This window comes from Mycetocola lacteus (assembly GCF_003667575.1).
Classification (GTDB): domain Bacteria; phylum Actinomycetota; class Actinomycetes; order Actinomycetales; family Microbacteriaceae; genus Mycetocola; species Mycetocola lacteus.
In genome coordinates this window covers 1-54082 of sequence record NZ_RCUY01000015.1, presented here as the reverse complement: position 1 = coordinate 54082, position 54082 = coordinate 1, and the positions used below count along the sequence as shown (strand labels likewise).

At 64.8% G+C, this 54082-nt stretch carries 62 protein-coding genes and 3 tRNA genes (1 of these 65 cut by a window edge); 51 read left to right on the top strand and 14 right to left on the bottom strand.

Translation table 11 applies throughout. The annotated features are described in order from the left end of the window. Together D9V34_RS15620 and D9V34_RS15615 are read left to right on the top strand one after the other, a co-directional pair. Positions 1 to 345, top strand: the 3' portion of a protein-coding gene (locus tag D9V34_RS15620) for a copper chaperone PCu(A)C (RefSeq protein WP_121689405.1). The gene continues 219 nt to the left of window position 1, outside the view; only the last 345 of its 564 coding nucleotides appear in the window; its start codon lies beyond the left edge, outside the window; its stop codon occupies positions 343 to 345. A 46-nt stretch (positions 346 to 391) separates the two neighbouring features. Further along, positions 392 to 1651: a Dyp-type peroxidase gene (locus tag D9V34_RS15615; RefSeq protein ID WP_121689584.1), complete on the top strand. Its 1260-nt coding sequence runs from the start codon at positions 392 to 394 to the stop codon at positions 1649 to 1651. Between the two features lie 113 nt (positions 1652 to 1764). On the opposite strand, the gene D9V34_RS15610 is transcribed toward D9V34_RS15615, so the two are convergent. Further along, complete coding sequence (locus D9V34_RS15610) at positions 1765 to 2253, bottom strand: YajQ family cyclic di-GMP-binding protein (RefSeq protein WP_121689404.1); 489 nt, start codon at positions 2251 to 2253, stop codon at positions 1765 to 1767. A 150-nt stretch (positions 2254 to 2403) separates the two neighbouring features. On the opposite strand from D9V34_RS15610, the gene D9V34_RS15605 reads away from it, so the two are divergent. The 3 genes from D9V34_RS15605 (at position 2404) to D9V34_RS15595 (ending at position 4533) form a co-directional block, all read left to right on the top strand. Next, positions 2404 to 2488: transfer RNA gene (locus D9V34_RS15605), tRNA-Tyr, on the top strand. A 480-nt stretch (positions 2489 to 2968) separates the two neighbouring features. Then, positions 2969 to 3667 (top strand): hypothetical protein, encoded by a 699-nt coding sequence (locus D9V34_RS15600; RefSeq protein WP_121689403.1) that lies wholly within the window; start codon positions 2969 to 2971, stop codon positions 3665 to 3667. Between the two features lie 77 nt (positions 3668 to 3744). Then, a complete protein-coding gene (locus D9V34_RS15595; protein ID WP_147441715.1) occupies positions 3745 to 4533 on the top strand; it encodes a hypothetical protein in 789 nt (262 codons plus the stop codon). Between the two features lie 67 nt (positions 4534 to 4600). Here the strand turns inward: D9V34_RS15595 and trxA are convergent, their stop codons facing one another. The 6 genes from trxA to D9V34_RS15565 all read right to left on the bottom strand — a co-directional run bounded on the left by trxA (position 4601) and on the right by D9V34_RS15565 (position 9967). Then, positions 4601 to 5005 carry a thioredoxin gene (trxA, locus tag D9V34_RS15590; RefSeq protein WP_121689401.1) on the bottom strand — a complete coding sequence of 135 codons (405 nt, stop codon included), beginning with the start codon at positions 5003 to 5005 and terminating at the stop codon, positions 4601 to 4603. Positions 5006 to 5069: 64 nt separating this feature from the next. After that, positions 5070 to 5558, bottom strand: a complete 489-nt coding sequence (locus D9V34_RS15585; RefSeq protein ID WP_121689400.1) for a hypothetical protein — start codon at positions 5556 to 5558, stop codon at positions 5070 to 5072. Positions 5559 to 5695: 137 nt separating this feature from the next. Continuing rightward, a complete protein-coding gene (locus tag D9V34_RS15580) occupies positions 5696 to 6625 on the bottom strand; it encodes a PfkB family carbohydrate kinase (protein WP_121689399.1) in 930 nt (309 codons plus the stop codon). A 41-nt stretch (positions 6626 to 6666) separates the two neighbouring features. Continuing rightward, positions 6667 to 8073 carry a purine-cytosine permease family protein gene (locus D9V34_RS15575; protein WP_121689583.1) on the bottom strand — a complete coding sequence of 469 codons (1407 nt, stop codon included), beginning with the start codon at positions 8071 to 8073 and terminating at the stop codon, positions 6667 to 6669. Positions 8074 to 8228: 155 nt separating this feature from the next. Beyond that, a complete protein-coding gene (locus D9V34_RS15570; RefSeq protein ID WP_121689398.1) occupies positions 8229 to 9230 on the bottom strand; it encodes an ADP-ribosylglycohydrolase family protein in 1002 nt (333 codons plus the stop codon). 2 nt (positions 9231 to 9232) lie between these two features. Continuing rightward, complete coding sequence (locus tag D9V34_RS15565) at positions 9233 to 9967, bottom strand: GntR family transcriptional regulator (protein ID WP_121689397.1); 735 nt, start codon at positions 9965 to 9967, stop codon at positions 9233 to 9235. Between the two features lie 166 nt (positions 9968 to 10133). On the opposite strand from D9V34_RS15565, the gene D9V34_RS15560 reads away from it, so the two are divergent. The 16 genes from D9V34_RS15560 to D9V34_RS15495 all read left to right on the top strand — a co-directional run bounded on the left by D9V34_RS15560 (position 10134) and on the right by D9V34_RS15495 (position 22834). Further along, positions 10134 to 10553, top strand: a complete 420-nt coding sequence (locus D9V34_RS15560; protein ID WP_121689396.1) for a hypothetical protein — start codon at positions 10134 to 10136, stop codon at positions 10551 to 10553. An 80-nt stretch (positions 10554 to 10633) separates the two neighbouring features. Next, entirely contained in the window at positions 10634 to 12349 is a 1716-nt protein-coding gene (locus D9V34_RS15555; RefSeq protein WP_245992049.1) for an adenosylhomocysteinase, read from the top strand. Positions 12350 to 12448: 99 nt separating this feature from the next. Continuing rightward, on the top strand, positions 12449 to 12697 hold the full coding sequence (locus tag D9V34_RS15550; RefSeq protein WP_121689395.1) for a hypothetical protein: 249 nt from the start codon (positions 12449 to 12451) through the stop codon (positions 12695 to 12697). A gap of 168 nt (positions 12698 to 12865) precedes the next feature. After that, positions 12866 to 13228: an SAV_915 family protein gene (locus D9V34_RS17665; RefSeq protein ID WP_147441714.1), complete on the top strand. Its 363-nt coding sequence runs from the start codon at positions 12866 to 12868 to the stop codon at positions 13226 to 13228. Next, complete coding sequence (locus tag D9V34_RS15545; protein WP_121689394.1) at positions 13221 to 13520, top strand: hypothetical protein; 300 nt, start codon at positions 13221 to 13223, stop codon at positions 13518 to 13520. Before D9V34_RS17665 ends, D9V34_RS15545 begins: the two co-directional genes overlap by 8 nt. Continuing rightward, positions 13517 to 14689: a hypothetical protein gene (locus D9V34_RS17660; protein ID WP_147441713.1), complete on the top strand. Its 1173-nt coding sequence runs from the start codon at positions 13517 to 13519 to the stop codon at positions 14687 to 14689. Before D9V34_RS15545 ends, D9V34_RS17660 begins: the two co-directional genes overlap by 4 nt. Positions 14690 to 14699: 10 nt before the next feature. Continuing rightward, positions 14700 to 15467, top strand: coding sequence for a hypothetical protein (locus D9V34_RS15540; RefSeq protein WP_121689393.1), 768 nt, complete (start codon positions 14700 to 14702; stop codon positions 15465 to 15467). 260 nt (positions 15468 to 15727) lie between these two features. Next, complete coding sequence (locus D9V34_RS15535; RefSeq protein WP_121689392.1) at positions 15728 to 17023, top strand: amidohydrolase family protein; 1296 nt, start codon at positions 15728 to 15730, stop codon at positions 17021 to 17023. Continuing rightward, positions 17020 to 17523, top strand: a complete 504-nt coding sequence (locus D9V34_RS15530) for a cupin domain-containing protein (protein WP_121689391.1) — start codon at positions 17020 to 17022, stop codon at positions 17521 to 17523. The genes D9V34_RS15535 and D9V34_RS15530 overlap by 4 nt, the downstream gene beginning before the upstream one ends. Positions 17524 to 17624: 101 nt before the next feature. Then, positions 17625 to 18452 carry an ABC transporter substrate-binding protein gene (locus tag D9V34_RS15525; protein WP_030149258.1) on the top strand — a complete coding sequence of 276 codons (828 nt, stop codon included), beginning with the start codon at positions 17625 to 17627 and terminating at the stop codon, positions 18450 to 18452. A 13-nt stretch (positions 18453 to 18465) separates the two neighbouring features. Then, complete coding sequence (locus D9V34_RS15520) at positions 18466 to 19344, top strand: amino acid ABC transporter permease (protein ID WP_245992048.1); 879 nt, start codon at positions 18466 to 18468, stop codon at positions 19342 to 19344. After that, positions 19341 to 20096 (top strand): amino acid ABC transporter ATP-binding protein, encoded by a 756-nt coding sequence (locus D9V34_RS15515; protein ID WP_030149260.1) that lies wholly within the window; start codon positions 19341 to 19343, stop codon positions 20094 to 20096. Before D9V34_RS15520 ends, D9V34_RS15515 begins: the two co-directional genes overlap by 4 nt. 83 nt (positions 20097 to 20179) lie before the next feature. Beyond that, complete coding sequence (locus tag D9V34_RS15510; protein ID WP_030149261.1) at positions 20180 to 20989, top strand: inositol monophosphatase family protein; 810 nt, start codon at positions 20180 to 20182, stop codon at positions 20987 to 20989. 73 nt (positions 20990 to 21062) lie between these two features. Further along, a complete protein-coding gene (locus D9V34_RS15505; RefSeq protein WP_121689389.1) occupies positions 21063 to 21842 on the top strand; it encodes a hypothetical protein in 780 nt (259 codons plus the stop codon). Next, positions 21839 to 22606, top strand: a complete 768-nt coding sequence (locus D9V34_RS15500) for a hypothetical protein (RefSeq protein ID WP_147441712.1) — start codon at positions 21839 to 21841, stop codon at positions 22604 to 22606. Before D9V34_RS15505 ends, D9V34_RS15500 begins: the two co-directional genes overlap by 4 nt. Beyond that, positions 22607 to 22834, top strand: coding sequence for a helix-turn-helix domain-containing protein (locus D9V34_RS15495; RefSeq protein ID WP_121689387.1), 228 nt, complete (start codon positions 22607 to 22609; stop codon positions 22832 to 22834). A gap of 141 nt (positions 22835 to 22975) precedes the next feature. Here D9V34_RS15495 and rfbB read toward each other — a convergent pair whose 3' ends face one another. Then, positions 22976 to 23974 carry a dTDP-glucose 4,6-dehydratase gene (gene rfbB, locus D9V34_RS15490; protein WP_121689386.1) on the bottom strand — a complete coding sequence of 333 codons (999 nt, stop codon included), beginning with the start codon at positions 23972 to 23974 and terminating at the stop codon, positions 22976 to 22978. A gap of 204 nt (positions 23975 to 24178) precedes the next feature. On the opposite strand from rfbB, the gene D9V34_RS15485 reads away from it, so the two are divergent. Continuing rightward, positions 24179 to 24250: transfer RNA gene (locus D9V34_RS15485), tRNA-Thr, on the top strand. Between the two features lie 32 nt (positions 24251 to 24282). Next, positions 24283 to 24359, top strand: a tRNA-Met gene (locus D9V34_RS15480). Between the two features lie 80 nt (positions 24360 to 24439). Here the strand turns inward: D9V34_RS15480 and D9V34_RS15475 are convergent. After that, a complete protein-coding gene (locus D9V34_RS15475) occupies positions 24440 to 25465 on the bottom strand; it encodes a LacI family DNA-binding transcriptional regulator (protein WP_121689385.1) in 1026 nt (341 codons plus the stop codon). A gap of 122 nt (positions 25466 to 25587) precedes the next feature. On the opposite strand from D9V34_RS15475, the gene uriH reads away from it, so the two are divergent. The 9 genes from uriH (at position 25588) to sfnG (ending at position 34655) form a co-directional block, all read left to right on the top strand. Further along, entirely contained in the window at positions 25588 to 26544 is a 957-nt protein-coding gene (gene uriH, locus D9V34_RS15470) for a uridine-preferring nucleoside hydrolase UriH (protein ID WP_211250801.1), read from the top strand. Further along, positions 26544 to 27971 (top strand): uridine transporter UriT, encoded by a 1428-nt coding sequence (uriT, locus tag D9V34_RS15465; RefSeq protein WP_121689384.1) that lies wholly within the window; start codon positions 26544 to 26546, stop codon positions 27969 to 27971. The genes uriH and uriT overlap by 1 nt, the downstream gene beginning before the upstream one ends. A 111-nt stretch (positions 27972 to 28082) precedes the next feature. Further along, a complete protein-coding gene (locus tag D9V34_RS15460) occupies positions 28083 to 29018 on the top strand; it encodes a ribokinase (RefSeq protein WP_121689383.1) in 936 nt (311 codons plus the stop codon). 136 nt (positions 29019 to 29154) lie between these two features. Then, positions 29155 to 30447: a hypothetical protein gene (locus tag D9V34_RS15455; RefSeq protein ID WP_121689382.1), complete on the top strand. Its 1293-nt coding sequence runs from the start codon at positions 29155 to 29157 to the stop codon at positions 30445 to 30447. 46 nt (positions 30448 to 30493) lie between these two features. Beyond that, on the top strand, positions 30494 to 31060 hold the full coding sequence (locus tag D9V34_RS15450) for a histidine phosphatase family protein (protein ID WP_121689381.1): 567 nt from the start codon (positions 30494 to 30496) through the stop codon (positions 31058 to 31060). Further along, positions 31057 to 31839, top strand: coding sequence for a sulfite exporter TauE/SafE family protein (locus tag D9V34_RS15445; protein WP_245992047.1), 783 nt, complete (start codon positions 31057 to 31059; stop codon positions 31837 to 31839). The genes D9V34_RS15450 and D9V34_RS15445 overlap by 4 nt, the downstream gene beginning before the upstream one ends. Before the next feature lie 68 nt (positions 31840 to 31907). Further along, on the top strand, positions 31908 to 32780 hold the full coding sequence (locus D9V34_RS15440; RefSeq protein WP_121689380.1) for a VOC family protein: 873 nt from the start codon (positions 31908 to 31910) through the stop codon (positions 32778 to 32780). A gap of 107 nt (positions 32781 to 32887) precedes the next feature. After that, positions 32888 to 33211: a hypothetical protein gene (locus D9V34_RS15435; protein WP_121689379.1), complete on the top strand. Its 324-nt coding sequence runs from the start codon at positions 32888 to 32890 to the stop codon at positions 33209 to 33211. Positions 33212 to 33539: 328 nt separating this feature from the next. Then, positions 33540 to 34655, top strand: coding sequence for a dimethylsulfone monooxygenase SfnG (gene sfnG, locus D9V34_RS15430; RefSeq protein WP_121689378.1), 1116 nt, complete (start codon positions 33540 to 33542; stop codon positions 34653 to 34655). Between the two features lie 5 nt (positions 34656 to 34660). On the opposite strand, the gene D9V34_RS15425 is transcribed toward sfnG, so the two are convergent. Together D9V34_RS15425 and D9V34_RS15420 are read right to left on the bottom strand one after the other, a co-directional pair. Beyond that, positions 34661 to 35932 carry a sensor histidine kinase gene (locus tag D9V34_RS15425; RefSeq protein ID WP_121689377.1) on the bottom strand — a complete coding sequence of 424 codons (1272 nt, stop codon included), beginning with the start codon at positions 35930 to 35932 and terminating at the stop codon, positions 34661 to 34663. Next, positions 35925 to 36593: a response regulator transcription factor gene (locus D9V34_RS15420; protein ID WP_121689376.1), complete on the bottom strand. Its 669-nt coding sequence runs from the start codon at positions 36591 to 36593 to the stop codon at positions 35925 to 35927. Before D9V34_RS15420 ends, D9V34_RS15425 begins: the two co-directional genes overlap by 8 nt. Before the next feature lie 99 nt (positions 36594 to 36692). On the opposite strand from D9V34_RS15420, the gene D9V34_RS15415 reads away from it, so the two are divergent. The 14 genes from D9V34_RS15415 to D9V34_RS15355 all read left to right on the top strand — a co-directional run bounded on the left by D9V34_RS15415 (position 36693) and on the right by D9V34_RS15355 (position 47424). After that, a complete protein-coding gene (locus D9V34_RS15415; RefSeq protein ID WP_121689375.1) occupies positions 36693 to 37238 on the top strand; it encodes a GNAT family N-acetyltransferase in 546 nt (181 codons plus the stop codon). 104 nt (positions 37239 to 37342) lie between these two features. Beyond that, positions 37343 to 38590, top strand: coding sequence for a hypothetical protein (locus D9V34_RS15410; RefSeq protein WP_147441711.1), 1248 nt, complete (start codon positions 37343 to 37345; stop codon positions 38588 to 38590). Positions 38591 to 38597: 7 nt separating this feature from the next. Beyond that, positions 38598 to 39053: a hypothetical protein gene (locus tag D9V34_RS17900; protein WP_183092003.1), complete on the top strand. Its 456-nt coding sequence runs from the start codon at positions 38598 to 38600 to the stop codon at positions 39051 to 39053. A 16-nt stretch (positions 39054 to 39069) separates the two neighbouring features. Continuing rightward, positions 39070 to 39324 (top strand): WXG100 family type VII secretion target, encoded by a 255-nt coding sequence (locus D9V34_RS17895; protein ID WP_183092002.1) that lies wholly within the window; start codon positions 39070 to 39072, stop codon positions 39322 to 39324. 1 nt (position 39325) lies between these two features. After that, positions 39326 to 39889, top strand: coding sequence for a hypothetical protein (locus tag D9V34_RS15400; protein ID WP_121689372.1), 564 nt, complete (start codon positions 39326 to 39328; stop codon positions 39887 to 39889). A gap of 44 nt (positions 39890 to 39933) precedes the next feature. Next, complete coding sequence (locus D9V34_RS15395) at positions 39934 to 40494, top strand: hypothetical protein (protein ID WP_121689371.1); 561 nt, start codon at positions 39934 to 39936, stop codon at positions 40492 to 40494. A 72-nt stretch (positions 40495 to 40566) separates the two neighbouring features. Continuing rightward, positions 40567 to 41013 carry an FAS1-like dehydratase domain-containing protein gene (locus tag D9V34_RS15390; protein WP_121689370.1) on the top strand — a complete coding sequence of 149 codons (447 nt, stop codon included), beginning with the start codon at positions 40567 to 40569 and terminating at the stop codon, positions 41011 to 41013. 2 nt (positions 41014 to 41015) lie between these two features. Next, positions 41016 to 41444 (top strand): MaoC family dehydratase, encoded by a 429-nt coding sequence (locus D9V34_RS15385; protein WP_245601316.1) that lies wholly within the window; start codon positions 41016 to 41018, stop codon positions 41442 to 41444. Position 41445: 1 nt separating this feature from the next. Further along, on the top strand, positions 41446 to 42576 hold the full coding sequence (locus D9V34_RS15380) for a UDP-N-acetylmuramate dehydrogenase (RefSeq protein WP_121689369.1): 1131 nt from the start codon (positions 41446 to 41448) through the stop codon (positions 42574 to 42576). Between the two features lie 249 nt (positions 42577 to 42825). Beyond that, positions 42826 to 43944, top strand: a complete 1119-nt coding sequence (locus tag D9V34_RS15375) for an ABC transporter substrate-binding protein (RefSeq protein WP_121689368.1) — start codon at positions 42826 to 42828, stop codon at positions 43942 to 43944. Continuing rightward, on the top strand, positions 43945 to 44865 hold the full coding sequence (locus D9V34_RS15370; RefSeq protein WP_121689367.1) for an ABC transporter permease: 921 nt from the start codon (positions 43945 to 43947) through the stop codon (positions 44863 to 44865). Then, the gene (locus D9V34_RS15365) at positions 44862 to 45701 is read left to right on the top strand and encodes an ABC transporter permease subunit (RefSeq protein ID WP_245601314.1); all 840 of its coding nucleotides are present in this window, start codon (positions 44862 to 44864) and stop codon (positions 45699 to 45701) included. The genes D9V34_RS15370 and D9V34_RS15365 overlap by 4 nt, the downstream gene beginning before the upstream one ends. After that, positions 45694 to 46761, top strand: a complete 1068-nt coding sequence (locus tag D9V34_RS15360) for an ABC transporter ATP-binding protein (protein ID WP_183092001.1) — start codon at positions 45694 to 45696, stop codon at positions 46759 to 46761. The genes D9V34_RS15365 and D9V34_RS15360 overlap by 8 nt, the downstream gene beginning before the upstream one ends. 120 nt (positions 46762 to 46881) lie before the next feature. After that, positions 46882 to 47424 carry a T6SS immunity protein Tdi1 domain-containing protein gene (locus D9V34_RS15355; protein ID WP_121689365.1) on the top strand — a complete coding sequence of 181 codons (543 nt, stop codon included), beginning with the start codon at positions 46882 to 46884 and terminating at the stop codon, positions 47422 to 47424. Positions 47425 to 47443: 19 nt separating this feature from the next. Here the strand turns inward: D9V34_RS15355 and D9V34_RS15350 are convergent, their stop codons facing one another. The 3 genes from D9V34_RS15350 to D9V34_RS15340 all read right to left on the bottom strand — a co-directional run bounded on the left by D9V34_RS15350 (position 47444) and on the right by D9V34_RS15340 (position 49840). Beyond that, the gene (locus D9V34_RS15350) at positions 47444 to 47959 is read right to left on the bottom strand and encodes an aminoacyl-tRNA deacylase (RefSeq protein WP_183092000.1); all 516 of its coding nucleotides are present in this window, start codon (positions 47957 to 47959) and stop codon (positions 47444 to 47446) included. Positions 47960 to 48066: 107 nt separating this feature from the next. Continuing rightward, a complete protein-coding gene (locus D9V34_RS15345; RefSeq protein ID WP_121689364.1) occupies positions 48067 to 49269 on the bottom strand; it encodes a pyridoxal phosphate-dependent aminotransferase in 1203 nt (400 codons plus the stop codon). Between the two features lie 106 nt (positions 49270 to 49375). After that, the gene (locus tag D9V34_RS15340) at positions 49376 to 49840 is read right to left on the bottom strand and encodes a MarR family winged helix-turn-helix transcriptional regulator (RefSeq protein ID WP_121689363.1); all 465 of its coding nucleotides are present in this window, start codon (positions 49838 to 49840) and stop codon (positions 49376 to 49378) included. Positions 49841 to 50054: 214 nt separating this feature from the next. Here D9V34_RS15340 and D9V34_RS15335 point away from each other — a divergent pair, with 214 nt between their 5' ends. The 5 genes from D9V34_RS15335 to D9V34_RS15315 all read left to right on the top strand — a co-directional run bounded on the left by D9V34_RS15335 (position 50055) and on the right by D9V34_RS15315 (position 53924). Further along, positions 50055 to 50765: a YoaK family protein gene (locus D9V34_RS15335; RefSeq protein ID WP_121689362.1), complete on the top strand. Its 711-nt coding sequence runs from the start codon at positions 50055 to 50057 to the stop codon at positions 50763 to 50765. A gap of 262 nt (positions 50766 to 51027) precedes the next feature. Then, positions 51028 to 51543 (top strand): 50S ribosomal protein L10, encoded by a 516-nt coding sequence (rplJ, locus tag D9V34_RS15330; protein WP_121689361.1) that lies wholly within the window; start codon positions 51028 to 51030, stop codon positions 51541 to 51543. 51 nt (positions 51544 to 51594) lie between these two features. Continuing rightward, the gene (gene rplL / locus D9V34_RS15325) at positions 51595 to 51978 is read left to right on the top strand and encodes a 50S ribosomal protein L7/L12 (RefSeq protein WP_121689360.1); all 384 of its coding nucleotides are present in this window, start codon (positions 51595 to 51597) and stop codon (positions 51976 to 51978) included. Positions 51979 to 52131: 153 nt separating this feature from the next. After that, a complete protein-coding gene (locus tag D9V34_RS15320) occupies positions 52132 to 52689 on the top strand; it encodes a MarR family winged helix-turn-helix transcriptional regulator (protein ID WP_121689359.1) in 558 nt (185 codons plus the stop codon). Next, positions 52686 to 53924: an MFS transporter gene (locus D9V34_RS15315; protein ID WP_121689358.1), complete on the top strand. Its 1239-nt coding sequence runs from the start codon at positions 52686 to 52688 to the stop codon at positions 53922 to 53924. The genes D9V34_RS15320 and D9V34_RS15315 overlap by 4 nt, the downstream gene beginning before the upstream one ends. The last annotated feature ends 158 nt before the right edge of the window (positions 53925 to 54082 follow it).

Below are 54082 nucleotides of genomic sequence, written 5' to 3'. Positions count from 1 at the left end.
AAAAACACCGGTGGCACCGATGTGAACCTGACCGCCGCGGGGATCGCCCAGGCCACCCAGGTGGAACTGCACGAGACCGTGGATAACGGAAGTGGTCAGATGGTCATGCGCCCCAAGGAGGGCGGCTTTGTGATTCCCGCGGGGGGAACGTTTGAGCTCAAGCCCGGCGGCAACCACATCATGATCATGGGACTCACCAAGCCGCTGGTCGCCGGCGACACCGTGAGTGTCATCCTGGCCTTCGCCAACGGAACCGTACTCACTCAGGACGTCCCGGTGAAGGACTACGCCGGCGCCAACGAGAACTACGAGACCGACGCCCCCACGCCCGGCACCGGACACTAGCGTGTCGCGGGGGAACGTCGATAGCGCCGCCACCCCACCCGAATCCGTGACCGAGGCGGAACGGCAGCCTCGTCCGGTTCCGGAGCATTCGCGGGGGCGGATCAGTCGTCGAGGGCTGCTGTTTGGTGGTGCCGTCGCCGGGGTGGGGGCGGCCGCGGCGATCGGGGTGGATGTGCTGACGCGCGCCTCGGCCTCACCCGCGGCCGTACCCACCGAGGTCCCGGATGCTGATCCCGCCGCCGAGACCGTTCCCTTTTTTGGGGAGCATCAGGCGGGCATCGACACCGTGCCGCAGGCGCACACCACGTTTGTGGCGCTGGATCTGCGACCCGAGGTGGATCGGGCGGGGATGATCCGGCTGATGCGGATCCTCACCGATGATGCCGCCCGGTTGACTGGCGGGAAGGCCGCGCTTGCCGACTCCGAGCCCGAGCTTGCGGTGCTGCCGTCGCGGCTCACGGTGACCTTTGGGTTCGGACCCCGGGTCGCCGCCCTGGCCCCGGAAAAACCGAGCCCCGCCTGGCTGGGTCCGCTGCCCGCGTTCAGCGTGGACCGGCTGGATCCCGCCTATGGGGATGGGGATCTGCTGCTCCAGGTGGGTGCGGACGACCCACTCACGCTGGCCCATGCGCTACGCATGCTCCTCAAGGATGCCCGGAGTTTCACCACGCTGCGCTGGCAGCAGCCGGGTTTTCGGCGGGCACGCGGGTCGGAAAAAGTGGGGACCACGATGCGGAACCTGTTTGGTCAGATCGACGGCACCGTGAACCCGGCGCCGGGTACCCGCGACTTCGAGGACCTGGTGTGGATCGCCGACCGATCCTCCTGGGCGCGCGGGGGCACCGGGTTTGTGCTGCGTCGAATCGAGATGGACCTGGATAAGTGGGATCGTCTGGACCGTGAGGGCCGCGAGCAGTCGGTGGGGCGGAAGCTGGATAACGGAGCACCGCTCACCGGGTCTCGGGAGCACGATGAGCCGGATTTCGAGGCGAAGACCGTGGTGGGATTCCCGGTGATCGCCGAGTTCTCGCACATTCGTCGGGCCCGGCTGGCCGATACCTCACGGCGCATCTTCCGACGCGGATACAACTTTGATGCGCCACCCACGGCCGAGGGGATCTCGCATTCGGGGCTGCTGTTCGCCAGCTATCAGGCGGATGTGGAGCATCAGTTTGTGCCGATCCAGCGCTCGCTGGACGAACTGGATCTGCTCAACGAATGGCAGATCCCGGTGGGCTCGGCGGTGTTTGTGATTCCGCCGGGCTGCGCGGCCGACGGGTATATCGGCGAGACGCTGCTGGGTTAGGGCTGACACCGAGGCCGGGCGTCCCGTCCGCGCTTCGGCCAGTGCGTGAAGACACAGAAAAACGGCCGTGGGTCGCACCCTGTCGGATGCGACCCACGGCCGTTGTGCCGCGTCTAGCGGAAGTTTACAAACTGGAGGTCGATGTCGAGGTCGCTGCCCTTGAGCAGTGCCATGACGGCCTGCAGGTCGTCGCGGCTCTTGGACTGCACCCGCAGCTCGTCGCCCTGAACCTGGCTCTTGACACCCTTGGGACCCTCGTCGCGGATGATCTTGTTGATCTTCTTGGCGTTGTCCTGGGCGATGCCGTCCTTGAGCGAGGACTCGATGCGGTATTCCTTACCGGAGGGGTAGGGCTCGCCGGCATCCAGGCTCTTCAGCGAGATGCCGCGCTTGATGAGCTTGGTCTGGAACACGTCGAGGATCGCGAGTGCACGGTCCTCGGTGTTTGCCTTGATGAGTACCTTCTCGCCGCTCCAGTCGATCGACGCCCCGGTTCCCTTGAAGTCGTAGCGCTGCTCGATCTCCTTCTGGGCCTGGTTGAGGGCGTTGTTCGCCTCCTGCTTGTCTACCTTGCTGACGATGTCGAACGATGAATCTGCCATGGATCCAGTGTAGGCGATCGGTGCCCCCGCGACACGCCCGAAAACCCGGAAACGCGCCGTGCGCGCCCTCGATTTTATATTCGTGTGACTCCGTGGGTAGAATAATGACGCGCCTTCGGTTGGCTGACAAAGTTGGTTGAGCGCGCATTTGGTGGGTTACCCAAGCGGCCAAAGGGATCTGACTGTAACTCAGCTGTCGTAGACTTCGGGGGTTCGAATCCCTCACCCACCACCATGAAAAATCGCCACCGGATTCCGGTGGCGATTTTTGTTTGCCCAGGTGCCAGTCCGAGCCCGAGTCAATGAGCTGAGGCGAATATCCGAGTCTGTCCTCCTTGTCCGAAATCGTGCGCCCTGTTGTCCACGGTATGACGTGGATCTAGTACACAATCCTCATAAGCCAATCCCGTGTTGGGTCGTGTGCGCTAGCGTGGGGACTTCACTCCATCTGTGAATGTGGCAGGGCCAGATGAGTAAGAACTCGGGAATGCTTGTCCCACTAGTTCGGATCCGTCAGGCTCTGTGCCTCGGCGGTCCCAGACGATATTCGGGGGTCCATAGGTGCTGGGATCGCCCGATCGTGTGAAGTTGTGTTCTCAGCCGTCTATGCGAAAGGACTCTAGTGGTCATACAGCGTAGGCAGGTGCGCGGAGTTGCTCCGTTCGTTGCCGCGACTACTCCACCTCGCACCGGGAGTATTCTGGGCATCATTGTCATGCTTGGCCCGCTCACGGTAGGTGCGCTTGTGGTCGGGTTCTTGGTGAGCGATGCGGATCTGAGGATCTTCTTTTTTGCCCTTGCCGGATATTTCGTGGCCATGTTGGTGAATGTCAGTGTGACGTCGTCGGTGTTGAAACCCCGTCTCGTGAGCGTGGTTACTCCGGGGGAGGGGTTGTCCTTCGCGGTAGCGGAGCTCGTTGAGGGGATGCAATGGGGATTTATTCTTGTGCAAACCGCGTTCGTCGCGATTGGTGCGGCCGTGTTTCTCGACCTGGCTGTCGCGCGCGGTCGATTCTCGTTGGGGGCCGTGTTTTTTGCTGTGTCAACGGTCTTGATGGTGTCCGCACTCGTTCATATGCTCTGGCGTTTGCCCAACCCGAGGGGGCTTAACCTGAGCGAACACGGGCTCGCTGGCATCCGTGGGAACCGGAAACTTCGGCTGAGCTGGGAACAGATCGAACGGGTCTCGGTCGAAAAGCGACGGACGGCAAATCTTGTGCTCACGACCCGTCAGGGTAAGCCGATCCGGATCCCATCTCCGCAGATCGGATCCGATGTCAACGTGGTTGCGGTCGTCGTTCGACACTTTCTTGAGCATCCGGCGGAGCGCTGGATGCTCACAGATGCCAACCACGCGTTGGATCGCGTGGAGGAACTCTATGGGGAGAAGCGCCGCAGCCTGTTGGAAGACTGACCTGTAGGGCCGCTGACGCTGGCATTTCCCGTGATTTTGAAGTCGTCGCGTCTGCGAACTACTAGGGGGACGAGGAAATGACCGTACGAAGACGACGAGTGTGGATGGTGGCCGAGGACGGCGTACCAGCCCCAATTGGCAAACTATCAACCGGTCAGTACGTCCTCTTCACGTCGATGTGCGTTGTCGCGGCAGTGTTCGGAATTGTGATTCCATCTGCGGCAGCCAAGGTCCTGTATTTCTCCGCGTTCGTCGCGTTTTTTTATTTGTTCATCTTGCTGATCTACATCAACAATCGAGTGCAATTGGGCACGGTGAGTGTTGTGCAGAAAATGGGCTCGTTGCGTTTTGCGCAATCTTGGCTTGGACAGCTGATGAGGTACGGTGGCGTCGTTGTGGGGGCGGTGACCACTACGGTATTCGCTTTTCTTGCGATCTCCAGTGCCCAGGTACGTGGCACGTTTTCCGTCAGAGCGGTGCTCTTCAGCGCGTTCGCCTTGTTTTTTTGGGGCGCCGTTGTTGGCGTCCTGGTCCACCTGGTGAAGCCGCGGGGAGTTATCCTCACCGAAGCCGGCGTTGCCGAAGCCTGGACAGCAATTCCTTGGGATCTCATCTCGGGAATTGATGTTGTGAGAAAACATATGCCGGAAACCATCGTTTCTTCTCATACGGGGAAGAAATTACGCGTGGTTGGACCGCGAACGAATTCGGACGTCAACGTCATTGCGATTGTGCTCAGACACTATCTGGATCATCCCGAGGAACGGTGGATGTTGACCGACCCAGAGAAGGCGCTGATGCGGGTGGAGGAGCTGCACGGAAAGAAGTGGAAGAGCCTGTTGCCCGAGTCTGATGATTCGGTCTAAAACCAATACCTAGCACTAAGACAAACGCCACCGGTTTTCCGGTGGCGTTTGTCGTGAGGAGGGGAGGCTAGGCGTTTTCGCCCTCGGCCTCGAGTGCCTGCTGGGCCTTATAGGCGGCGACCTGCTCGGCGTACTCCTTGCGCACGACGTCCATGTCCACGCCGCGCAGCTGCTCGATCAGGTTTTCCAGCGCGGGGGCGGGCAGTGCGCCGGCCTGGGAGAACATGGGGATGCCGTCGCGGTAGGCGACGAGGGTCGGGATCGAGGTGATGCCGTAGGAGCCGGCGAGCTCGCGCTGGTCCTCGGTGTCCACCTTGGCGAAGGTGATGTCGGAGTGCTGCTCGGAGGCCGCCTCAAAAACCGGGGCGAAGTTCTTGCAGGGGCCACACCAGTCGGCCCAGAAATCGATCAGGACGATTCCGTCGGTGACGGTCTCATCGTGGGTATCGGCGGTCATCACGGTGGTAGTCATGTACCCATCCAACCACGAAGCACCGGGGGTTATTCCAGTGGTGTTGCCGGATTGGTCCGCGGGCCTATGCGGCCCGCGGGGTCCCGATCAGCGCCAGGGCGTCCTCGCTGAGCATCCGCTCGGGCAGAATAAACACCGTGCGTTCGGCGGTGCAGCGAATGACAACCGTACCGTGTCGACGGGTCACCGCGGTGATCGCATCCTGCGGCAAAGCCGAGGTTGTGAACGGTCCATCGATGGTGAGCATCCGCGGGTTGATATGCAGCCGCAGCGGGGCCTCCTCGGGCCATCCCACATCGATCACATGCCGGACCCGACGGCGCAGCGTCCCCATCGCCCAGGCACACAGCGCCGTCATGGCCAGGATCATTCCCAGGACGGTGAACCCGACCCCGCTCGGCGTGAAGATCAGCATGAGGCCCGTGAGAAGGAGGGCCAGCGGGAGGACTATCAGCGCGGAAACCTGCAGGGCCCGCGATATATAGGTGTCGGTGAGTGCTCGTCGAGCATTCGCCCGGTCCTCGGGGCCAATCCGGATACTGCTGTCGTACACGTTGCCCCCTCGATCGTTATGTACCGTCAACGTATCGGGAACGGGGATGCGTGTGTGTGGGCTGGCATGCGGTGCCGCCTGGACGGTCGGATCCCTCAGAGGTGGCCGCCGCCGGAGCGCGGCACCGCGTGCAAAATCTAGCGTGATGCCAGGAAGTCGTCGATCTCGGCGGCCTCGGGGGCGGTGGCCGGGCCGCGGCGGGTCACCGCGATGGCTGCGGCGGCGTTGGCCCGGCGGGCCGCCGAGACCGGGTCGAGCCCGCGGGCGAGCCCGGCGGCCAGGACGCCGCCGTGGGCGTCCCCGGCCCCGTTGGAATCCACGGCCTCCACCGCAAATCCCGGGACCAGAACCGGCTCGGCATCGCCGGTGGCGACCCAGCAGCCCAGTGCACCCTCGCGCACGATCACGGTGCCGCCCGGGCGGATGCGTGAGCGTAGCACATCGGCCGCGCCACGCGCATCGGTGCCCGGAGCGAGCAGGCCGGCCTCGCGCTCGTTGGCGCTGAGGATGTCGGTGCGCGCAAACACCCGGGCCAGCAGGGCCGGATCCAGCTCGGTCACCAGGGGAGAGGGATCGGCGATCACCCGGGTCTCGGCCGGCAGCTCCTCCAACCAGATCGGCAGACTGGCCGCATTGACCGGGTGCGCCAGGCTGTACCCCGAGACGTACACCAGGTCGTGAGCCGTGGCGTCCGCCTGCCGGAGATCATCGAGGGTCAGGTGCCCCTCGGCTCCCACCACGGTCACAAACGTGCGCTCGGTGCTGGCATCCACGATGGCCACGCAGTAGCCGCTGTCCTGGTCATCCAGTCCGGGCAGCAGGATCTCAAAGCCGCCCGCGTTCAGCGCCGCCCGGACGATCCCGCCGAAGTGCCCGGAGCCGTACTGCCCGGCAAAAACCACCGGCAGACCGTCCCGGCGGGCGGCGACCATCGTGTTCAGGCCGCCGCCCGCGGTGATGTCGGAATCATGGGCGACGGTGTCGCCCCCAGCCTCGGGCATGGTGGTCACGTTCATGACCAGGTCAACGATCACGTTGCCGGTAAAGATGAGTCGGGGTTCAGACACGGGATGCCTCCTGAAGGCGGGTAATTCGGGTAGTGAGAGGTTTACTTGCGGCCGAGTTCGGGATCGCTGACGGTGCCGCGGGCACCGCCCAGGGCGAGGTAGCCGAGGCCCGCGATCACCAGGGTGACCAGCCAGGCGATACCGCCCTGATCCATCGCGAGCATCACATAGCCCACAACCAGGGCAACGATCCAGACTCCGGTGGCACGCCACTCGATGCCGCCGCGGTACCAGTAGCGTCCGGCCGGCGACATGTCCAGCAGCGCCTCCGGGTCATACCAGCGGCGACGGATCATATCGGCCAGGAAGACACCCAGCCAGGCGGTGATCGGGATCGCCAGCAGCGAGATGAACGCGATGAACGGTCCGTAGAAGGAGTCGGCCCCGAGCATGAAGTAGAGCGAACCGATCAGGGTCACCACCACATCCACGGCGACCGCGTAGACACGCCGGATCCGGAATCCCAGGGTGATCGTGGTGAGCCCGGCCGAGTACACCGACAGGTGGTTGGAGAGCAGCAGCCCGCCAAACGCGGCGATCAGGTACGGGGCGGCCATCCAGGTCGGCAGCAGCTCGCGGATCGCGGCAACCGGGTCGGTGGCCGAGGCCAGCTCGGGGTTGCCGGCGGTCAGCAGCGCGCCCAGACCGATCAGCAGCACCAGCGGGATGCCGGCACCGGCGGCGCTGACCATGATCAGGTGGCCGGCCTTGGCGGAGGCGTGCTGGTAGCGGGCCATGTCGGCACCCGAGTTGGCCCAGCCAATTCCGGTTCCGGCGGCGATGGTCGCAACGCCCAGCAGAACGGCGCCAAACGAGCCGCCCGGTGCCGAGAGGACCGCGTGCCAGTTGACGTTGGCGATCAGGAAGATGCCCACAAAGATGTTCAGTGCCCCGAAGATCCAGGTGGCCCACTTCTGAATGACCAGGATCGCGCCGTGCCCGAGGCCCGACACCAGCAGGGTGCAGCCCTCAAACACCAGGATCGCGATGATTGTGAGCACCGGAACCGACTTGGCATTGGCCGAGGAACCAAACAGGATCGAGAACAGCGACAGCAGTACAAACGCGGCGGTTGTGGTGTTGACGGTTTCCCAACCCCAGCGCGAGAGCAGCGAGACAAAGGTGGGGCCCATGTTGCCGCGCGGACCGAAGGTCGCCCGGGACAGGGTCATGCTCGGGGCGCCACCGCGGCGACCGGCGATCGAGACCACACCCACCAGGGCGAAGGACCCGCCGGCACCGATCACGGCCACCAGCAGTGCCTGCCAGATGTTGAGCGCCTGAACGGCAACCAGGGTGGCACCCAGCGGGATGCCGAGGATCGAGATGTTCGCGGCGAACCACACCCAGAACAGCTCAAATGGCTTTCCGGTGCGCTCGCTGCTGGGGACCGGTTCGATCCCTCGCTGCTCGACGGCGGTGAGCGAGCCGTGTGTGCTCTCACTCATGATGGTCTCCAAACTTCGTTGTGTGAATAGGTTCCGTCGGCGGTTTTCGGGGACGGGAAGGACACCCGCGAGGGGTGTGACGGCGCGAAGAGCGCGGGGAGGTACGTTTCTGTGATCCTGCGTTCCGCGCAGGAACGCGTGGGGTCGGTGCGTTCCTAGCGGGAGCGCAGGGCGAGGAGAGCCTCGCTCGTGTGGGGCAGGTTGAGGGTGTTGACGCGGGTGACCAGCTCGACCGCGTCGCTCGGCCAGGCATCCGGTCCGTGTACGGCGCCGAGGACGGCCCCGTGGATCGCGGCGACGGTGTCGGTGTCGCCACCGAGGCCCGCGGCCAGGCACAGGGTGTCCCAAGGGTCCTCGCTGAGTGAGGCCAGGGCGATCGCGGCGACCACCGATTCCTGGGACGCGACCGAGGTTCCGATCACGTGATAGAGGGCATCCTCCCGCTCGGATACGGGAACCGTAGGCAGCCAGTTCAGGGCCCAGCGCAGGCGGTGCGAGATCGAGCCGCCGGCGATCCAGTTCCCACGCTTCTCACCCTCGGCCGCCGCGGCGACCGCGATGTCCAGGGCTTCGGTGAGGCTCGCCCCGGCCACACCGGCGCTGACCATCGCGCCCACGGCGGAGGCGCTGGCGATCCCCAGCGTGGTGTTGTGGGTGACCTCGGCGGTGTGGGCTACGGCATCCACGAAGTCCGCGATGTTATCCACCGGATGCGCGATCCCGATCGGGGCCACCCGCATCGCTGCACCGTTGGTGGTGCCAAACTTGCCCGATTCGGAGGCCGGAACCCCGGCGGTCAGGCGTTCCAGGGCGGCCTTGGTGGACGGACCGAGCAGGTCGAGGGAACCGCGGGCGGCCATGTCGGCTTCCCAGGCGAGCAGGGCGTGGGCGAACTCGGTCACGTTGACCTCGCCGTTGCCGGCGATCAGGTGCTCGGCCAGCAGTAGGGCCTGCTCGGTGTCGTCGGTGATCGATCCGGCGGGCATCCCGTGGGCGATCTCCTGGTGCGGTCCGGCGTCGATCATGCCGGTGATGGTGCCGTAGTCGGCGCGGATCTGCGCGCGGGACATCGACTGCGTGGGCATGCCCAGCGCATCGCCGAGGGCGAGACCGGTGAGGCTGGCGAGTGCGCGCTCGCCGGGGGTGGTGTGGGTCATGATCATGCTCCGAAGTAGGTGTGCAGGCGGAAGTGGGCGGGATCGAGCCAGGAGACCACCTTCTCGATGAAGGCGCCGCCGGAGTCCCGGGTGATCCGAATGCTGTTGAGGAAGAGGTCGCCACTCGCGCGCTCCAGCAGGGCCGCATCGGCCTCGCTGAGCGGGGTGGCCGACACCCACTGTTCGCCGCTGGCGGGGACGAGTCCGGCCTCGCCCATCGTGGTGGTGAGCGAGTCGCCCACTAGGCCGTGCTCGGGGACGCGGGCGAGCGCACCGATAAAGGGAACGCGGCTGCGCTCAAGTGACACCGGGGTGCCATCGGGGAGGAGGCGGAGTCGGTCAAGGGCCAGGAACTCCATGCCGGTGGGGGAGACCGACGCGGCCAGCTCGGGATCCACGATACGCTCGGCGCGCAGGATCCGCACCGAGGTTTGGATGCCGCCGAGTGCGAGCGCGTTTCCCCAGCTGGCTCCCTGGTCCAGGGCGTGGCCGTCGAAGGTGACAAACGAGCCGATGCCGGTTCGGGTGTCCACCAGGTGTTCCTCGGCGAGGGATTCCAGGGCGCGACGGATCGTGCCTCGGCTCACATCGAACCGGTCGGCGAGCTCGTTTTCTCCGGGAAGGAGTTCGCCGTTGCCGTAGGTGCCCTCAACGATCGCCTCGCGCAGTTGCTGGGCGATTTCGATCCGCTTGAGTGGCTGACGTTTGGGGGTCGGCCCCGTTGCCTGGGTGTTCATATCGATCACTATACGTGTACACAACCTGTACAGCAAGTGTCGGTTTTTCTGTACAGGCTGTTCGGGCTATGGCGGACAACCCGGTCAGATCGTTGGAAGGCACCATTTCCCCCGTGTTAGGGTCCCGGAAAGCATGACCCAACCAGGAAATCTCCGGGAGGACGCCATGACCATCACCATCCGACTACGCCGATCCAATAGCACCCGCACCGAGGGTGAAAGGGTCGTACGCCGAGCGCTGGCTCGCGACCCCGGGGCGGAAAACGCAACCATCTACGCCTACACCACGGCCTTTACCACCGACAGCTTCGTGGAGGGATTCTTCGAGGCGCTCGCCGACGCGGGAATTCGCCGCGCACACGTTTATGGGGCCGGGGATCGGCTCAAAACGCTGCTCGACTGGCACGTGGAAAACGCCGATTCCCCATTCCTGATCACCCACGGGACCGAGCGGCAGGCGTGGTGGTGGGCGTGGGTGTCGCTGGTCCGTGGTGCCGGCCCACACGGGCAGCGCCGCGACCCCTGGTTTGAGCGCCTGGGGCACGCCTGGCGGGGGACCTTTGGGCGACGGCCGCCAGAACAATAGCGCGTTGCCGAGCCCCGGCTGGTTGTCGCCCCGACTGGTTGATACGCTCAAGGGATCCTGTCCCCGGAGGAAAGCACCCCATGTCCGCACCCCTCAGCGACAACCCGCGGATCCGCGCCCAGCGCCTGATCCGTCTGGCCGCCGCCCGCACCAATCTGCTGTTTGCCGGAACCCGAATCGAGGTGCGTGGACACGGTGATGTGGCCGAGGCGCTGCGTGGTGTCCTCTCCGGGTTTGGTGTTCGACTGGGGGGAACCGATCGCGCACGGCTGGTCTTCCTGGCCGACGACGGCACAGCCGATCCCCGCGCGCTCGCCGCGGAGTTTGCCGTGGCCGCGGGCGAGACCCTGACGCTGCTGGTCTCCGATGATCCCAATACCCGGATCTCCCGCGCCCTCACTGCGCGGGGTTGGGCCGGTGCCGAACTGCGTGCCGGGGTGGTGGGCTTCGCTCGTGAGGGTCGCGCCATCGGGGCGATCGAAATGTTTGTCACGCCCGGTGCCGACAATGCGGACGACCGAATTGACTGGGCCTGGACGGCGATGCCCGCTACCCACGCCCTGGCCGATGATCTCTCCGGTTCGGGTCTGCTGCGCGGACGACGGGTAGGGGTGAGCCTGGTATTGGAACCGAAAACCGCGGCCCTCGCGCTCGCCCTGCGGGACACCGGTGCCGAGGTCGCGGTGTTCTCGGCCGTGAGCGAGACCGACCCGGCGGTGGCCGAGGCGCTCAGCGCCCGTGGCGTTCGAGTGTTCGCTCCCGGTGGCGCGGGGTCCGCCGAGACCGACGCCGACAATGCGGCGGGCATCCTGGACTGGCACCCCGACCTGCTGATCGATGACGGTTCGCACCTGGTGCGCCTGGCCCACACCGAGCGCCGGGGCACCCTGGAAACCCTGCGCGGGGCGGCGGAGGAGACCACGAGCGGCGTGCGTCCGCTGGTCGAGATGGCAGCCGAGGGCGAGCTACGAATCCCGGTTATCGCGGTTAACGATGCGCGCACCAAGGGCCTTTTTGACAACCTCCACGGCACCGGCCAATCCTGCGTGCTGGCCATCGCTGACCTGCTGGACCCGGTTGAGAATCCGGGTCGCACGCTTCCACGCCGCGACGTGATCGGGGCAGTCTGGTTGGTCATCGGATATGGACCCGTGGGCCAGGGCGTCGCGCGTCACGCGGCGGCGCTCGGCGCGCAGGTGCTGGTGCTCGAACGGGATCCGGTCCGCGCACTCGCCGCGGCTCACGACGGTTATGGGGTTGTCTCGAGCATCGCCGATCCCGAGGTGGACACCGTGGACGTGGTCGTGAGTGCTACCGGTGTGTGGCACACGGTGGGTCTCGACCTGCTGACCCGCGTCCGCGAGGATACCGTGATCGCGGTGGCCGGCGGCATCGACGATGAGATCGCGCTGGATGATGCCCACGCCGCGGGCTGGACTGTGCGCCGGGTGGAGCCCGATCTGTCCGCCTGGTCCGCTCCGGCAACCCCGGCAAAAATCGTCTACGTGCTCGCGGACGGCGGGGGCGTCAACTACACCGCCGCCGAGGGGAACCCGATCGAGGTGATGGATCTGTCATTCGCAACCCAGCTGGTTGCCCTGCGACAGCTCTGCCGGGACGGTCTCGAACCGGGCCTGCACCCCATCGACACCGCGGCAGAAGCTGAGGTGGCCGCGCTGGTCCTGGAACAGCGGATGGGCCGCACCGCCGTCGACATCCCCACTGACCCCGGCCGTGTGGGCGGCGCGGCGCAGCACTGGAGCACGCACCGGTATCGTTCCGAATCTTCCGTGTAGCGTCCACGCCTCCTGAGAGTTCGAGGCATACGCAGAGCAGGGGGTGTGCGCCAGCACCGCGATCCGTAGGCTGGTGAGGGCTCACGAAAGGAGCCCACCATGTCCGACAAAACCGATGCCGCTGACGGTACTGCGGCTGTGCAGCGTCTACCGTCCCACCCCGATTCCGAGACGACCAACCTGTCCGCCGACGCTATCGAACACGTGGCGTTTGCAGACGCAGCGCTGGCCCTCGCAGGGCACGAGCTTTCGGATCCAGTGCTGCGGGCCCTGCTCGAACAAGTTGCTCGTGGAAAGCTGAGTGGCGACGCCGCGGTGTCTGAGATGCGACGGAACGTTGGGTCCTGATGCGCACTGCGGAACGCATACATTCCTGTTCGTTGCGGTACTGAAATGACTCGGAACTTGGGCAGCGGTCCATTTTGCGCCAGCCGCAGCGTCAATGGGCGTCACGAGGATGAGTTCACTACTGCGGATTGCTAAGTTAACTCAACTACAGAGAGCGAAGGTGTAACCATGGATCGAGGCGAAATCCTTGTACCTCCGGTTTTATATTTGCCTGTTTCACGAGTAGGTAGCGACAACCAGCCGACGACCACTGTGGCGGAACTGTCTGACGGACGAAAGGCGATATTCGCATACACCGCGCTTGACCGCCTTGCAAATTGCTGTGGTCGAGACCAGGCATGGATGCTCATTCAGACAGAGTCTATGGGGCTGTTGCAACAAGAACTTGGGTTTGAAATCATCTCGGTGGACAAACCCATTCCGAATCAGATTCCTGTGTCAAAGCAAGGACAATCGCAGGCGACACACGTTGCCGAGGGCGGACATAAATTAGCAGGTCCAGGGTCCAGAAAGAAGCGTTTGGATGACTGATATCAGCGTCCAGACAGCAGATGTTCTGCGAATGATGTCGTCGTTAAATTCGGATGCAGACGATGTGAGCGACTCGATTGATGAACTACCCGCGGGGGTCGATGCCGGATCCTCTGAGCTGACCGAGGCGTTTGTTCAGATTGCTGGGGCGTCGACGTCTGCGGCAAGCTGTTTGATTGTGCTTGCCAAGTCTCTGACGACGATCGCTGGGCAAGTTACCGGCGAACTTTGCATGGCCGATCAATCTATTGTTGACCAACTGCGCCCGATAGGGCAGGAGCTGAAAGAATGACTGGGCTTGGTATTAGTCTGCAGATTCCCGGTGATATGCAAACGGTCCGCTCAATGGCGACGTGGATGGACGATAGCCTCAGGGTTGGATTAGCGGCTCTGAAAGAAGGGTTCTCGCAGGCCGAACGCGACTCTTCCGAGAGCTGGCACGGAGAAGCCGGAGACGCGTTTCGTGAAGCTCTGTCGCGAGTTCAAAATGAGTTCGCTGGGATTGACGACTACGTCAAGAGAGCTGCTAGCACGTTGCGTGCTTTTGCGTACCGAGTTGAAAATGGGAGAGATGGTTTTGCTGGATCAGCAACAAGAGCTTCGCAGGTTGGACTACTTGTCTCTAAAGGTGAATTCATAACCTTTCCTATCAATGCAAATTCAATTATGTGCAGCATGGCGCCATTGCCAGAAGGTAGTGCCGTTGAGCAGGAACAGGCCGCCCAGAAATACCAAGAAATGGCAGATACCTATGACCAAATTGCGCTCGCAGTTGAAGGCTGGTGGATTGATCAGGCGCAGTGGAACGCTGAGAACGTCGTACCCCTACTCGAAGGAATTTCGGACCTCCGCTCGGTAGATCAACAGTTACAACGGTTGCGAGAGCAAAACGGACTAATTCTTGACGCCATGATTGAAACAACGACACAGCGACACGATAAAGCCTTGCAACAAATGCTACAGGGATCACAGAAGCTCGCCGAGGATATCGCGGTGGTTCAGAAAAGCATCCAATCTGGCAATCCTGCAGTCAGCGGGCCAGCTCGAAAAGTTGACCTCGGTGCTGCGCGAAACAGCCTCAGAGAGGCTCGGCTTGCGACATCAGAGATCATGCAAGTGGGCAAATTCCTCAAATTTGGAGGCCCATCGATCATGCTCGCTACGGCTGGTCTAGAAATTGCGACGGGAGAGGACCCGGGGCTCGTCGTGACCGGAGTGCTCGCCGGTTCCGCTGCAGGGGCAATCACTGCAACAATTGCCACCATCGTTGAAGCTCCGCTAGTTATATCTGTGGCTGCAGTATTGGGTGTGAGCTGGCTTGCATCTGAGGCAGCAAGAGCTATCTATACGAAATCCGTAGAAATTGATACTCGGGAACAAATAGCAGTGGAGGTGCCTCGAGCGATTGCCAACTCGAGCACGATTCCAGGGTCTTATATGCCACGACTTTTCTATCCTTGAGGGAAAAACCATGACGTTATTTCACATTTCGTGCCCTCAGATTCTGAATGATCCCAAGCGCTCCTGGTCAGACATTCGCGTGTTCCTCCCGATTTTTTTGGGGGTAGCCGCGCTATCGGGGATCACGCTGACACTATTTATGGCGGACTCTGCGGCAGTGCGCGGCGCGGCAATCCTCTGGCTCATCCTCGTTCTATGCCTCACCTGGGTCGCGATCATGTACGGGCGGCATCCCGATTCGGGCACTGTTCGGGTTGCACACACTTCGGATCGTTTGAACCTGGTGCCCTCCTGGGCCGTGGTGCTGGCCAATCCCATGTGCATGATGATGTGTGTAGTTGTCGGTGGCTACCACTGGGCGACGTTCGGAAGCGGAGGATACAGTGCAGCGCGGCACCTCAGGCTCTTCCTGATTGTCGGAATTATCGGTTCGATTTGGGAACTATGGAAGCTCCGCTCTCCCGCAGGGCTTTCGATTACTCCTGATTGCATTTATGGAGTCCGGGGTGGTGCCTCCGTGGACATTCCGTGGACGCGACTGAGGGACGTATCGATCGACGTTGCGCACGGGATCGGGGGCGGGCGGTACATCTATCTGCATCAAGAGCAGGGTTCCCCGATCAGGGTAGATTCGCGCCTCACCGGTACAGATGTGAACGTCTTGTACTGGACCGTGCGCTACTTTCTCGAACACCCCGAGCAGCGTGAACTCCTGCGCGATCCCGAGGCTGCGCTACGCCGGGTGGAGGAGGCGTACCGAGGCGCGGACCACTTATAGTCGGTTCGTCTAAGCTCGTCGGGCCCGCCCCACGGCCCCCGATGTGATTCGGCGGACAAAGCGGATTATGATCGAGAGTGTCCGCCCACAGTGGTGCGTAGGGCTCACCCGCCCGGCTCACCCCGTTTTCACGGTTGCACCCACCCGGTGCGATTCGGTTCGGGGGCGTCTCCCGCCGCAACTGCGCGCCCCATCCACGGGATGTGCGCCGCTCGGGCAGTCTGGGCCGAAGTCCGCCCCATCCCGAGCCGAAGGAACACATGTCTGCCGTCCCCACCCCCGTCGTGGTCTACACCGCGGGACTCGTGCTGCCCGTCACCGGGCCCGCTATCCCCCACGGAGCCGTCGCCGTGCGCGGCGACCGCATCCTGCACGTGGGCGACAGCGCCTGGGTACTGGCGGCCTTGACCGACCAGGGCATTGAGTTTACCGAGGAGTTCTGGCCCGGGGTGCTGACCCCCGGCCTGGTCAACGCCCACACCCACCTTCAGTACACCGGCATGGCCAAGGTTGCCAGCCTGCACTACAACGGATTTGACGACTGGGGCGACTCCTTCGACGAGGCCTACGGCACCGGAGACCACGACTGGGCCGCCGCTGCCGCCGAGGGTGCCGCACTGTCACTGGCCGCGGGTGTGACCGCCGCCGCCGACGTGGTCACCGACACCGAGGCTGCCAGCGCCCTGCACGATGCCAACATGCACGGCATCGCCTACTGGGAGGTCTACGGCAAGAGCAACCAGGACTGGACCATCGAGGCCCGCAACGAGGTCCTCGAACAGGTGCGCAAGCTGCCCACCCCGCCCGGTGCCGGTGTCTCCCCGCACGCGCCCTACTCGCTAGATGTGAAGCCGCTGCTCGACATCCCCGATCTCGTCCGCGAGCAGGGGATGCGCCTGCACATCCACCTGGCCGAGGCTCACATGGAGCGCGAACGCGAGGTGGGCGGAGACGAGTGGCCCGCCCTCGGTGCCGACAGCTTCCGAGCACTACGTCTGCGCGGCATCGGCGTATCCTCGGTGCAGTATGTGGATCACCTGGGTGTGCTCGGACCGGACTGTCATATTGCCCACGGCGTATACGTCAATGCCAAGGACCGTGCGCTGCTGCGTGCGCGCGGCACCAGTGTCGCGCTCTGTGTCCGCTCAAACGAGATCATTGGTCTGGATATGCCGCCGGTCGCCGACTACCTGCGTGAGGGCAGCGCGATCGCCGTCGGCACCGACTCGCTCTCCTCCTCGCCGAGCCTCGACCCGATGGACGATCTGGCGCTGCTCTATAAGGTTGCCCGCCGTCAGGGCTACACCGAGGCGGACCTGCACGAGCGCCTGTTTGCCGCCGCGACCCTGGGTGGTGCCACCGCGATGGGACTCAACGTGGGCAAGGACCGGATCGGTCAGCTCGTGGTGGGTGCCCTCGCCGACCTCGCCTTCTTCGACATTCCGGTGACCACCCCCGCCGAAACCCTCGCCGATCTGGTCGAGGGCGGCGGCGGTCGGGTGGCCCGCACGATCATCGCCGGAGTGGAACGCTTCCGCCGAGAGGACTCGAAATGACCACCTCACCCCTGATCGCCCAGCTCGACCTGGCCCCGCACCCCGAGGGTGGCTGGTACCGACGCACCTTCGCCTCGCCCCACCCGGTGTCCACCCCGGGCGGGGAGCGTCCGGCCGCCACGGTCATCCACTTCCTGCTGCAGCCCGGCGAGGAGGCCGCCTGGCACGTGGTGTCGAGTGATGAGATGTGGCTGTGGCATGGTCCCGGCCCGATCGAGGTGCACTTCGGTGGCACCGCTGCTGAGCCCACGCACACGGAAACCCATGTCTTGGATGCACCCGGCACCCCCGGTGCACAGCAGCAGGTTCTGGTCCCCGCGGGAGTCTGGCAGCGTTCGCGTCCGCGCGATCGCGACGGTCTGGTGAGCTGCCTGGTCAGCCCCGGCTTCGACTTCGCCGACTGGCGTCTTGCCGCCGAATCCGACCCGTCTGTGGCTGCCGATACCGCCGCCGCGGCCGCGACGCACGGGCCGGGCGACACAGCTCCCACCGGCGACTAGCTTCGGGCTTCCCGAAACATTGGTGGCAATCGCTTCGCCGCCACGTACTCTTTAACGCACCCCCAACGATCCCTACCCCGACCGCACACAGGAGAACCAGAATGTCTCGCAAAATCACCCTGGGCGTCATCGCCCTGGCCGCCGCCGCAGCGCTCGCGCTGACCGGCTGCGCATCCGGCGGCGGCAACGCCGGCGACACCGTCACCCCCGGCAAGCTCACCATCGCGACCGGCGAACCCGCCTACTCGCCGTGGACCGTCGACAATAAGCCCGAGAACGGCGAGGGCCTCGAGCCCGCCGTGGCCTATGCCGTGGCCGAGAAGCTCGGCTACAAGAAGGAGGACGTCGTTTGGGTGCGCACCACCTTCGACGGTGCCATCGCCCCGGGCCCCAAGGACTTTGACCTCAACCTGCAGCAGTACTCGGCCACCCCCGAGCGCGAAAAGGCCGTGGACTTCTCCAGCCCCTACTACGTCACCAAGCAGTCGGTAGTGACCACCAAGTCCTCCAAGTTCTCCGGAGCCAAGAGCCTCGCCGACCTCAAGGACGCACACATCGGTGTGGCCGCCGGGAGCACCGCGCTGAACATCGTCAAGGAGGAGATCAACCCCTCGACCGAGGTGCAGGTCTTCAACAACACCGATGACCTCGCCGCCGCCGTGAACAACGGTCAGATCGACGCCCTGGTCACCGACGTGCCCACCGCGTTCTACATCATCGACTCCGAGCAGGTTAAGGACGGCGTCAACGTCGGCCAGATCGACACCACCAAGGGCGGCGACGAGCTCTCGATCCTGCTGCCGAAGAACTCGGCGCTGACCAAGAAGGTCACCGAGGCCGTGGACGAGCTGCGCAAGGATGGCTCCCTGGACAAGTTCGCTCAGAAGTGGATCGCCGATAAGGGCGCTCCTGTTCTGCCGAAGAAGTAGGGCAAGAATCCGCGTGAGCAGTACCTCGTCATCCGTGCCCGGCGCACCGGCATTCAGCCCCTCGGGGGTTGAGCTGGACCGTCGCCGTTACCGTCGCACCCAGGGCAAACGCTCGGTGCTGATCAGCGTCGCCTCAACCGTGATTTTTGCGGTGGTGGTGCTCGGGGTACTGTTCAGCAGTTCCGGTTGGCCGCAGGTTCAGGCATCGTTCTTCGACTGGAACACCATGGTGTCCTCGGTCGGGCCGATCCTGGTGGGTCTGTGGCTGAACATTCAGGTCCTCGTGGTTGCGGCCATCGGCGTGGCGATCTTCGGATCCCTGCTGGCCATCGCCCGCACCCTGCGCGGCCCGATCTTCACCCCGATTCGCCTGCTGGCCGCCGGTTACACGGATATTTTCCGCGGTGTTCCGGTGCTGCTGGTGCTGTATTTAGTGGGGTTCGGTCTGCCCGGACTGAACCTGTTTGATCGGATGCCCGCGCAGTTCTGGGGCACCATCGCGCTGATCCTCTGCTATTCGGCCTATGTGGCGGAGGTGTTGCGAGCGGGCATCGAGGCGGTGCACCCCTCGCAGCGCCTCGCCGCCCGTGCGCTGGGGCTCAGCCACGCCAAGACCCTGCGTCTGGTGGTCATGCCCCAGGCCGTGCGAAAGGTCACCCCGGCCCTGATGAACGACTTCGTGTCGATGCAGAAGGACGTGGGGCTGATCTCGGTTCTCGGTGCCGTGGATGCGATTCGCGCCGCCCAGATTCAGGTCGCTCAGGAGTACAACTTCAGCCCCTACGTGGTGGCCGGCATCCTGTTTGTGCTGCTGTCGCTGCCCATGATTCGTCTCACCGACTGGTTTACGGCGCGAGCGCAGAAGCGCGAGCAGATCGGAGGCGCGGTATGACCTCGTCCACCACGCCCGTCCTGCGGGTAGATAACGTCTGGAAGCTGTTTGGCGAGCACCCGGTGCTGCGCGGAATCTCCCTGGAGGTTGCCGCCCACGAGGTGGTGGTGCTGATCGGTGCCAGCGGTTCGGGTAAGTCCACGCTGTTGAAAACGATCAACCTGTTGGAGCCGGTCAATGACGGCCAGATTTTCCTCGGGGATGAGGACATCACCGATCCCCAGGTTAAGCCGGACGCCGTGCGTGCCCAGGTGGGTGTGGTGTTCCAGCATTACAACCTGTTCCCGCATATGAGCGTGCTGGCAAACGTGGCCCTCGCCCTGCGCCAGGTCCACGGACAGGACAAGGCCACCGCCGAGGCGCGCGGCCTGGAACTGCTCACCCGGATCGGCCTGGGGGACAAGGCGGGCGAATACCCCGACCGGCTCTCCGGCGGTCAGCAGCAGCGCGTGGCCATTGCCCGGGCGATTGCCAGCGATCCGCGTCTGCTCCTGCTGGATGAGATCACCAGTGCCCTCGACCCGCAGCTCGTGGGGGAGGTGCTGGACCTGGTGCGTGAGCTGAAGAAGTCCGGCAGCACCATCCTGATGGCCACCCACGAGATGGGCTTTGCCCGTCGTGTGGCCGACCGTGTGGTGTTCCTCAAGGACGGCGTGATCGTCGAGGCCGGCACCCCCGAGCAGATCTTCGAGAACCCGCAGAACCCCGCCACTCGGGAGTTCCTGGCGCGGGTACTGAACCCGCTGGGGTAACTGGCGACACCGGAACACACGTGCACGCGGCGGGACACGGGCAAAACTGGCCCCGGGTCCCGCCGCGTGACAGTATTAACGCTATGTCCACACGTGAACTTCAGGATCTTGCCCGTGACATCGCCGTGGAGGCCGCCGCCCTGGCGCGCGCCCGCCGCGAGGAGGGGGTTCGGATCGCCCAGAGCAAGTCGTCGCCCGAGGACATTGTGACCGCCGCCGACCGTGAGGTCGAGGCCTTTGTGCGCTCGCGCCTGGCCGAGTTGCGCCCCGCCGACGGTTTCTTTGGTGAGGAGGGCGGCGCGGAATCGGGCAGCTCGGGCCTCACCTGGGTGGTTGACCCGATCGACGGCACCGTCAACTATGCCTACGGCATCCCCAACTACGCGGTCTCGGTGGCCGTGGTCGAGGGCGAAGCCGACCCCCACACCTGGACCGGCCTGGCCGGTGCCGTGGTGAACCCCGCCTCCGGCGAGACCTACCTGGGTGCGCGCGGCGAGGGTGCCACCCTCAACGGACGGACCCTGCACCGCGGGGATGTCCACGTTGACCTCAACCTGGCCCTGGTGGCCACCGGATTCTCCTACTCGGCCGAGCGTCGCATGTGGCAGACCGGCATCATGCAGCAGATGATGGGACGCGTGCGCGACTACCGCCGGATGGGTGCCGCATCCCTCGATGGTGTGGGTGTGGCCGCCGGCTACACCGACGTGTACTACGAGGTCGGAACCAAGCCCTGGGATCACGCTGCCGCCACGATCATCGCCCGTGAGGCCGGTATCCGTGTCGAGGGCATCCGCGGTGCCGCCCCCGGTGCCGAGCTGGTGCTGGGCGCGCTGCCGAGCCTGTTTGATGAGGTTCACGACCTGCTGATCGAATTCGGCATCGAGGGCTAAAACCCGCCCTTGCGGCCACGACCCCACCCCCGCTAGCATAACGATATTCGTTATGCAGTGGGGGTGGGGTTTGATGTTTGGGTTATTACTAGCCGCGGTCGCGGCGGTGCTGGTTGTGCTGATGGTTGTCTTTTCGCGCTCGTCTCGTACGGCGCCGCTTGGAGATCTCGAGGGATCCGAGTACACGCGTCTCCGCTGGACCCGCAACCTGGCCGCGATCTTTGCCGTGGTATGGGGGCTGGGATCGCTGGTGCAGGCCGCGCAGATGCTGTGGGCACCCGCGATTGATCTGACCCTGCCGGTCCGGTCAATCTGGCCCAAGATCCCCGCGGGGGTCGAGGTGAACCAGACCACCGCGACGGTGCTGGATGGCACCATCAGCCAGGTGGTGGCCACGGTTGAGGGGTTGAACCTCGGGACGCGCGCACTGCTTGCGGGTGAGGTTTTGCTGTTGGCCTCGATGGCGGTGGTGGCCCTGATCGGTGTGGCCCAGATCTGCGCCGGATTGGTGCGTGGGGAGGCATTCCACACCCGCATCGCCTCGTGGCTGCGCACCACTGCCTGGGTGTTCCTCGCCGCGGGGATCGGGTCTCAGATCGCCGGCCAGTCTGGCCGCAACCTGGCTTCGGCCCAGGCCTTCGACGTGCACTCAGGCTCCTGGCCCGACAGCCTGCCCTTCGAATCGTTTGAGGATATTCCGGGTATCTTCCGGCCGGGATTCGGGTTCTCCCTGGAGTTCTGGCCGATCGGGGTGTGGCTGGTGCTGATGGCACTGGCCACCGCATTCAGGGTGGGATCGCGATTGAGTGCGTCGAATCGCCGACTGAAGAGTGAAGTTGAGGGACTGGTATGAACATGGATCTGATCTGGATCATCCTGATGTATGTCCTGGGTGGTGCCGTGCTGCTTGCGATCCTCGGGGTGCTGTTTTGGCCGGGTAAGCGCTCGGACCCCAATGCCCTCACCCTCCGGCGGGTGGTTGTGACCCGCGTCATCGGCCAGCTGACCGTGGGATTTGGCATACTCGGGGCGGTGGCCAGTGTGGGCAGGGCGCTGTGGTCGCCGGAGACGCGGGTGGAGCTGCCCGGTGTCACGCCGTTTCCCGAAGTTGTGGGGGCCGACGGCGTGAGGATCCTCTGGGGTGGCTTTGACCACGCCGCCTTCACGATGGAGGGCGCCGATTTCTGGGGACGGTTCTGGCTCGCGATGGATGCGGCGCTGATTGCCGCGCTGTTTGTGACCGCGGGATTCGCGGTCATTCGGATCTGCGACGCCCTACTGGCGGGCACCCCGTTCCAGACGCGGGTGGTGCGGTGGCTTCGGATTACCGCGTGGGTGGGGCTGGGAGCGGGACTGGGCGCACAGCTTGCCAACTATTTTGCCCGTCACCTGATCGCCGGTCAGCTTGAGGGTGCGCTGCCCGCACACATCCTGAATGCCGATAGCTCGGGGATGCTGAACCGCCAGTTTCTGGCCAGTTCGCAGGCGTTCACCCCGGATTTTTGGCCGGTCGGGCTGTGGTTGGTGCTGCTCGCGCTGGCGGCTGCCTTCGGGATCGGCGCCCGGTTACAGCGTGACAACCGCGGGCTTCGACGCGAGGTGGAGGGCCTGGTTTAGATGCCGCCGGAGGAGGAAAGCGGGATTGTTACCGCGCTGGATGAGCTGTTGATCGCGCGGGGGATGACCCTGGTGGAGCTGTCGAAGATTGTGGGGGTGAGCGTGGTGAACCTGTCGATCCTGAAGAACAACCGTGCGCGGGCGATCCGCTTTTCCACGCTGAGCGCGCTGTGTCGGGCGCTGGAGTGCGAGCCGGGCGACCTGCTCAAACTCGATCCCGAGACATAAAAACAGCCCCCGTCGGAACGGGGGCTGTTTTTATGCGGGCTACTGACCCTGAGACTTGTACTTGGCCCCGAGTCGAGCGGCGTCCTTCGGCTACTGACCCTGAGACTTGTACTTTGCCCCGAGTCGAGCGGCGTCCTTCGGCTACTGGCCCTGAGACTTGTACTTGGCCTCAGTGGCGTCCTTCTCCGGTGCCCACCAGGCCTCGTTTTCGCGGTACCAGGCGATGGTGTCCGCCAGGCCGGCTTCGAAGTTGGAGAACTGCGGCTCCCAGCCCAGCTCGTTGCGCAGGCGGCTCGAGTCGATTGCGTAGCGCAGGTCGTGGCCGGGACGGTCGTTGACGTGGTCGTAGGCGTCGCGCGGCTGGCCGAGGCCCTCGAGGATCATCTCGACGACGTCCTTGTTGTTCTTCTCGCCGTCGGCACCGATCAGGTAGGTCTCGCCGATGACACCCTTTTCCAGGATGGTCAGCACGGCCGAGGAGTGGTCGTTGGCGTGGATCCAGTCGCGTACGTTCTCGCCGGTGCCGTAGAGCTTGGGACGCTCGCCGCGGAGCACGTTGGTGATCTGACGCGGGATGAACTTCTCCACGTGCTGGTAGGGACCGTAGTTGTTGGAGCAGTTGGAGATGGTGGCCTGCAGGCCGAACGAACGCACCCAGGCACGCACCAGCAGGTCGGAACCGGCCTTGGTGGAGGAGTAGGGGCTCGAGGGGTTGTAGGGGGTCTCCGAGGTGAACTTGTTGGGGTCGTCCAGCTCCAGGTCGCCGTAGACCTCATCGGTGGAGATGTGGTGGAAGCGGGTGTTGTGCTTGCGGGCGGCCTCGATCAGCACATAGGTGCCGATGATGTTGGTGTCGAGGAACGGACGCGGGTCGTTCAGCGAGTTGTCGTTGTGGCTCTCGGCCGCGTAGTGCACGACGGCGTCGTGGGAGGCCACCAGGCCGTCAACCAGCTCGGCATCCTGGATGTCGCCCACCACGAGCTCGAAGCGGTCCTCGGGGAGGCCGGCCAGGGAGGCACGGTTGCCCGCATAGGTGAGCTTGTCGAGCACGGTCACCGTGTGGTCGGTGTTCGCGAGGACGTAGTGAACAAAATTAGAGCCGATAAACCCGGCACCGCCGGTTACAAGAAGTCTAGACACGCCCTTGATACTACCGGCCCCAACGGATATTCGCCTGAAATCGCCGTGAGATGAGGCATCCGAGGGTGCGGACACGCCCAATTATGGGGGTGTGCAAAACGCCATTGCATCAGGGCTTTTGCGTGTTTTGCCGCCTCGATTTCGTGACCGCAGTGCGCGCGTGCTAATCTTTTCATGTGCCAAGCGCGAGAGTGCAAAGGCAGCGCCCCGATAGCTCAGTGGTAGAGCACTTCCATGGTAAGGAAGGGGTCGCCAGTTCAATCCTGGCTCGGGGCTCGTTCGCTTTCCTTCTATAGGGAGAGAAACGCGGCTGGGTAGCTCAGTTGGTGAGAGCGCACGACTCATAATCGTGAGGTCGCGGGTTCGAATCCCGCTCCAGCTACCAAACCCAACATCACCCGCATCTTCGGATGCGGGTTTTTTGTTTGCCCGATTGTGGGGCCGCCCGATCGGGGTCGAATCCTGTTAGGCGGTTGAGCCGCGGACGATGAGCGTGGCACCGAGGAGCGGGGTTGCCACCGGATCGGGTGTGAGGCGCTGTGCCTGAAGGGCGTGCACCGCGCCGCGTCCCAGTGCTTCGCCGGGCAGCTCAACGGTGGTGAGGGCGGGGGAGACGATCGCCGAGGCCGGGAGGTTGTCGAACCCGGTGACCGCGAGGTCTTCGGGGACGCTCACACCGAGGGAGCGGGCGGCACTCAGGACGCCGTAGGCGTGGGAGTCGGTGGCGCACACCAGGGCGGTCACTCCGGCGTCGCGCCAGGTGGGCCAGAAGCGGGCGAATACCGCGGCCGCCGCATCGGGGTCGATCAGGCTCGCGGCCTCGGGCAGGGACACGTATTCGATGCCGCGTTCCCGGGCACCGTTTTCTACCAGGATGCGGCGCAGCTCGAAGGTCTCGGTGCGGGTGCGGCTGTCGAGGTAGCCGATGCGGGTGTGGCCGCGCTCGGCCAGGTGGTCGAGCAGGGCGCTGATGCCGTCGGCCAGGTCAAAGTTCACGGTGGTGGCCTGGGTTTCGCGGCCCGGGGCGTCGAGGAGCACCAGCGGGGCGCCGGCGGGAAGGTCGCGGAGGAAGGCATCGTCCGGTGCCTCGACCAGGATGCCCGCGGGGCGCAGGGCGATCAGCCGGTGCACGTCCGAGGCGCTGGGGTTGCGGCCCTCGCCGGTGACCGAGAGCAGGAGCTGGAACTCGCTACCGAGTTCGTTTTTGATGCCCGAGATGACCCGGCCGTAGAACGGGTTGGAGAGGTCGGGGGCGATCAGGATGACCACGTTGCTGGTCCCGCGCGCGAGGGAGGATGCGGTGTGGTCCACCACATAGCCGAGCTCGTCGACGGCGTTCTTGACCCGCTCGATATTGGCGTCGGAGACGCGTCCGGCGGTTTTTCCGTTGACCACGAGTGAGACGGTGGCGATCGAGGTGCCGGCCAGTTCGGCAACCTGCGCGGCCGTGACCCGGCGTGGGCGGGGGACGGCGGACGGGGTGCGTGGCATCTGATTAGTCTAGCGCCGCGGCGGAACCCGACAAACGAGTGTACGTCAAGCGATTAACGTGTTATCGTAAAGCGCTTGACGTTACTCGCATCGCCCTTCCCAAGCGATGCCCTGCCCCAAGGATGTGGAAAATGACCAAGAAGATTATTCTGGACTGCGACCCCGGACACGACGACGCGGTAGCCCTGCTGCTGGCCCACGGTAACCCGGAGATCGAACTGCTCGCGGTGACCACCGTGGTGGGAAACCAGACCCTGCCCAAGGTGACGCACAACGCACTCTCCGTTGCCCGCGTCGCCGGAATCACCGGTGTGCCCTTCGCCGCCGGTGCCTCGCGCCCGCTGGTGCGCGACATCGAGGTTGCCCCCGACATTCACGGTGAGTCCGGACTGGACGGCCCCGTGCTGCCCGAGCCGACCATCGAGCTGGACCCGCGCCACGCGATCGACCTGATCATCGACACCATCATGGCCCACGAGCCCGGCACCGTGACCCTGGTTCCGACCGGTGGCCTCACCAACATCGCGATGGCCGCGCGCAAGGAGCCGCGCATCGTCGAGCGGGTCAAGGAGGTTGTGCTGATGGGTGGCGGTTACCACGTGGGTAACTGGTCGGCCGTCGCCGAGTTCAACATCAAGATCGACCCCGAGGCCGCTCACATCGTCTTCAACGAGTCCTGGCCCGTTGTCATGGTCGGTCTCGACCTGACCCACCAGGCCCTCGCCACCGACGAGGTTGCCGCCCAGATCGCCGCCGTGGGCACCAAGCCCGCCAAGTTCGTGGGCGAACTGCTGGACTTCTTCGCGCTCGCATATAAGGACGCCCAGGGCTTCACCGCACCTCCGGTCCACGACCCGTGCGCCGTGGCCTACGTGATCGACCCGACCATCGTGAAGACCGTCAAGGTCCCGATCGACATCGAGCTCACCGGCACCCTGACCCTCGGTATGACCGTCGCCGACTTCCGTGCCGCGGCCCCCGAAGACTGCAACACCTGGGCAGCCACCGAGCTGGACGCCCCGCGCTTCTGGAACCTCGTCACCGAGGCACTCGAGAACATCGGTGAGGTCGACTTCTAATGAACAACCTTGCCCAGAAGCCCGCCGTGCGCGTCGGCGCACTGATGGCCGCGTTGCTGGCGGCGTGTGTCGCCTTCCAGCTCAACGCCTCGATGCTGAGCCCCGCCCTGGTCACCATGGCCAAGGAGCTGAACACCGACGACGCGACCATCGGTCTGTCGCAGACCATGTTCTTCACCGCCGCGGCACTGTTCTCGCTGTTCCTCCCGCGCCTGAGTGACATCATCGGCCGCAAGCGCGTCCTGCTGGGCATGCTCGTGCTGATGACGATCGGTACCGTCGTGGCCGCACTGGCCACCAACGTTGAGATGCTGTTTGTGGGCCGTATCATCCAGGGTGTGACCGGGCCCGTCGTGCCGGTGACCCTGCTCATGCTCCGCAACGAGATCACCGAGCCCAAGCGCTACGGCACGATGATGGGAATCATCACCGCCGTCAACGGTGGTATCGCCGGTATCGACGCCCTCGCCGGCGGCTGGCTCGTCTCCAACCACGGCTTCCGTTCAGTGTTCTGGACCATGGCCGTGGTCGCCGTACTGGCAATCGTGTTTGTGCTCCTGTGGGCACCCGAGAGCCGCCCGTCCAAGGGCACCAAGATGGACTGGTGGGGTGTGCTGCCGTTGGTCGTCTCGATCGGTTCGCTGCTGACCTTCCTGAACTTCCTGGGCACGGTCGACGAGTCCAACTGGTACATTATCTGGGCCCTGCCCGTGGTGGGAATCATTTCGTTTGTGGTGTTCTGGATCCTCGAATCCAACCTGGCCGCACCGCTGGTTCCGCCGCGCTACCTCAAGCAGCGCTCGAGCTGGGCCCTGCTGGTCACCACGCTGCTCACCATGACCGGTGTGTTCGCGGTGGTCAACGGTCTGGTCGCCTCGATCGCCCAGAACCCGGATGCCGGATTTGGCAAGGGGGCCGACTTTACCTCGCTGGCCTTCCTGATGCCCTATGCGGTGGCCGGATGGATCGTCGGTCCGTTCGCCGGACGTCTGGCACCGACCTTCGGGTACCTCAACGTGATGCGGGTCGGTATGGCCGGTACCATTGTGGGCACCGTGGTGATGGCGTTCGTGGGTGTGCACTCGCTGCCGGTCCTGATCGTGACCACCGTACTGCTGGGTATTACCTACGCGGGTATCGGAAACATCATGCTCAACGGTCTGGGCATCGTGCTCTCACCCAAGGACAACCCCGGCTTCCTGCCGGGACTCAACGCCGGTGCGTTCAACCTGGGTGCGGGCCTGAGCTTCGCGATCCTGCCCGCCGTGCAGGTGCTCTTCACCGTGACCAATGACCCGACCTCCACCACCGGATACAGCGCGGGCATGCTTGCCGGTGCGATCATCTCGCTGGCCGGTTTCGCGATGAGCTTCCTCATCCCGGCACCCAAGGACGCCGAGGTTTCGGCCCCGGTCGCCACCAAGTAGTCAATCCCTCATATCCTAGGGACGGGTCCCCGTCGGCCACCGCCGATGGGGACCCACACGTATCACCATCCCCTCACCCCACCACCCGCCCGGGTAGGAAAGGACACCCCCATGACCGACGGTCAGATTCTTGTGGTTGGCTCCCTGAACGCCGACCTCGTGGTGCAGACGGCACGCTTCCCGCAGCCCGGCGAAACCCTCACCGGGTCCGAGCTCCGGGTGATCCCCGGCGGTAAGGGCGCAAACCAGGCGGTCGCCGCGGGACGTCTGGGCGGAAACGTGGCGATGGTGGGGGCGCTGGGATCTGACGCCAACGGTCAGCTGCTGCGCGAGTCGGTTGAGGCTTCGGGGGTGGACACCACACACGTGGCAACCCTGGCGGATGTGGCCACCGGAACCGCGGTGATCACCGTGGATGCCGAGGGCGAAAACACCATCATCGTCTCCCCGGGTGCCAATGGTCGCCTGGGTGTGGCCGAGCTGGATGCGGCGGCGAGCCTGTTTGAGCGCGCCTCGATCCTCTGCCTGTGCCTGGAAATCGATATCGATGTGGTGCTCGAATCCGCCCGTCGCGCCCGTGCCGCCGGAGCTCAGGTTCTGCTGAACCTATCGCCCTACGGCCCGGTGCCCGCCGAGTTGCTGGAGCTGACCGACATCCTGCTGATCAACGAGCACGAGGCGGCCGATCTGCTGGGGCTCACCCCCGAGCAGGTGCTGACCGCCGGCGGCGAGCAGACCCGGACCGCACTCACCGAGCACGGGATTCCGCGTGCGGTGATCACCGCGGGGGCCGCCGGCAGCATCGTATTTGACACCGAGGCGGACGCGGTTGCCGTGTCTTCCCCGAAGGTCAACGCGGTGGACACGACCGGCTGCGGCGACGCCTTCATGGGAGCGCTCGCCCTGCGGCTGGCCGCCGGCGACGCCCTGGCCGAGGCCGCCGGATATGCGGCGACCGTGGGCAGCTTCGCGGCCACCGGTGCGGGCGCGCAGGCGTCCTACCCGACCTCGGAGCAGCTCGCCGAGTTTGTGGCCTCGCACCGCTAGATCTTCACGCGCAGCGCCGGTGTGCCCCTCGGGGTGCGCCGGCGCGACGTGTTTAACGGGGTATTTCCCCGGGGTGTTTGCCACACCGATTGCGCCAGGCCGGGCTAGGGTGGAGCCCAAGACCGGGGGAGACGGCATGGCAGCAGAGGACACCAGCGCGACACCGCAGACTCATCCGAGCCTGGATACGGCACTCGGGGACATCGACGCGGCAGAGCAGACGAATCCGAGCCTGGCCGAGATTCTGGGGGAGGCCGGCACAACGGTCCCGCTGGTCAATCCGAGCCTGGGCCTGGCGATTCTGCGGGAGCAGGAACGCTACTGGGCCACCCTTGGCCGGCACGTGATGGGGGCGGCCTTCCCCCTCGCCGGGATCGCGATCCTCGCCGGGGTGGGCGAGCTCAGCCGTGGGAGCGCCACCGACATTGCACTGCGCTTTGAAATCTCCACCGGTTCGGCGCTGGGGGCGCTGGGAATCTTGGCGACGATTATCGTGGCCCTGCAGATCGCCGTGCGCACGCCCGGGGACGATCCCGATGACGCGGTGCCCGAGCAGCTGGCCCGCCAGCGAGTGTTGGAATCCCTGGCCGAGGTGGCGGGGATGGCGGCAATCGCCGTCGCGGTGGCCACCGCCATCGCCAATTTCCCCGTCGATGATGTGGTGGATATTCCCGCCCAGTTTGGTCCGCCCTTTGGCGGTCTGCTGCTCGCGGTGCTTGCCGCCGATGCCGCGTGCGCGTCGGAGAACCGGCTGGATCCGCTGGTGCGACAAGCCTCCCGCAAGATCGTGTTGGCGCGGATCGACCAGCTCCTGCGCAGCCACGCAAGCCTGCGCACACCCCCTTTTTGGCTGCGTATCGCCCAGATTCTCTTTGTGGTGGTGGGAGTGCCTGCCGGGGTGACCGCGATCTCGGTGCTGCTCTGGCCCGCGACCACCCAGTGGAGCATCCCGGTGCGGGCCTCGACCCTGGTGTTCCTGACCGTGTTCTATGCGGTGGGCAGCACGCTGTACGTACAGGCACGGCTACGTCGACAGACAATCCGGGCGGTCGAGGTGGGCACCGTGGTGCTCGGGGTCGGGATCACCACGGTCAGCATTATTGCCGCGCTGGGACTCGGCGGGAGCCTGCACGACATCGTGCTCTCCGATACTCGCGGTCTGATCGTTCACATTCTTGCCTCCAGCTTCCTGGTGTTTATCCCACTCGTGGTGGTGTTTTTGCTGTGCGGGCGACTGCCGGGCGGATATCCGGGGATTGGACTGGACGCGATCCTGGTGATGTCACGCTTCCGGATGCGTCAGGAACGGGGTACCGCCGTCGCTCCGCGCCGCGCCTATGGCCGCTGGGTGTGGATCGGCGTCACGCTTCTGGGGCTGCTGGGCGTGGCCGGGGTGGTTCTCCTGTACGTCCTGAATCCCGAACTGTAACCGTGCCGGGGTAGTCTGCTGGGAGAGATTACGGAAGGCTTCATCCATGCAGATCACCCTCATTCGCCACGGTCAAACCGACTGGAACCACCAGCGCAGGCTGCAGGGTGCCACCGATGTCCCCCTGAACGAGACCGGGCGGGAGCAGGCGCGTACGGCCGGTGCCACGCTGCCGCGCGCCTTTGACGTGGTGACCTCCTCCCCGCTGGGCCGTGCTCGCGAGACCGCGGCGCTGCTGGCGACCCAGCTCGACCTGGCGGTTGTGGGCGCGTATCCCGCGATCACCGAGCGCTCGTTTGGCGAGGCCGAGGGGAAAACCGGTCCCGAGGTCATGGAGCTGTGGCCGGATCGGAACTACCCGGGGCAGGAGTCCGAGCAGGACCTGATCGCCCGTGCACTGGTGGGGCTGGATGAGATCGCCGCCGCGCATCCGGGCCAGCGAGTGCTGGCTGTCAGCCACGGCGCGCTGATCCGCCTGCTGACCGAGGCGGTGTCGGGGGCCGGACGCGAGCCCGTCGCCAACCTGGAACCGGTGACGTTTGAGCGGGTCGGGCAGACCTGGCGCGTGGTGGAGACCCCCGCTGGTTCGGTCGACTCGGCGCTCTCGGCGTGAGTGCAACCTCCTCTCGCCGCATCACCTGGCTGATCGTGATCGGCCTCGCGGCCGGATTCCTCTCGGGCCTGTTCGGGGTGGGTGGCGGCATTCTGATGGTGCCCGCGCTGATCTTCCTGGCCGGGTTTGATAACCGCAAGGCCGCCGGAACCTCGCTCGCGGCGATCGTGCCCACCTCGCTGGTGGGGGTCATCAGCTATGCCGGGTCAGGGGAGGTGCACTGGGTGGCCGGGCTGATCCTGGCCGCGGGCTCGGTGGTGGGCGCGCAGATCGGCGCGTTCCTGCTCGAGCGGATCCCCAAGCGGGCGCTGCAGTGGGCCTTCATCGCCTTCCTGGTGGTGGTGATCGTGCAGCTGTTCCTGGTGGTTCCGGTGCGCGGGGCCGAGATCGAACTGCACCCGGGATCGATTGTCGGGCTGGTGGGGCTGGGCCTGGCTACCGGTATTCTCTCCGGGCTGCTGGGCATCGGTGGCGGGATCATCATCGTGCCGATGCTGGTGATGCTCTTTGGGGCGAGCGACCTGCTGGCCAAGGGAACCTCGCTGCTGATGATGATCCCCACCGCGATCTCGGGCACCGTGGGCAACGTGATCCGTCGTAACGTGGATCTGCCGGCCGCGGCCATCGTCGGGGTCTCGGCGTGTGTGACCACGGCGCTGGGATCCACCGTGGCCAAGCTGCTGAGCCCGGAGGTGGCAAACATTCTGTTTGCCGCGTTTATCGCGGTGATCGCGGCGCGGATGATCCTGCAGATTGTGCGCGAGCGTCGCTCCCGATAGTTACTTGACGCTTCAACTATTCGGGGGTATCTTTTAGTTGTAGCTTTAACTAATTGAGGGAGCGTGTGATGAGTACCGAGAACATTCTGGCGGCCGGAACGCAGATGGGTGAGGTCGAGCTTTTGGTGCGCGACCTCGACCTGATGACGCGCTTCTATCACGAGGCCGTGACCCTCGATGTGCAGCAGGCCGAGGGCGACACCGTGATCCTCGGGCGCGATGGGATTTCGGCGCTCAAGCTGCGTCGCGAAACCGACCTACCGCCGCTGCGTCCGGGGGACGCCGGACTCTATCACTCGGCCCTGCTGTTTCCGGATCAGAGTTCGCTGGCGCTCGCCGTGGCCACGGTGGCCACCCACGAGCCACACTCGTTCTCGGGCAGCGCCGACCACCTCTACAGTGAGGCCTTCTACTTTGACGACCCCGAGGGCAACGGGCTCGAACTCTACCGCGACCGGCCGCGCGACCAGTGGACCTATGAGGCCGGCGGACGCATCCGCGGAGCCACGCTGCCACTGGACCCCAACGCGTTCCTGCGCACCCACCTCACCGAGGACGTGATCGCCGCGCCGCCGCGCGAGGGCATGACCCTCGGCCACATTCACCTGCAGGTGGGCAACCTCGAACAGGCCCGATCCTTCTATGTGGACACCCTCGGATTCGAGATCAAGACCGAGCTGCCGCAGGCCCTGTTCATCTCGGCCGGCGGATACCACCACCACATTGGGATGAACACCTGGCGCAGCAACGGGGCCGGTCCCCGCGCCGCGACCTTCGGCCTGGGGATCGTGGATATCACCGTTCCTGCCCGGGTGGATATCGATGCGCTGGCCTCCCGCCTCACCTTCGCCGGGATCCAGTTTGGCTTTGACGGACAGACCCTGCTCTTCGAGGACCCCTGGAAGACCAAACTGCGGGTGCGCGCCGCCGAGCTGAGCTAGGGTTCGCGCGAAGCTGGATATTGCACAAAACGCTTACGTCCTGACGACAGCGACTTTGATGAGATGAACTCGTAGCCACCACCCGGTGGCAGAAAATGAGGGAAATCATGTTCAGCAAAACTCAGAAGATCCTGACCGGTTCCGCCCTGGCACTCGGCGTGGGTGTGCTCGGGGTTGCCGCCGCCGGGGCAGCCAACGCGGCCGATTCCGGCAGCAAGGACGACGCTGGTACACACGCCGTCCAGCTCAAGGAGGTCTCCGGTGGGGTCGTCCCCAACGGGGCACCCGCGAATGACGCCACCCTGGTCCCGGTTCCGGGCGTGAAACTGCCCACAGATGTGAAGATCGGTCACGCGACCGTGGTGGGCCCGATCGATCCGGCCACCATCCCCGCCGGTCCGCACACCACCGCCCCGGCACCGAAGGCATAGACCGCGGCGGCGGTTCGGGACAACGGCACGGGTCGTCGGGTGTGACACCACTCGGCGGCCCCTGTCGTTAACCATGCTCGGGGTGACCTGTGGCAACTAGGCCGGTGGCTCCTGTCGTTAACCATGCTCGGGGTGACCTGTGGCAACTAGGCCGGTGGCTCCTGTCGTTAACCATGCTCGGGGTGACCTGTGGCAACTAGGCCGGCGGCCCTTGTCGTTTTGCACGCTCGGGGTGACTTGTGGCACCAAGGCCGGCGACCCCGGCCGGGCGGCGTCACACTTCGGTTTGGTTCAGCAGGCTCCCAGCGGGGGAACTCAGGATCGCCGCATGACTGACACGCGCGCACCCCTGAAATTTGCCTACTGGGTCCCCAACGTCTCCGGGGGCCTGGTGGTTTCCACCCTGCCCCAGCGCACCGACTGGGGCCTGGATTACAACGTGGATCTCGCCCGCACCGCCGAACGGGTGGGCTTCGAATATGCGCTGAGTCAGGTGCGATACGCCTCCAGCTACGGGGCCGCGCAGCAGCATGAGTCGACTTCGATCAGCCTGGCGCTGCTCCTGGCAACCGAGCGGCTCCGGGTCATCGCCGCGATCCATCCGGGGCTCTGGCATCCCGCGGTGCTGGCGAAATTCATCACCACCGCGGATCATTTCTCCGCGGGGCGGGCGGCGATCAACGTTGTCAGCGGCTGGTTCAGGGATGAGTTCACCGGGCTCGGTGAGCCGTGGCTCGAACACGATGAGCGCTACCGTCGGTCGGCCGAGTTTATCGACGTGGTTCGGGCGCTGTGGACCGAATCCAACGTGAGCTATCGCGGTGACTTTTATCGTCTGACCGATTTCACGCTGCGTCCGGAACCGGTGGCGGTTCCCGGGCGCGCACACCCCGAGATCTTCCAGGGGGGCAATTCGACCGCGGCCCGCAAAAACGGCGGCACGGTCGCCGATTGGTATTTCGCCAACGGAACCGATCTCGATGGGTTCACCGAACAGCGAGATCAGGTGGCACACACCGCGGCCGCGCACGGTCGTCGGGTGCGGTTTGGCATCAACGGGTTCGCGGTGGTGCGCGACACCGTGGCCGAGGCTCGCGCCCAGGTAGACAACATCATCGCGCACGCCGATACCGAGGCCGTACGCGGGTTTGCCCGGCAGGTGCGGCAGGCCGGCGCATCCACCGCCGACAGGGTAGGCATGTGGGCGGGCTCGGACCTGAGTGACCTGGTGCAGTACAACGACGGCTTCCGCACCGGCCTGATCGGCGATGCGGAGTTCGTGGCGCGGCGACTCCTCGCCTATGCCGACCGCGGGGCCGACCTGGTCCTGCTCGGATTCCTTCACATGCGCGAGGAGGTCGAGGCATTTGGAACCTCCGTCATTCCCCTCGTGCGAGAGCTCGAACGCGAACGTGATCGGCGCGAGGGGCTGGCCGGCGTCTAGCGCGGTTAGGGGGATGTAGACCCATCGGGCAGGGTTACGGTGACGCACAACCCGCCCGCGCTGCCGGCTTCGAGATGCAGGGTGCCGTGATGGGCGGACACGATCGCATCCACCAGGGCGAGGCCCAGGCCGTGAGTATCGGTGCCGCGGCCGGTAGCCGAGGTGGTCGCCCCGCGCGCCGGTGCAGCCGGATCGGCGAGCCGTGCGCGCACCCGAAAGAACGGCTCGGTGAGCCGGGTGATCTGCTCGGGGGCCAGCGCCTCGCCGGTGTTTTCCACCCGGAGCCGCGCCGAACCATCGGGCAGCGTTTTGGTGCTCACGCTCAGCCACCCGCCGGAGTCTCCGTGCCGAATCGCGTTGCGCACCAGGTTGTCGGTCAGCCTACTCAGCAGGACCGTATCCGCGCGCAGCGGTGCCGAGCCCAGGTCGGAGCGCACGTCGATGCCCCGGGTCGCGGCGGCCTCCGCCTGCTCGGCCAAGACCTGGGTGGTGATGTCGGCGAGATCGGTCTTCTCATGACCGGGTGGGTTCGCGCCGATCGTGGCCAGATCCAGCAGCGCATCCACGATGGTCAGGTTACGCGTGTTAGTGACCGCGAGTTTGTTAAGCAGCTCGGCGGTTTCGGGATCCACGTTTCCGTCCCGGGCGACATCCAGGAGCAGTGCGGTGGTGCCGAGCGGGGTACGCAGCTCATGGGAGGCGTTGGCGGCGAAGCGTTCGTGGGCGGCGAAGGTCTGCTCCAACCGCTCCAGCATGGTGTCGAAGGTGGTGGCCAGGCCGGTGAACTCGTCGCGCGCACCGGTGGGGGCGAGCCGGTGGCTGAGCTCACCCGCGGCGGCGCGGGAGGCGGCCCGGTCCAGATCCCGCAGCGGACGCAGGATCCGTCCGGCCATCACATAGCTCAGGAAGATCCCCAGCGCACCGAGCAGCACCAGCGCGGTGATGCCGATCACCAGGGCGGCACGGAATAGATCTTCGGGACTCGACACCTCCCCGATCGCCACCGCCACCCCGGCGGGGGCCGGTGCCGTGACGGTGGCCGGATTCAGGGTGGCTCCGGGGGCCGGAACCAGGGAGGCCTGCACATCGGTGTTGATCCGGGTGGCCGAGACGGTGCCGAAGTTATAGGAGGGGAGGTAGCGGATCATGATCGAGATCAGCACCACCATCGCGGTGCCCATGGCCAGGATGAGCCCCGAGGTGACCAGGGTCAGCCGGGTGCGTGCGGTGAACCGGGCCGGACGCATCTCGGATGCTTCGACCGTTTCTCTAGGCATCGCGCAGGCCCAGCCGATAGCCCACTCCGGAAACCGTCTGAATAACCCGGGGCTCACCGAGCTTTTTGCGCAGGGCCGAAACGGTCATCCGGGTGGAGTTGGTAAACGGGTTGGCGTTTTCGTCCCAGGCCTTCTCCAGCAGGGTTTCGGCGCTGACCGGGGAGCCGCCCGCCGCGAGGATGATTTCCAGCACCGCGAACTCCTTACGGGAGAGCCGGATCGGGGTGCCGTCGCGGGTGACCTCGTGCCGGAAGGAGTCCAGCTCGATCCCACATCCGGAAAGCACCGGGGGCAGCGCTCGCCGCGGACGCCGGGCCAACGCGCGGATACGGACCACCAGCTCGGCAAGGTCGAAGGGCTTTGTCAGGTAATCGTCAGCCCCCAGCTCGAACCCGGCGACCTTCTCGCCGAGGCGTCGGGCCGCCGTGAGCATGAGAACGGGCACCGGGTCGGGGGAGCCCACGATCCGGCGGCACACCTCATCGCCGTGCATCCCCGGAAGATCGCGGTCCAGCACGCATACGTCGTAGTCGTTGAGCGACAGGAGTTCCAGTGCATCCAGTCCGTCGTGGCAGACGTCCACCGCCATCGATTCCCGGGTCAGCGCGATGCGCAGGGTGTCGGCAAAAATCTGTTCGTCATCAACGATGAGTACCCGCATGTTCACTCCCGGGGTTCAGCGCGCACGCGAATCGGGCGGCACCGCCAGTGAACCACACCGGATATAAAAAAATCATCAGATCGGGTTTACAATTTTTTAGTGAATACCCCAGCTCTGCGCCTTGCCACCGAATCCGACATCCCCACCATCGTGCCCCTGATCGTCCGCGCCTATCGCGGCAATGAGTCCGGGTGGACCAGCGAGGGCAATATGTTTGAGCACGACCGGATCGATGAGGCCGAGATGCTGGCCGAGCTGAGTATCCCCGATACCGACATGATCCTGGCTCACGCCGAGGACGGTGTGTTGGTGGGGTGCGGCCTGATTCGCAAGATTGCCCCGAACCGCGCCTACTTCGGTCTGTTCGCGGTGAACCCCGACTATCAGGGTGGTGGCGTCGGCAAGGCCGTGCTCGCCCGGGTCGAGGAGCATGCAGCCACCGTCTTCGGTGTGGATGCAATCGAGATGACCGTGCTGGGCCCGCGCCCCGAGCTGGTCGAGTTTTACGGTCGCCGCGGCTATGTTCCCACCGGCGAGATTCGCGAGCTGCCCGCCGAGGTCATCCTCAGCGAGAGTGGCAAGCTCCTCGACATGAGCATGAAGGTGCTGCAGAAGGACCTGCACTCGGCCTCGGTCGCCGCCTAGGCGACCGGGCGGCGTGCTTTTCGCGCCATCTGACGGGATCAGCGTAGATCTCGTTTTAGCCTCGCTGTGAGGAATACCCTCACTCGCTCTGGATTCCCCCGGTCATGGCGATCACTCTCCGACCAGAGGATCAACCGGTGTCGAAAATTTCAGCGAACTACGATCAGCTCGCTCTTGGCTCCCAACTGGCCAAGCGCCAGGGACAGCTCCACTTCTCGAATATGGAGCGGCACCTGCGCGAGTGGGGGACGCTCGAATCGGGTGATCTGGGCCTCCTGCTGAGAAAGCTCGCTCCCATTAACGATGCGATCGTTGACGGTGGATGCCGCGCGCTCTCGTTTGGGCAGCAGATCACCGTCGAGTATGGCAATCTGTTGGATCGCACGATTGAGTCCTATGCGGCGACCGAGGAAGAAAACCAGCGGGTTATTAACGCGCGAATGGTGAAGCTGGGCGGAACGCCGAGCGCACCACAGGCGGTGCCTGTGCCGCCTGCCCTGGGCCCCGCCGCGGGTTGTGCCTCGGGCTCCTGGGGTGAGGGCGAACTGGGGTTTCCCTTCAACGCGGGTCAGATAGCCGACCAGTTCGCGGGACCGATGAGCGGCTTCCTGAGTGAGGCACTACAGAAGGCTGATCGCCTGGGTTCGCCGGCAACCGTCGGAGAGCGCAACGATGCGAGTTCATACCTGACAACCCCGGTGGCGAACATCAACGAGATTCAGGACCTGCGATGGTCGGCGGGCGCCGTTCTGGGCAGTATCGATTGGGTCTTCGAAAAGCTTGCGGGCTTTAGCCTGATTGAAAGGTTCGTTATGGAGCCATTTGCCGGAAACTGGGATCGCCTTGAGCAAGCATCAATCGCCTGGCGAAACGTGTCTGCGGCGGTGAGCGCGGTGGGGGACAACTTTGCCGGACTGGCGATCGGCCTGTCCGAGTGGGTGGGGAAGGGCTCGGAGGCGTTCATCGCGGCCGCCGCGCTCGCAGCCAAGGGAACCGGTTATGTGGCGAATACCGCCTCGCTGGTGAGCTCACTGGTAAACGGACTCGTTGTTCTGTCTAAGGCGGCGGCAGGTTTGATCGGGCTCGCGCTCAGAAAGATTTCCAACTTTTTGATGAGATTAGCCGTGGAGGCAGCGGTGCCCGCAATCGGATGGGCCGTAGCGGTCCTGAGCTTTGCCGTGGAACTGAATGAAATGTTTGAACTAGTGAGAAAGGTCTACTTGGTTCTCAACGTTCTCTATGGTTTCCTCGTCCAGTTTGCGGATGCCAAGCTGAGCGTTCTTGACACCGTGAAGCTCAACGCGGATCTCGCCGAGGCGGCGGCCCGGGCAACCATCGCAAGAATCGCCTAGGCCGGCCATGGACATCGAAGAACTCAACCTTCGGCTCCAGCGTCTGGTGAGCGCGGTGAATTCGGCCACCGAAGAAATTGACTCGTTGCACGAGGACATCGACGCTGAGGATTCGGCGGCCCAGGACGGGCGCGAGGAATTCGCTCGAACCGCTCGCCGTGGGGAGGCCGGGCGAGAATGGCAGATTATCCAACGCAGAATTGATCGGGGAGAGACCACCCTCGAAGACGTCTTTTCCGGCGCAGACGATTCGCGTGAGGCTCACATCCTGAAGCAGCTGGCGGAGAAGAATCTCTCCCGTACCGCCGAAGAGTGGACTGACGAGATCGCGAATGCAACCAGCGAGCGTCCGGCAAAGAATCCGCTTGCTGAGTTCACCCAGATGGTGGAGCAGCAACAACGTGTTTTTGACGAAATCATGGATCAGCTCGGGGATGAGGATAGCCGTGGAAATCGGGACTGATACGGCTGGACTGCGCATGACCGCGCAACGGCTCCGATCCTATGCACGTGAGATTGGCGACGAGGTTGACCGTGTTCGCCATTTTGTGGCCTATTCGGCAATCGCCTGGCAGGGCGAAGCTGCCCAGGCTTTTCGAGGCGCAACCACCCGTTGGATCGATTCCCTTGACGAGATGATCGCGATGCTTGAGGGGATTGCCCAAGATCTGGACCAGCTGGCCGAGAACTATGAGCAGACAGATTCGGTCATCGAGTCCGGATGGAAGTTGTGAGATGAACCGAGTCGCAAACGCCATCGGGTTGGCGAAGCCCGGCCGTCGTATGGTGATTCATGCGCCGAGTGACGAGGTCTTCGCCGTTGTACTTGACCGCCTCTACCGGCGCAGATTTCAAAACTCCCCGCTCGATCTTAACCCGGTCCTCGGGGCGACCACATATTCCACAACCGTGCGCGTTCTGAAATATGGTTCCGCAGTGCGTGGTCTTTTCTTCGGTGGAATGGTAGAAAACCTGCTGCCATTTCTTGCGTTCACTGTTCGGTCAGTAAGGAACGCAATGCCCGGCGAAGTCGTTGTCGTCTGTGAATTTCGTGGCCCCCAAGTAACTGTGTTGACTCTCTCCCTCGTGCAGTTCCACGCGTCCGTGGCAGTAAACTCAGACGCAATTTTTTGTGCGGTGATCGAGGAAATCGCGACCCATTTTCGCTCGCAGGGGCGTCTGATTGAGGAGGGGACCGATACCAAGCCGAGGCATCTCGACCCCGATTCTCCGGCGAATCAGTATCGGTTCGCCGCGTTGAAAAAGCTTGCGCGTGGGCAACGGTCCTCGCGTCGTTAGCGTGGCGCAGGTTCTGGGAGTCGAGTCTGGATGGAGGTTCTGAGATGAATCGAGTCGCAAACGCCATCGGGTTGGCGAAGCCCGGCCGTCGTATGGTGATTTTTGCGCCGAGTGATGAGGTCATGGCCGTGGTACTTGACCGCCTCTACCGGCGCAAATTTCAAGACTCCGCGCTTGATCTCAATCCGGTCCTCGGGGCGACCATGTATTCCACAACCGTGCGCGTTCTGAAATATGGTTCAAACCTGCGTGGGTTCTTCTACGATGCGGTGGCGGAAGTCCTGCTGCCGTTTTTAGCATTTACCACGCGGTCGGTTCGGAACGCGATGCCTGGGAACGTAGCTATCGTGTGTGAGCGGCGGGGTCCGCAGGAGACGATTTTGACCCTCTCGCTCATTCAGTCGGATACGTCCGGGGCAGTGAATGCAGCGGCAATTTTTTGTGCGGTGATCGAGGAGATCGCCACCCATTTTCGCTCGCAGGGGCGCCTGATCGAGGAGGGGACGGATACGAAGCCGAGGCATCTCGACCCCGATTCTCCGGCGAACCAGTATCGGTTCGCCGTGTTGAAAAAGCTCGCACGCACGCAGGGGCAGCGGGGCTGACCCGACTCGGGTGGATACGCCGGGCCCGGCCAGATTCCGGCCCGGGACTCTCGCGCCCGCTATCCTGGGAGGGTGAGTGTAAATCCTGAACTGCAGGGCCGCACCCTGCCGCCGAGCGCAAGTTATCTTGTGGGTCGCGAGAAGGTGCGCGAGTTTTCCCGTGCCGTCTTTGCCCAGAGCCCGCTGAACCACGATCCGGAAGCCGCGATCGCCGCGGGCTATGCCGACGTGGTCGCCCCGCCGACCTTCGCCGTGGTGGTGCAGGAGCACGCCCTCGCGGAACTGCTCGCGCTGCCGGACACCGGAATCGACTTTTCCCGCGTGGTCCACGGCGACCAGCGCTTCAGCTTTACCCGGCCCATCGTGGCCGGCGATCTGCTGACCGCAACCCTGACCGTAACCTCGGTCAAGACCCTCGGCGCGCACTCCATGGTGACCGCCGAATCCCGCATCGTGGATGCATCCGGTGACCACGTGGTCACCGCGATCTCCACCCTGGTTGTACGAGGTGACGAGTGAGCATCCCCCAGATTTCCGAGCTGACCGTGGGCGACATCGTCGCCGAGCGGACCATCGAACTCTCCCGCGACAGCCTGGTGCGTTACGCCGGTGCCTCGGGTGACTTCAACCCGATCCACTACCGGGACGACGTTGCCGAGAGTGTCGGCCTGCCCGGCGTTCTCGCCCACGGCATGCTGACCATGGGTCTCGCCGTGCAGCCCGTGGTCGACTGGGCCGGCGATCCCGGACGCGTGGAGGACTACCAGGTCCGTTTCACCCGTCCCGTGGTTGTGGACCCGCAGGATGGGGCCACCGTCTCGATCGCCGCCAAGATCGGTCAGATCGACGCCGAGGCGCAGACCGTCCGGGTCGACCTCACCGTGTCCTTCGCCGAGCAGACCGTCCTGGGCAAGGCCCAGGTGCGGGTGCGTCTGGCCGAGTCGCTCTAGCGTGGGCGTTCACACCCTCGCCGAGCTCACCACCTTCCAGGTGGGTGGGCCGATTGCCGCACTGTACGAACCGCAGACCCACGACCACCTGGTGGAAACCCTCCGCGAACTGTGGTCCGAGGGGGAGGAGCCGCTGATTATCGGTGGCGGCTCCAACTTGGTTGCCGGAGACGAGGGCTATGACGGTCCGGTGGTGCGCATCGCGCATCCCGGACTCGAGGTGGTTCCCGCCGAGCCCGGTCGTATTGTGCTGCGTGTGAGCGCGGGTGTGGTGTGGGACGACCTGGTCGCCCACACGGTGTCCAGCGGATGGAGCGGCCTCGAAGCACTGAGCGGGATTCCCGGCTCGGTCGGGGCCGCCCCCATCCAGAACATCGGTGCCTACGGCCAGGAGGTGTCGGCGGTGCTCAGCGCGGTCGAGCTGCTGGACCGTTATGGCGAGGATCCGGTCTGGGTATCCGCCGATGAGCTCGAGCTCGGTTACCGTACCTCGGTGCTCAAGCGTCACCGCGGCGAGCCCGCCGAGCGTGACGCGGTGGTCCTGACCGTCGAATTTGTGCTGACCGATGCCGCGGGCCTCAGCGCCCCGATCGCCTACGGTCAGCTCGCCGGTGCGCTGGGGGTCGAGCTCGGTACCCAGCTGCCGGTGGCCGATGTACGCGCCAGCGTGCTCGCCTTACGGGCCAGCAAGGGTATGGTCCGGGATCTGTCGGACCGCGACACCTTCAGCGCCGGTTCCTTCTTCACCAACCCGATTGTGCCGCTGGCTGCCGCCCGCTCGCTGCCCGAGGATGCCCCGCGCTGGCCGGTCACCCCGGTCGCCGTGGAGCCCACGGTCATTCCGCTGGATCACTACACCGGCGAACTCCCCGGCTATGCCCCCACCGCGGCCCCCGAGCTGGTTAAGCTCAGCGCCGCCTGGCTGATCGAGCATGCGGGGATTTCCAAGGGATTCCGCCTGCCCGGATCGCGCGCGGCGATCTCCAGCAAGCACACACTGGCCCTCACCAACACCGGCGGGGCCACCGGCGATGAGGTCGCCGCCCTGGCCCGTTTTGTGCAGGCTCGCGTCTCGGCGGAGTTCGGGGTGCAGCTGGTTCCCGAGCCGGTGCTGGTCGGCGTCGAAATTTAGTACCGCAAATCGGACCGAATTTATCACGATTCGGTCACACGCGTCATGCGCTTAACCTCTGGTCAGAAGTTGTTTCCCCCGAGGGGCCGTGAGGATAATCCTCGCTATTAGCTGACCATTCACCTTCGCGTTACCTTCTGTCCCGGTCCCGTATTTCCATCCTGTTAGCGTGAGCGCAGCAGGACGATGAGGTAGTCAGGACCCGACCGATGAGGGCCTCCACTTCGTCCGCTACTGGAGGAAACAGACATGAAGGCTCAGCGCGGATGGGTTGTCGCGCTCGCGGCTGCCGCGATCGTGACCCTCGGACTCAGCGGATGCTCCGCCGACGCCGCCCCCGCCGACGGAGGCGCTAAGGCCGCCACCGCCACCAGCGCCAAGGACCTGGGAGGCATCGACAAGCTCGTCGAGGCCGCCAAGGCCGAGGGTCAGCTGAACGTGATCGCACTGCCCGAGGACTGGTCGAACTACGGCAAGATCATCTCCGGCTTCGAGAAGAAGTACGGCATCACCGTGAACTCCGCCTCGCCGGACGCCGCCAGCGCCGAGGAGATCAAGGCCGCCAAGGACCTCAAGGGCCAGAACACCGCCCCCGACGTCTTCGACCTGGGCACCGCCGTGACCCTGGCCAACACCGACCAGTTCGCCAAGTACCAGGTGGAGAACTGGGCCGACATACCCGACGCCAACAAGGAGAAGTCGGGCCTGTGGTACAACGACTACACCGGTGTGATGTCGATCGGTTACGACTCCAACAAGGTTCCCGCCCCCACCAAGCTCAGCGACCTGCTGGGTAAGGACTACGCCGGTAAGGTTGCCATCAACGGTGACCCGACCCAGGCCGGTGCCGCGTTCGCTGCCGTGGGCATGGCCACCGTGCAGAACGGTGGAACCCTGGATGACTACAGCAAGGGCATCGAGTTCTTCTCCGACCTGAAGAAGGCCGGAAACTTCCTGCCCCTGGACCCCACCCCGGCGACCATCGCCTCGGGTGAGACCCCGGTTGTCTTCGACTGGAACTACAACAACATGGCTCAGGAGTCCAAGGTTCCCGGTTGGAAGACCGTGGTTCTGGACGGCGACGCCCTCGGTTCCTACTACAACCAGGCCATCAACGTAGACGCACCGCACCCGGCCGCGGCTCGCCTGTGGCAGGAGTGGATCTACTCCGACGAGGTCCAGAACCTCTACCTCCAGGCCGGCGCACTGCCCGTTCGCCTCGCCGCGATGGACAAGGCCGGTACCGTGGACAAGAAGGCCCTTGACGCCGTGGGTGTCGAGCCGACCTCGCTGATCCAGGCCACCCCGGAGCAGACCGAAAAGGCCGCTAAGCTCCTCGGTGAAAAGTGGGCGGCTGCGGTTCAGTAAATGACCCCATCCGGCTCTGCCCGGACCCGCCGGCTTCCCCGCACTCGCGGGGGAGCCGGCGGTCTGGGCTCGGCGCAGCGGCTGATTCCGGGCCTCGGCCTGGTTCCGTTTGCGCTCTACGTACTGATTTTTCTGCTGATCCCCACGGTTCTCGCGCTCACCACCGGTTTCTTTAACCGTTCCGGCGCGTTCACCTGGGACAACGTCGCGGCCCTTGTCGACCCGACCGTTTTGAGTACCTTCGGGAACTCGCTCTGGATCTCGCTGCTCACCGCGGCACTCGGCGCCCTGATCGGTGCCGTGATCTGCTACGCGCTGCTCTCGTTCTCGCCGACCTCGCGCCTGCGCGCCTCGGTCGAGGCCATCTCCAGCGTGCTGGCACAGTTCGGTGGTGTGATGCTCGCGTTCGCGTTCATCGCCACGATCGGTGTGCAGGGTCTGCTGACCGTCCTGCTCAAGGACGTCTTCGGCTTTGCCCTCTACCCGGGCGAAATTTGGCTCTACCAGATGCCCGGCCTCATCCTTCCCTACCTGTACTTCCAGATTCCGCTGATGGTGCTGACCTTCATGCCCGCGCTCTCGGGTCTCAAGCCCGCGTGGACCGAGGCCAACGCGACCCTGGGCGGAACCTCCTGGACCTTCTGGCGTCGCGTCGGCATCCCCGTGCTGGCCCCCGCGTTCGCCGGTGGATTCTTGCTGCTGTTTGCCAACTCCTTCTCGGCGTATGCAACCGCGGCCGCCCTGATCAGTCAGGGCTCCCAGATTGTGCCGCTGCAGATTCGTACCGCGCTGATCTCCGAAACCGTGCTCGGCCGGGAGAACCTGGCCGGCGCGCTGGCGCTGGGCATGATCGTGATCATGATTGTGCTGATGCTCGGCTACTCGGCCCTGCAGGCCCGAACCGCGAGGTGGCAAAAGTGAGCGCCGTGAAAACCCTGGGTTCGGCCCGCAAGGTGCGTGCCTCACACTCGCTGGCCCCGCGTCGTCCCTTCGCGGTTATCGTGCTGGTGGTCTTCGGACTGTTGTTTGCACTCCCTCTGATCGCGATGGTGGAGTTCAGCCTGCGCACCACCACCGGTCACGGACTCGAGCACTGGACCGGACTGTTTGATCCGGCCAACGAGTTCCGCTATCGCCCGCTGTTCGGGGGCCTGGTGGAGTCGCTGACCCTGGCCCTGATCGCGATTGCGATCGTGATCCTGGTGCTGCTGCCCACAACCCTGCTGGTGCGTCTGCGCTTCCCCAAGCTGGTGCGGGTGCTGGAGTTCATCACCGTGATTCCGATCGCCATCCCCGCGATCGCCCTGGTGGTGGGTCTGGCCCCGGTGTTCGGTGCCAGCATCCGGATCCTCGGTTCGGGCACCCTGGTGCTCGGCCTGATCTACGGTGTGCTGGTGCTGCCGTTTGCCGCACGTGCGCTGGATGCCAGCATTCGCGCGGTGGATGTCCCAACCCTGGTGGAGGCCGCGCGTTCGCTCGGTGCTTCCTGGCCGCGGATCTTCCTGCGGATTCTGCTCCCGGTGCTGCGTCGCGGCATCGTGGCGGCGGCGTTCATCTCCATCGCGGTGGTGCTTGGCGAGTACACCATCGCGTCCCTGTTGAACCGGCAGAACCTGCAGGTCGCGATCGTGGGAATCTCCCGCAGCGACCCGTATGTCGCGGTGATCTTCTCGCTGCTCGCCCTCGCCTTTGTGACCGCGCTGCTCGCGGTGATCGGGCGTATTGCGACTCCCAAACGAAAGGTCTTTGATGTCTGATCCGACCCCCACCACACAGCGCTCCGGCGTGAGCGTACGCTTCCGTGCGGTCACCAAGGAGTATGGGGCACAGCGTGCGCTGAACGGACTGGACCTCGACATCCAGCCGGGCGAGTTTGTGGCCCTGCTCGGCCCCTCGGGCTGCGGCAAGACCACCGCCCTGCGCTCGCTTGCGGGCCTGGAAACCGTGACCAGCGGCGAGCTGCTGATCGACGGGGAGGACGTGACCCGGGTTCCGGTGAACCGTCGCGACCTGGGGATGGTGTTCCAGTCGTACTCGCTGTTCCCCAACCTCAACGTGATCGAGAACGTGGAGTTCGGCCTGCGCACCCGCAAGGTGCCCGCCGCCGAGCGCACCGCTCGCGCCCAGGAGATGCTGGATCGGGTGGGCCTGGGCGACTTCGCCGAGCGCTTCGCCCACCAGCTCTCCGGTGGTCAGCAGCAGCGTGTGGCACTGGCCCGCGCGCTGGTCACGCGTCCGCGCGTGCTGCTGCTGGACGAGCCGCTCTCGGCGCTGGACGCCAAGGTGCGTACCCAGCTGCGGGACGAGATTCGGCGCATCCAGCTGGACCTCGGCATCACCACGGTGTTTGTGACCCACGACCAGGAGGAGGCCCTCGCGGTCGCCGACCGAATCGCGGTCATGAACGCGGGCAAGATCGATCAGATCGGCACCCCCGAGGAGCTGTACCGCCGCCCGGAGACCGGGTTTGTGGCCAACTTCATCGGGCAGTCGACCCTGCTCACCGCGCTGGTCCACGAGGGCCGGATCGCGCTGCTCGGCCGCGAGATCGACCTGACCGATCCGCTGCCCGAGGGTGCACTGGCCCGCGTGCGGGTGCGTCCGGAAAACCTGGCGCTGGAGTCGTTTGAACACGGCGAGGGCGAGCCCGGTGCCGTGGTGACCACGAGCTTCCTCGGCTCTCTGCGCCGCACCACCGTGCACCTCGACTCGGGTCTCTCGATCGTGGTGCAGCACTCGGCCGAGGACACCCCCGAGGTCGAGTCCCGCGTGCGCGTGCGCCTGCTGCAGGACATGGTCACGGCCCACGTGGACTAGTCCTCGCGCTGTTCCCTCACCCCAAATCGCCCCGCGGATCACGAGTCCGCGGGGCGATTGTGGTGTGCAGGTGCCGACGCCCTGGTTGCGTGGCCAGATCATTCATGTTTGGCTGGCGGCATGGAACTGTTCACCGATTTTCAGCTTGCGTCGCCGGTGCCTGACGAGCTTATTGAGCGGTATCGCGGGTATGTGCCGGAGCAGTTGCTGGAGTATTGGACCCAGCAGGGGTTTGGGAGTGCGCGGGACGGGTTTATCAAGCTGATCAATCCGGACGAGTATCGAATCCGGCTGGAGGGATACTTTCCGCACCTCCATATGATTCCGATTATGGCGACGGGGCTGGCGGACATCGTGGTGATGATCGAGGGCACGGTGCGGATTCTGCAGTATCGGTACGGCACCTATGCCGGATTCACATCCGACTTTGAATTCTTGCCCTCTATGCTCGCCTCGGAGACCTTTATCGAGGAGTTCTTCTCGTGGCAGCCGTATCCGGAGGCGTCGGCTCAGCAGGGTCCGTTGGCGTTTGATGAGTGTTTCGGGTACGTTCCGTTGCTTGCGTTGGGTGGTCCAGAGCGGGCGGATCGGTTGCAGAAGATGAAGCTGATCGAGCACGTGCAGCTCATCACGCAGATGGCCGGCCCGATCGTCTATCCCTAACGATTCGTTCCCGAGCGCGCTATTCGACCTCGGTGATCGGGGCGACCGTCGCGTTCACCCCGGCAAGCAGCGCGGCCGCGGGCACCAGGATCCCGTGCCGGTGCGAGCCCGACCCCAGGCCGATCCAGGAATCCTCGGGCAGTTCGGCGATGCTCGCATCGGCAAACACCGGAAGCGCGGTGGTGGTGCCGAGCGGGGTGATGGTGCCGCGCTCAAAGCCGGTAGCCTCCAACGCGAGGTCGGCGTGGGGGAGTGCGAGACGGTTCACGCCCACGGCCTGGCGCAGCAGCGGCCAGGAAATCTTGCGACCCCCGGGCACCAGCGCCAGCAGGAAGCTGCCATCGTGGCGACGGATCACCAGGGTCTTGACCAGCGCCCCGGGCTCGATCCCGATCTGCGCGGCCGCATCGGCCAGGCTCGTCGCCGGGCCGCGCTCGCGCACCCGAATCGGAATCCCACGTGCCTCGGCGTCGGCCACCACACGCTGGGTGCCCTCGGGCAGATCGGTCACGGCGGGCGCGGCGGTTTCAGTCATGCTGAGAAAAACAGTCGCCCACCCGCCCGCATTCCCCGATTGTCGGATTCGGGCCGGAAACACGAATGCCGCCCACCTTGCGGTGAGCGGCATTCGTGGTGGTGAACCTAGCGGCTGAAGAGCTTCTGCAGGCGCTGGATGCCCTCGAGCAGGGCGTCGTCGCCGAGGGCGTAGCTGAAGCGCAGGTAGCCGGAGGGGCCGAAGGCCTCGCCGGGAACGGCGGCCACCTCGGCGGCGTCGAGCATCAGATCGGCGAGCTCCAGCGAGGTGGTCGGGGTCACGCCCGCCCACTCCTGGCCCAGCAGACCGCGAACGTCGGCGTAAACGTAGAACGCTCCCTCGGGGGTCGGCACCGAGACGCCCTCGATCTTGTTGAGCTCGGTGACGATGGTCTTGCGGCGACGATCAAACGCCACGCGCATCGCCTCGACCTCGTCCTGCGGACCGTTCAGCGCGGCAATCGCCGCACGCTGGGCAATGTTGTTCACGTTGCCCGAGAGGTGGGACTGCAGGTTGGTGAGGGCCTTGATCGCATCCACCGGACCGATGGTCCAGCCCACCCGCCAACCGGTCATCGCATAGGTCTTGGCCACACCGTTGACCAGCAGGGTCTGGTTCGCCAGCGCCGGAACGGCCTCGAGGATCGAGATCGCGCGGGCACCGTCATAGGTGAGGTTCTGGTAGATCTCATCGCTGATGATCCAGATGCCGTGCTCGAGGGCCCACTCGCCAATGGCGCGGGTTTCCTCGGGGGAGTACACGGCCCCGGTGGGGTTGGAGGGCGAGACAAACAGCAGAATCTTGGTGCGCTCGGTGCGGGCTGCCTCAAGCTGGTCGAGGGTGACCTTATATCCGGCCTCGGCGTCGGCGAAGACGTCGATCGCGGTGCCGCCGGCCAGCGCGATGACCTCGGGGTAGGTGGTCCAATACGGGGTCGGGACGATGACCTCGTCGCCGTCGTTCAGCAGCACCTGGAAGGCCTCATAGACCGACTGCTTGCCACCGTTGGTCACCACAACCTGGTTGGCGGCGATCTCGATCCCCGAGTCGCGCAGCGTCTTTGCCACGATGGCCTCGCGCAGCTCGGGAAGCCCGGCGGCGGGGGTGTAGCGGTGGTTTTTGGGATCCTTTACGGCGGCCGCCGCGGCCTCCACAATGTGGGCCGGGGTCGCGAAATCGGGTTCACCCGCCGCATAGCTAATAACCGGGCGACCCTGCGCCTGGAGGGCCTTGGCCTTCGCATCAACCTTGAGCGTGGCGGATTCGGCGATGGCGGAAATCTTCGTGGAGAGGCGCGGTGTAGTAGTCACCCCCTGATCGTATCCAGAAATCCCCTGGAAAGTCACCGGGATTACGCCGGTTTTCTGCGCACGGATGCGCGGATCCGTCTGGGTAGCGGGCCGGACGGACGCCGAACTAGCCGACCGGCTCGCTCACGCTGGGCATGACACCCTCCAACGCGCTGAGCACCGGCACCAGTTCGGGCAGCTCGCGGGCGGCTTCGAGGGCCTCGGCGAGGGCGCGGTCGTGGGTGGGGCGCGCGCGGTCCAGGGCCGCGTGGCCGGCGGCGGTCAGCTCGGTGTAGATGCCGCGGCGATCATCGGCGCAGAGGATCCGGGTCAGCAGCGAGCGTTCCTCCAACCGGGTGACCAGGCGCGTGGTGGCGCTGCTGGAGAGCGCGGTTGCGCGGGCGAGTTGTTGCATGCGCATGTGCCAGCCGTCCTGACGGTTCAGTGCATCGAGCACGGTGTACTCCACCATCGAGAGTCCGTGTTCGGACTGCAGGGCGCGTTCGATCGTGGTGTCGATCAGCCCGTGTAGTGCGGCGACTGCACGCCAACCACTGGCACGAACCTCGAGCGCACTGTCTGCAATACCCATGTCAACTCCCTTGCGGTCGCCTCCAGTGTACCAATCACGCGGATAGTGCGCTTAAGCAACTAGTTTGCCGAGCGCGAACGCTGTGCCACGCTCCAAATCCAGACCGATCGGACGGTCGGGCTAGGCGCTGCGGGGGTGGATAACGTACGCTGTTTCTTGCGCAGCGCGGCACGCCAGCCGGGGCTGGCTATCGGTCCCCGAGAAAGGTCCCGATATGTCCGCCACCAACGCCACCGCCCTACCGCCCGCGCGATTCAGCCTGGCCGGCCCGAAGTTTGGCACCGCGCTTCCCGTCCTGCTGCTGGTCCTGACCGCGGTCACCGGCATCGTCGATGCGATCAGCGTGCTTGAACTCGGCCGGGTATTCGTAGCGAACATGACCGGCAACGTGGTGTCGATCGGCTTCGCCCTCGCCGGAGCGCCCCACTTCTCGCTGACCGGATCCATCTTCGCCCTCGCCGGCTACATCCTGGGCGCGGGCCTCGGCGGATACGTCATGGCGCGCATTCATCTGGCTCCCGTCCGAGCCTTCCGCAACGTGATGGCCGTGGTGGTGCTGGCGTTTGCCGGCGTGGTGGCGCTGGCCTGGGTGACCGGGGCGGAGGCCCCGATGATTCAGCACATTATGGTTGCGCTGATGGCCACCGCCCTCGGCGTCCAAGGTGCGGCGGCCCGGGCGCTCGGGGTGCCGGATCTCAGCACCACGGTACTCACGATGACCATCACCGGGCTGGTCGCGGATATCTGGGGTGGGAAATCCGGGGCGCTCACCCGCCGCATCCTGGCGGTCGCGGCGATGCTGCTCGGTGCGTTTGTCGGGGGTGTGCTCGTGCTCAATGCGGGAATTCCGGTGGCGCTGAGTGTGGTGCTGCTGATTCAAATTGTGGTGCTGGTGTCGATGTGGAACCTGGCGCGCAAGAGCTAACGTCCGGTTTGCGCATCCCGGAATCATCGGTTAGAGTTTCAGATAGCCACAGACCGCCGGTTCTGTTGTGGTGTGCAAACATCACACAGCGAAGGTTCCCCAGGGAACGGCCCGCGTAGGTAACGAAAAGGATTTTTACAGCTGCCCCGTGCAGATGTTGTCTCCCGCTCCGGTACCTGTGCCGGAGCATTTTTTTATGCCTCGGTGGGAAATGGTGCACATCGCTTCCGCGATGTGGGAACCAATACACAAGGAGTAAGCCATGGCGAACAAGGAAGCCGCGGTTGCCGAGCTCACGGAGAAATTCCAGAGCTCGACTGCCGTACTGCTGACCGAGTACCGCGGCCTCACTGTCGCACAGCTCAAGGCGCTGCGCGTTTCCATCAGTGAAGACGCAACCTACGCCGTGGTGAAGAACACGCTGACCAAGATTGCGGCCAACAACGCCGGCATTACCTCGTTTGACGACGAGCTTGCTGGTCCGACCGCCGTCGCTTTCGTTCACGGTGACCCCGTCGCCGTGGCAAAGCAGCTGCGTGCCTTCGCCAAGGCAAACCCTCAGCTCATCGTCAAGGGCGGTTTCTTCGATGGAAACCCCCTCACCGCTGCTGAGGTCGGCAAGCTCGCCGATCTCGAGTCCCGCGAAGTTCTGCTCGGCAAGCTTGCCGGCGCCTTCAAGGCCTCGCTGTTCGGAGCCGCTTATCTGTTCAACGCACCGCTGTCGAAGGCCGTTCGCACGGTCGACGCGCTGCGTGAGAAGCAGGAGTCCGCAGCCTAGGTTCTACCTAGGAATGCGGTGAGTAACTAAGAAACTATAAGGAGAAACATCATGGCAAAGCTGTCTACTGAAGAACTGCTGAACGCGTTCAAGGAGCTCACCCTCATCGAGCTGTCCGAGTTCGTCAAGGCCTTCGAGGAGACCTTCGAGGTCACCGCCGCCGCTCCCGTTGCCGTTGCTGGTGCTGCTGCTCCGGCCGCTGCTGCTGAAGAGGCTGAAGAGAAGACCGACTTCGACGTTATCCTCGAGGCTGCTGGCGACAAGAAGATCCAGGTCATCAAGGTTGTGCGCGAGCTGACCTCGCTGGGTCTGGGCGAGGCCAAGGCTGTTGTCGACGGTGCCCCCAAGGCTGTGCTCGAGGGCGCAAACAAGGAAGCCGCCGAGAAGGCAAAGGCTGCTCTGGAAGAGGCTGGCGCAACCGTTACCGTCAAGTAATTTGGGCTCCGCGAGGAGCACTTACTTGAGCGTAATGCGCTGAGTCGATCTTCTGATCGCATTCGTAACGCGTGGCACCCCCGGGTGCCACGCGTTACCGCGTTAAATACCGAAATTCAGGATTTATATAGCTTGGCTATGTATTATGGATCCATGTCCAGTTCTGATTTATCCACCTCGCGGCGTGATCTGCACGCCATCCTGGGCGACCTCGTGTTTTCGGCACACCGACTCACCCGCATCGCCGCCCACTCCACCTCCAGCACCGAATCTCCGGCGATCTGGCGCACCCTCGACGCCCTGAACACCACCGGGCCGATGCGCACCGGCGAACTCGCCCGGCACGGACGGGTATCCCAGCCCACGATGAGCAAGATTATCCGGCTGCTGGAACAGCGCGGCTGGGTGGCCCGCGTGGCCGACCCCACCGACGCCCGTGCCACAGTCCTGGAACTCTCCGTCGAAGGGCGCGACGCCCTGGCCAACTGGCGCGAAACCGTGCTGACCGCGCTCACCCCTCGGTTTGAGGCGCTCTCGGATGAGCAGCTGAACACGCTGGATTCCGCCGCCGGGATCCTCGCCGAACTGGTGAGTACCTCCGGCCCGGTGGGCCCCGGTGCCCCCGAGGTTGCCGAGCTGCCCGAGGAGGGCGAGCCGTCCGAGTCTGCCACGTCCGCCGCAGCTTCCACCAACGGGGAGGCCCGCGCATGAGCGGCCACACCGTAGACGCGCACGCTCCCAGCATGTGGAAGCAGCCCACCGCCGTCTGGGCCGTGGTCTTTGCCTCGGTGATCGCGTTCATGGGCATCGGCCTGGTGGACCCGATCCTCCCGGCCATCGCCAAGGATCTTGACGCCACCCCGGCCCAGGCCGAGCTCCTCTTTACCTCGTATCTGCTGGTGACCGCCCTGGCGATGTTCTTCTCCAGCTGGATCTCCAGCCGCCTGGGGGCCAAGCGCACGCTGCTGCTGGGCCTCGTCATCATCGTGGTCTTCGCCCTGGGAGCGGCGCTCTCGGGCAGCGTGGACGAGATCATCGGCTTCCGTGCCGGCTGGGGTCTGGGTAACGCCCTCTTCATCTCCACCGCCCTGGCAACCATCGTGGGCGCCGCCAGCGGTGGCGCCGGCTCGGCCATCGTGCTGTACGAGGCGGCGCTGGGTGTGGGCATCGCCGTGGGCCCGCTGCTGGGTGGCCTGCTCGGGAACATTTCCTGGCGTGGACCGTTCTTCGGCACTGCAAGCCTGATGGCCATCGGGTTCATCGCGATCCTGACGATCCTGAAAAAGGACCCCGCCAAGCCCGCCCCGGTCAAAATCACCGCGGCCTTTAGCGCGCTGCGCCGTCCGGTTCTGGCGCTGCTGGCGGCCACCGCATTCTTCTACAACGTGGCCTTCTTTATCCTGCTGGCCTACAGCCCGTTCCCGCTGGAGCTCGGAGCCACCGGACTCGGCTTCGTGTTCTTCGGATGGGGTGTGGCCCTGGCGATCACCAGCGTGGTGGTGGCCCCGATCCTGCTGCGTCATTTCCGCCGTTCGCGGTTGCTGATGGTGGTGCTGTCCGCCTTGACCGTGGACCTGATCGTCGCCGGACTCGTGGTGCATAACCGGACCGGGCTGATTATCGCGATCATCGTGGGCGGGCTGATCCTCGGTATCTCCAATACGGTGCTGACCGAGGCGGTCATGGAATCCACCGACCTGCCGCGCTCGGTAGCCTCATCCGCCTACTCGGGCGTGCGGTTCCTCGGTGGTGCAGTGGCCCCGCCCGTGGGTGCGCTGCTTGCCGCGGCGATTGCCCCCGCGGCCCCGTACTACCTGGCCGCAGCCGCCGCGCTGATCGGTGTGCTGATCCTGATTCTGGGACGTAAGGCCCTGGTCACCGCGGATGAGGGGCACGAAAGTGCGGCCGAGGAAGCCGCGGATATCGTGCTGGGAGACGCCGCCTAACTGCGTGGTCTCGACGGCGGGCTCGGAGCGATCCGGGCCCGCCGCTGTATATCGGTAAACGATTTTCCTGATCCGGAGCGAAATATAACGAAGCTATGCGAATCCGGATTATGCGTTGTTCTGCTCGGGGCACGCTGTTAGACTGACTGGCCTTAGCA

Excerpts from the sequence above, each read along its gene's own strand:
- D9V34_RS17660 (WP_147441713.1), top strand. The coding sequence starts at position 13,517 with ATGACTGGGCTTGGTATTAGTCTGCAGATTCCCGGTGATATGCAAACG.
- D9V34_RS15370 (WP_121689367.1), top strand. The coding sequence starts at position 43,945 with ATGACCCCATCCGGCTCTGCCCGGACCCGCCGGCTTCCCCGCACTCGC.
- D9V34_RS15460 (WP_121689383.1), top strand. The coding sequence starts at position 28,083 with ATGACCGACGGTCAGATTCTTGTGGTTGGCTCCCTGAACGCCGACCTC.
- D9V34_RS15425 (WP_121689377.1), bottom strand. The coding sequence starts at position 35,932 with ATGCCTAGAGAAACGGTCGAAGCATCCGAGATGCGTCCGGCCCGGTTC.
- D9V34_RS15475 (WP_121689385.1), bottom strand. The coding sequence starts at position 25,465 with ATGCCACGCACCCCGTCCGCCGTCCCCCGCCCACGCCGGGTCACGGCC.
- D9V34_RS15315 (WP_121689358.1), top strand. The coding sequence starts at position 52,686 with ATGAGCGGCCACACCGTAGACGCGCACGCTCCCAGCATGTGGAAGCAG.
- D9V34_RS15340 (WP_121689363.1), bottom strand. The coding sequence starts at position 49,840 with ATGGGTATTGCAGACAGTGCGCTCGAGGTTCGTGCCAGTGGTTGGCGT.
- D9V34_RS15530 (WP_121689391.1), top strand. The coding sequence starts at position 17,020 with ATGACCACCTCACCCCTGATCGCCCAGCTCGACCTGGCCCCGCACCCC.
- D9V34_RS15335 (WP_121689362.1), top strand. The coding sequence starts at position 50,055 with ATGTCCGCCACCAACGCCACCGCCCTACCGCCCGCGCGATTCAGCCTG.
- D9V34_RS15560 (WP_121689396.1), top strand. The coding sequence starts at position 10,134 with ATGACCATCACCATCCGACTACGCCGATCCAATAGCACCCGCACCGAG.
- D9V34_RS15355 (WP_121689365.1), top strand. The coding sequence starts at position 46,882 with ATGGAACTGTTCACCGATTTTCAGCTTGCGTCGCCGGTGCCTGACGAG.
- D9V34_RS17900 (WP_183092003.1), top strand. The coding sequence starts at position 38,598 with ATGGACATCGAAGAACTCAACCTTCGGCTCCAGCGTCTGGTGAGCGCG.
- D9V34_RS15595 (WP_147441715.1), top strand. The coding sequence starts at position 3,745 with ATGACCGTACGAAGACGACGAGTGTGGATGGTGGCCGAGGACGGCGTA.
- D9V34_RS15515 (WP_030149260.1), top strand. The coding sequence starts at position 19,341 with ATGACCTCGTCCACCACGCCCGTCCTGCGGGTAGATAACGTCTGGAAG.
- D9V34_RS15575 (WP_121689583.1), bottom strand. The coding sequence starts at position 8,073 with ATGAGTGAGAGCACACACGGCTCGCTCACCGCCGTCGAGCAGCGAGGG.
- trxA (WP_121689401.1), bottom strand. The coding sequence starts at position 5,005 with ATGACTACCACCGTGATGACCGCCGATACCCACGATGAGACCGTCACC.
- uriH (WP_211250801.1), top strand. The coding sequence starts at position 25,588 with ATGTGGAAAATGACCAAGAAGATTATTCTGGACTGCGACCCCGGACAC.
- D9V34_RS15565 (WP_121689397.1), bottom strand. The coding sequence starts at position 9,967 with ATGAACACCCAGGCAACGGGGCCGACCCCCAAACGTCAGCCACTCAAG.
- D9V34_RS15375 (WP_121689368.1), top strand. The coding sequence starts at position 42,826 with ATGAAGGCTCAGCGCGGATGGGTTGTCGCGCTCGCGGCTGCCGCGATC.
- D9V34_RS15410 (WP_147441711.1), top strand. The coding sequence starts at position 37,343 with ATGGCGATCACTCTCCGACCAGAGGATCAACCGGTGTCGAAAATTTCA.
- D9V34_RS15545 (WP_121689394.1), top strand. The coding sequence starts at position 13,221 with ATGACTGATATCAGCGTCCAGACAGCAGATGTTCTGCGAATGATGTCG.
- D9V34_RS15540 (WP_121689393.1), top strand. The coding sequence starts at position 14,700 with ATGACGTTATTTCACATTTCGTGCCCTCAGATTCTGAATGATCCCAAG.
- D9V34_RS15550 (WP_121689395.1), top strand. The coding sequence starts at position 12,449 with ATGTCCGACAAAACCGATGCCGCTGACGGTACTGCGGCTGTGCAGCGT.
- uriT (WP_121689384.1), top strand. The coding sequence starts at position 26,544 with ATGAACAACCTTGCCCAGAAGCCCGCCGTGCGCGTCGGCGCACTGATG.
- D9V34_RS15525 (WP_030149258.1), top strand. The coding sequence starts at position 17,625 with ATGTCTCGCAAAATCACCCTGGGCGTCATCGCCCTGGCCGCCGCCGCA.
- D9V34_RS15395 (WP_121689371.1), top strand. The coding sequence starts at position 39,934 with ATGAATCGAGTCGCAAACGCCATCGGGTTGGCGAAGCCCGGCCGTCGT.
- D9V34_RS15500 (WP_147441712.1), top strand. The coding sequence starts at position 21,839 with ATGAACATGGATCTGATCTGGATCATCCTGATGTATGTCCTGGGTGGT.
- D9V34_RS15495 (WP_121689387.1), top strand. The coding sequence starts at position 22,607 with ATGCCGCCGGAGGAGGAAAGCGGGATTGTTACCGCGCTGGATGAGCTG.
- D9V34_RS15535 (WP_121689392.1), top strand. The coding sequence starts at position 15,728 with ATGTCTGCCGTCCCCACCCCCGTCGTGGTCTACACCGCGGGACTCGTG.
- D9V34_RS15610 (WP_121689404.1), bottom strand. The coding sequence starts at position 2,253 with ATGGCAGATTCATCGTTCGACATCGTCAGCAAGGTAGACAAGCAGGAG.
- D9V34_RS15455 (WP_121689382.1), top strand. The coding sequence starts at position 29,155 with ATGGCAGCAGAGGACACCAGCGCGACACCGCAGACTCATCCGAGCCTG.
- D9V34_RS15440 (WP_121689380.1), top strand. The coding sequence starts at position 31,908 with ATGAGTACCGAGAACATTCTGGCGGCCGGAACGCAGATGGGTGAGGTC.
- D9V34_RS15505 (WP_121689389.1), top strand. The coding sequence starts at position 21,063 with ATGTTTGGGTTATTACTAGCCGCGGTCGCGGCGGTGCTGGTTGTGCTG.
- D9V34_RS15350 (WP_183092000.1), bottom strand. The coding sequence starts at position 47,959 with ATGACTGAAACCGCCGCGCCCGCCGTGACCGATCTGCCCGAGGGCACC.
- rplL (WP_121689360.1), top strand. The coding sequence starts at position 51,595 with ATGGCAAAGCTGTCTACTGAAGAACTGCTGAACGCGTTCAAGGAGCTC.
- rplJ (WP_121689361.1), top strand. The coding sequence starts at position 51,028 with ATGGCGAACAAGGAAGCCGCGGTTGCCGAGCTCACGGAGAAATTCCAG.
- sfnG (WP_121689378.1), top strand. The coding sequence starts at position 33,540 with ATGACTGACACGCGCGCACCCCTGAAATTTGCCTACTGGGTCCCCAAC.
- D9V34_RS15360 (WP_183092001.1), top strand. The coding sequence starts at position 45,694 with ATGTCTGATCCGACCCCCACCACACAGCGCTCCGGCGTGAGCGTACGC.
- D9V34_RS15400 (WP_121689372.1), top strand. The coding sequence starts at position 39,326 with ATGAACCGAGTCGCAAACGCCATCGGGTTGGCGAAGCCCGGCCGTCGT.
- D9V34_RS15420 (WP_121689376.1), bottom strand. The coding sequence starts at position 36,593 with ATGCGGGTACTCATCGTTGATGACGAACAGATTTTTGCCGACACCCTG.
- D9V34_RS15570 (WP_121689398.1), bottom strand. The coding sequence starts at position 9,230 with ATGACCCACACCACCCCCGGCGAGCGCGCACTCGCCAGCCTCACCGGT.
- D9V34_RS17665 (WP_147441714.1), top strand. The coding sequence starts at position 12,866 with ATGGATCGAGGCGAAATCCTTGTACCTCCGGTTTTATATTTGCCTGTT.
- D9V34_RS15510 (WP_030149261.1), top strand. The coding sequence starts at position 20,180 with ATGTCCACACGTGAACTTCAGGATCTTGCCCGTGACATCGCCGTGGAG.
- D9V34_RS17895 (WP_183092002.1), top strand. The coding sequence starts at position 39,070 with ATGACCGCGCAACGGCTCCGATCCTATGCACGTGAGATTGGCGACGAG.
- D9V34_RS15600 (WP_121689403.1), top strand. The coding sequence starts at position 2,969 with ATGCTTGGCCCGCTCACGGTAGGTGCGCTTGTGGTCGGGTTCTTGGTG.
- D9V34_RS15555 (WP_245992049.1), top strand. The coding sequence starts at position 10,634 with ATGTCCGCACCCCTCAGCGACAACCCGCGGATCCGCGCCCAGCGCCTG.
- D9V34_RS15450 (WP_121689381.1), top strand. The coding sequence starts at position 30,494 with ATGCAGATCACCCTCATTCGCCACGGTCAAACCGACTGGAACCACCAG.
- D9V34_RS15320 (WP_121689359.1), top strand. The coding sequence starts at position 52,132 with ATGTCCAGTTCTGATTTATCCACCTCGCGGCGTGATCTGCACGCCATC.
- D9V34_RS15435 (WP_121689379.1), top strand. The coding sequence starts at position 32,888 with ATGTTCAGCAAAACTCAGAAGATCCTGACCGGTTCCGCCCTGGCACTC.